Below are 57,671 nucleotides of genomic sequence, written 5' to 3' on the forward strand. Positions count from 1 at the left end.
GTTTCTATAAAGCACGTACAAGAGTTTTAAATTGTTCGCCACGATCTTCCATATTTTTAAATAGGTCGAAACTAGCACAACACGGACTTAATAAAACTGTATCGCCAGGTTTTGCCATTGCATAACATGCCTTGACACATTCTTTCATAGAATGAGTATCGTATACAGGAATGCCTAAATTATCAAAATTTTCATGCAATTTTTTATTATCAGCACCTAAGTACACTAAACCTACACACTTTTGTTTAACCAAATTTTTTATAGCATTATAATCGTTGCCTTTATCTTTACCACCAATAATAAGAATTGTTGGTGTTTTCATACTTTCTAAGGCATACCAACAAGCATCTACATTGGTTGCTTTCGAATCGTTGATATATTGTACACCAGCTATCTTGCAAACTTTTTCTAAACGATGTTCTACACCTGGAAAATTGCTCAGACTTTTACGAATGCTTTCCTTTTTTATTCCGCTAATATTCGATGCCAATCCTGCAGCCAAAGAGTTGTATATGTTGTGTTTACCAGTAAGCGACAGCTCTTCTTGCTCCATATTAAACGGAGTTGGCTGTTCTAGAATATATTGTCCTTCTTCAATATATCCGATACTTCCTTTTTCTTTAAGTTCAGAGAAAGGATATCGTACCGCTTTTACATCGTACTTTTCTAATTCTTTTTTTATAACTGGGTCGTCGTTCCAATAAATAAAGCTGTCTTCGTGCGTTTGATTTTGAATGATGCGCATTTTAGCATCGGCATATTTTTCAAACTTATTTTCGTAACGGTCTAAATGGTCGGGAGTGATATTGAGTAAAATAGCAATATTTGCACGGAAATCGTACATATTGTCGAGCTGAAAACTGCTGAGTTCTATTACATAATACGCATGTGGTTCTTCTGCAATTTGCAATGCAAGACTTCTACCAATATTACCTGCAAGTCCAACATCGTATCCTGCATCTTTAAAAATATGATAAATAAGACTTGTTGTAGTAGTTTTGCCATTACTACCTGTTATACAAATCATTTTAGAGTTGGTGTATCTACCAGCAAATTCTATTTCGCTTATAATGTGTGTACCTTGCTTTATAAGCTTTTGCACCATAGGAGCTTCTTTAGGAATGCCTGGACTTTTTATTACTTCATCTGCATTCAGAATTTTACTTTCTGTATGTTGTCCTTCTTCCCATTCTATATTATGCTTGTTTAGAAGTGTTTTATATTTATCTTTTATAGCAGACATATCTGAAACAAATACATCAAAACCTTTTGCTTTTGCCAATACAGCGGCTCCAGCTCCGCTTTCGCCTGCTCCTAATACAACAATTCTTTTCATTTCCATTTGCATTTTATTGTCGTTTGCAAGGTTGTTGCCCCTACAGTTGTTTATGTTTTGGTATTTTCTCCTTTATCTTATCTTTAAAGTAATGATAGTTAGTGCAGCTAAAATTATTGTTACTATCCAAAAACGAATAGTAATTTTACTTTCGTGCACTGGATTATGTGGAGTTTTTATTAGATATTTACACTCTGGATCTAATTGGTCATCTTGTGTTCTAAAACTATCGTGAATAGGTGTACGCTTAAACATTCGTTGTTTTACTCCTCTTCGTTTTCCTATTTTAAAGTAATAAACTTGCATTATTACGCTTAAACTTTCCATAAAGAAAATTCCACACAAAATAGGTAATAGTAATTCTTTGTGAATAATAATGGCACCTACAGCAATAATTCCACCAATAGTAAGGCTTCCTGTGTCTCCCATAAACACTTGTGCAGGGTAAGCATTATACCAAAGAAAACCAATAAGAGCACCAATGAAAGCCATAAAGAAAACAACTAGCTCTTCGGAACCTGGAATATACATAATATTTAAATAAGCTGCATATTCTATATGACTACTAACATAAGCTAGAATTCCTAATGCAACACCTATAATTGCAGAATTTCCAGCACACATTCCGTCCATTCCATCGTTCAAATTAGCACCATTAGAGACTGCTGTTACTACGATAATGGTCATAATAACAAACAAAATCCACCCTGCTGCCGTTTTATATTTACCACAGAAGGACATAATTTCAGAATAATCAAGATTATGATTTTTAATAAATGGAATGGTCGTCTTAAGCGTTTTTTGAGCCTCTTTACCATGTTTCACAACAATTTCTTTTCCATTATCGTTGTGCATCTCTAAGTTTATATTCGATTTTACATCAGGCGATGTCCATAATACTAAACCCACAATAAGTCCGATAGTAAATTGCCCAACAATTTTATATTTCCCCTTCAAACCATCTTTATTATGTCGGAATATCTTTATAAAATCGTCCATTCCACCGAGAAATCCGAGCCAAATTGTGGTAATAACCATCAGAATAAGATAAATGTTGCGTAAGCGTCCCAACAATAATACAGGAATAATCAATGCAACTATAATAATAATACCGCCCATTGATGGGACTCCTATCTTTTTTACACCAAAAGGATCGATACTTGCATCGCGTTGCACTTCAGTAATCTGCTTTCTCTTCAGATATTTTATGAATCTCTCGCCGAACCACGCAGAGATTATTAAGGCAAGAATCATTGCCATAATGGCTCGAAAGCTAATGTATCCCCATAAATGAGAACCACTAATTCCAAACTGATCGAGCCAACGAAAGATGTAATATAACATAATATCTTTATTTAATGATAGCCATTTTATCGCTATATTTAGCAATATTCTTATTGTAATCCGAAGATTTCACGCACCACTTCATGATCATCAAAATGATGTTTTACTCCATTTATTTCTTGATAAGTCTCGTGTCCTTTACCAGCTATAAGAATAACATCACCTTTTTGAGCTAACATACAAGCTGTACGGATAGCCTCTTTTCGGTCTACTATGGAAATAACATTCTTTTTTTGTGTGGCATCAAGACCTGCTAACATATCATCAATAATAGTTTGAGGGTCTTCGTTTCGTGGATTATCGCTTGTAAGTATAACTTTGTTACTATGTTTTACTGCTTCGAGCGCCATAAGTGGTCGTTTTCCTTTATCTCGATTGCCACCTGCACCACAAACTGTAATAACATGTCCACCTTTACCATCAAGAACTTCATGTATAGCCAATAAAGTATTTACTAAAGCATCAGGAGTATGCGCATAATCTACAATTGCAGTATAACCATTTGGCGAAGCAATAGGTTCTAATCGCCCATTTACGCTTTTCAAAGTGCTAAGCGCAACTAAAATATCTTCTGCTTTCTCTCCTAACATAATAGCGGCTCCATAAACAGCCAGCAAATTGCTTACATTAAATTTCCCAATAAACTGTACGCCCACTTCTTTTCCATCTATTTCTAAATACATTCCTTCGAAATGACATTCTAAAATGCGAGCACGAAAGTCTGCCATACGTTTAATAGAGTAAGTTTTTATTTGTGCTTTACAATTTTGTACCATTATCATACCGTTTTTATCATCGGCATTAGTAATAGCAAATGCATCTTTATCTAAATCATCGAAGAACATTTTCTTTGCATTACGATAGTTCTCGAACGTTTTATGATAATCTAAATGGTCGCGTGTAAGATTGGTAAATAATGCGCCAGTAAATCGTAATCCTCCAATACGATGTTGATGAATTGCATGGCTAGAACATTCCATAAAAGCATATTCACAACCTTCTGCAACCATTTTTGCAAGCAATTCATTTAATTCTATTGGGTCAGGAGTTGTATGATCAGCTGGTACAGCTTTATCGTCAATATAATTGCAAACAGTAGAAAGTAATCCTACTTTGTATCCGAATTTACGGAACATATTATATAATAAGGTGGCAACAGTTGTTTTTCCATTCGTTCCTGTTACTCCAACAAGTTTTAAATGACGAGAAGGATCGCCATAAAACATTGTTGCAACCTTACCAACCGATTCTTCTGTAGATTTTACTTGTATATAAGTAACATTATCGCTAATGAGTTCTTCTGGAATATCTTCTAATAAAATAGCAGTAGCACCTAACTCAATTGCTTTATTTATGAATTTATGACCATCTGTTTGAGTTCCTTTTATAGCCACAAACATTTGGTTTTCTTCTATTTTACGACTATCAATATTGATACCTGTAATATTTTTTTCTGTATCGCCAATTATTTTCAATGGCTTCACATATTTAAGCAAATCGTTTAATTTCATATATCTTGCTTTTTATTTATTCTTATTGAATGTACATTAATATCGTATTATGCAAAACGAAGTTTACAAACCATACCTTGTTTTATTTTTTCGCCAGGTGCAAGCGATTGTTCTACTACTCTTCCACGCCCAGACATTATAACTTTTATGCCACAATTTTCTAATAAATAAATTGCATCACGTGCTCCCATATTATGTACATCAGGAACATATCGTTTATTGATATTCTTTTCTTCAGAGAGTATTATACCATTACTACCTGTTTTCGCAAAACCCCAAATATTATTACCGAATGGATAAGCACCATTCCAACCATTCTTTACATTAAATCCAAGAAAAGATAGAACATAATCGGTAGCTAAAAGATTACCACTCTTAACCATTGGAATAAGTGAAGCAGAAGAATCTCTTGCATCAGAAACACTCAGTTTTAAATTTTGTGCCATTATTCCTTCTGCTATATTATGAAAAACTACGCCACTCATTCCTCCGCCTGAAGCTGGTAATCCCGACTTTTGTATACATACAATACAACTATATCGTGGTGCATCTGCAGGAAAGAATCCGGCAAAACTTAATAAATAGTCGGTTACACCTGTTTTATATCCTGCAACTCCTTTCGACATTTGTGCAGTTCCTGTTTTACCTGCAACCGAAAATTTATCGGAACCTGCCTTTTTTCCCAATCCTTCAGACACTACTTCTGTAAGAATTCTACGCATCTCCGTTATGGTTGATTCTTTTGCTATTTGTTCGCGCTGTACTACTGGAGGATATTCTGCTAATACTGTTCCATCTTTCACAACTTTCTTAACAAATCGTGGACGCATCATTTTTCCACCATTTGCTATTGCATTATAGAATGTTAATGTTGATATTGGAGGTACTTGCGATTCATATCCAATACTCATCCATGGTAAAGCCGTATTACTCCAGTTTATATATTGTCCATGTTTATTTTTCTTCGGCATACGAATTTTGGCTGGTGAATAGCCTGTAATAGGGATTTGCAAATCGTCGGCTAAACCTAATTTGTAGATTCCTTGTACAAACTTTTCTGGATTTTTATGATAGAAGGTATCTATAATTCTACTAACACCTATATTCGAACTATATTTCAAACACCATGGTAATGTTAATGTTCCATAGCCTCCACGTCTCCAGTTATGATCTTTCATATCTCGTCCGTACATAGTCCAAACGCCACCTCCTGTTTCTACAGTATACATCGTGTCTACTACATTATCATCGAGTGCTACCATCATAGAAGCAGTTTTGAAAACTGAGCCTGGTTCTAGCAAATCACTTACTGCATGGTTCTTAATTTCTCGGTATTGTCCATCTTCACATTTATCAAGATTTACAATAGCTTTAATGTCGCCTGTTGCAACTTCCATAACAATGGCAACGCCAACATTTCCATTTATTTCTTGCAACTCATTAAGTAATGCTCTTTCGGCTAAGTCTTGTATACCTACATCTATAGTCGTTACAATGTCAGAACCATCAATAGGTGGTGTTTCTGTTATACTAAGATATTTATTTCGGATTTTTCGTCTATTTTCAACACCATTTGTTCCACGCAGAATACTATCAAAAGAAAGTTCTAATCCACATCTAGCCACATCTTTTGAACCATAAAGATCACCAACTGTACGTTGTGCAAGCGATCCAAATGGGCGTCGTCGTGCATTAAATTCTTCTTCATGGAAACCACTCTTAAATTTATCGTATTTAAAAACAGGTAGCTTCTTTACCTCTTTATATGTATTATAGTCGATACGATTTTTCCAAATAGGGCAATGTCGCTTTTCTTCTTTTAAACCTTCTAATAGTTCTTGTTTAAATTCACCAGCAGTTTTTTCTGGGAAAAGCTCATTTAAGCCTTTACAAATATAATTAATGCTATCTACAAAGGCTGTATCTTTGCCTGCTTCCTTAAGAGTTTTGAAATCGATGTATATTTTAAACTCTGGTAAAGAACTTGCCATAAGTTCTCCATCAGAACTCAAAATATTGCCACGTGTAGGCAAAATTGGCACATTATCTTTTTTTTGTTTTGCAGCAACTTCTAACCAATAATTCTTCTGAACAATCATTATATATGCCGATTTTGCAACAACGGCAATAGCAATAAGGCTCATAACTAATGCTATAAGCGAATATCGTGGCATAATATTTTTGCTATTAAACTTGCTCATTATTTTTTATTTTGTTGGTACATTTATAATAAACGGAGGGCGCGATGATATTTTTAAGACACTATCTTTGTTTGTTTTCAGAATTTCCAATACATGACTTTCTCGCGAACGTTCTGTTAGTTGGCTACTACTTGATAGAGATCTATATTTAGCATCCGACAGCTCTTTTTGTAATCTATCTATCTCTATTAAATCTTTCTGAACACTATAGCGATTTGATATATAGATAATAATAAATAACACGACAACCACAATAAGTCCAATATTATTTCTTAACAAGTGAGCTGAGAATATATCGCCACCAAGTATTTTCTTTAAAGTAAAGTTGCTTGCAAGTGGCCGTTCATCTTCTCGCGCTTGGTCTTCAATTGCATTTTTCAATGCCTCTTCTTCCTCTTCTATTTTAGAACTTACTATTTTTTGCTCTTCTTGTTTACCAAAATTTTTATGTTCTTTTGTATTGTTATCTTTTTTCTTATTATTGAATATACCCTCTGTTACCTCTAAATCAATTTCTGTTCCATTCATTGCTACAGAATCAGTAGACTGATTAGATTCATTTCTTATCTCTTCAGTTACATTTTTCTGATGGTCTTTTATTGTAAAAATGGGTTTTATTACAACACCTAACGTCTCATTATTTTCTGTAAGCTTATTGTTCATTTATCTTTTCTCTGCTATTCTTAGTTTTGCGCTGCGACTTCGTGGATTTCTCTCTTGTTCATCGTTGGTTGGCACTATCACCTTATTGTTTATTAATTTAAACGGTGCAGTTATATGTCCAAAGAAGTCTTTTTCTACCTTACCTTCTATATTTCCCGACTTCATCACATTTTTCACAATGCGATCTTCTAACGAGTGATAAGTAATAATGGCAATTCTACCGCCTGGCTTTAATACTTCTGACGCACTATTTAGCATTTCCTTTAGGGCTATCATTTCCTGATTAACCTCTATGCGTAAAGCCTGAAATAGTTTAGCCATCTCTTTTTTTTCTCGTTCGCGTTTAAAAAGCGGTTCAACAACAGCCTGAATATCATTTGTTGTTAGTATAGGGGCCTTCCCCCTACTATTTACAATGGCTGTAGCTATCTTATACGAATTTTTAAATTCTCCATAAAGATAGAATATATTAGCAAGTTCTTGCACGTTATATTCTTGTAAAATATCAGCAGCTGTTTTTTGCGCTCTTTTATTCATACGCATATCAAGCGGAGCATTAAAGCGAAATGAAAATCCTCTCAGTTCATCATCGAAATGATGACTACTAACTCCTAAATCGCCCAACAATCCATCTATCTTTTCTACACCATAATAGCGCAACCAATTGGCAAGATATCTAAAATTAGAACGCACAAACGTAAAGTTTTCTGGTTTCTTTCCATCACCATTCAGCTTGTATATGTTCTGTTCAGCATCGGCGTCTTGGTCAAAGCTATATAAGTGTCCTTCCTTACTTAAATGCGAAAGTATTTCTTTACTATGTCCACCACCACCAAAAGTAATATCTACATAAATACCATTAGGGTTGATATCCAAACCATTTACACTCTCGCAAAGCAATACTGGAACATGATATGTCTCAGCTGTCTTAACCATATTTGTTTATCCTATTATTCTTTTATAAAGAGTGCTTTTGTTTCTCCTAAATCGCCCATAACAGTTTCCAATGCTGCACTAAAATCGTCTGGGTCTAAAAATGCTTCTTCGCTTTCGTTATTCCAAATCTCAATACAGTCGTCCATACCTATAAATTTGATTTGTTGGTTAATGTTTGCCATTTTCAAATAGCGCTTTGGTATTAAGAACCTACCATTTCCATCAAGCACAATCATTTCTACGTCTGATACAAATTGGCGATATATCATTTGGTCGCGTTTACTCCAACGATTAAGATGATTACGGAGATTATCGAGCATTTTATTCCACACTGATTGAGGGTAGATTACCAAACAAGGCTGAAAAACATCTTTCTTCATCACCAAAGATTCTTCGCCAGATGTATTCAATATCTTGCGGAAAGTAGCTGGTAAAAAGGCCCTCCCTTTACTATCAGTTTTGGCTTCTATACTCCCTAAAAATCGCATGCGTACTTCTTATATATCTAAAATCGCCTCAAAGGTAAGTAAAATTCCCCACATTCCACCCCTTTCCTCCACAAAGTTTATTCCATTCTCTCATTTTTAATATATTTAACGTAAAGATATGTCCCGAAAACTTATATTGAGCACAGACTAGTAGATTTATAATAACCAAATTGGTCTCATTGAGTATTTTTTTTATAAAAAAGTGGGATATATCAAAAGGTTTAATTACATTTGCATTCGATTTGAGAAATTGAGAAACTTAATAAGCATATAGCACACAATATGGAAAAGACCATTGATATCCAAAAGATATTGCACGGGAAGATGGGCTCAAAAGCAAAGTTTGTTCCTCATTTTCTGATTAACTGGATTAGAAATCTTATTCACGAAGACGAAGTGAACCAATTTCTGTGGGACAGTAGAAACAAAACTGGTACAGAATGGCTTACTGAATGTGTGCACTATTTGAAAATGACACTCGAAATAGAAGGTTTAGAGAATTTGCCTGACAAGAACGATGGCAAACTTTACACTTTTGTTTCTAATCATCCACTTGGTGGACAAGATGGAGTTGCTTTAGGTTCTATTATTGGCAAACAGTACGATGGAAAGTTTCGTTATCTTGTTAACGATCTTTTGCTGAATTTACCGGGTCTTCAGCCAGTATGTATAGGAATAAACAAGACAGGAAAACAAAGTAGAGACTTTCCCCGTATGGTAGAAGCTGGATTTAGTAGCGATAATCACATGTTAATGTTCCCAGCAGGTCTCAATAGCAGAAAACAAAATGGCGTAATTTCTGATTTGCCTTGGAAAAAAACATTTATAACAAAGAGTGTAGAATACCACAGAGACGTTGTTCCTATCCATTTTAGCGGGCAAAACTCTGAACGATTTTATAAAATAGCTCATTTCAGCGATAAATATATAAAGAAAGTAAATTTAGCAATGCTCTTTTTAGTCGATGAAATGTACAAAAATGTTGGTAAAACCTTTCGTGTAAGTTTCGGAAAACCTATTCCTTGGCAAACATTCAACAATAGTAAAACACCGATGGAATGGGCGCAATTTGTGCGAAATAAAGTTTACGAGCTTTAGAAAGCTACGTTGTTATATGAATGCGAAATTAAGCGATGCTACAAAAGCAATAATATGAAGGAAGAAGAGATAATTCAACCAGTCAGTAAAGAACTTCTAAAAAGCGAACTTACTCCTGACAGATTGTTGAGAGTTACAAACAAAAGTCATAACGACATATATGTATTCTCGGCTGCCGATGCTCCAAATTTAATGGACGAAGTTGGAAGATTGCGCGAAGAAGCTTTCAGAAATGCTGGCGGAGGCACAGGAAAAGCTAAAGATATTGATGAATTTGATTTAATGCCTGGTTGTTGTAAACAACTTATAGTATGGAATCCCGATAATGAAGAAATCATTGGCGGTTATCGATATGTATTTGGAGCTGATTGGAAATTTGGAAAAGACGGACAACCTATTCTTGCTACCAGCCACATGTTTCATTTTTCCGATAAGTTTCTGAAAGAATATGCTCCTTATACCGTTGAATTAGGTCGTTCTTTTGTGTCGCTTGGTTATCAAAATGTTCGCGAAAATTCTAAAAGTATTTTCGCTCTCGATAATCTTTGGGACGGATTAGGTGCACTTACCGTGTTAAATCCAAATTGCAAATATTTCTTTGGCAAGGTTACAATGTATCCTTCGTATATTCGTAGAGGAAGAGATATGATTCTCTACTTTTTAAGAAAGTTTTTCGACGATAAAGAAAAACTTATTATCCCGATAAAACCGCTTAAAATTGAAACTCCTTCATCAGAATTCGATACTTTATTTAATGCTTCTTCTTTCAAAGAAAACTACCGTATATTAAATAGAGAAATTCGGAAATTAGGTTTCAACATTCCTCCCTTAGTAAATGCTTATATGAACCTTTCTCCAACGATGAAACTTTTTGGAACTGGCATAAATAATGGCTTTGGCGATGTAGAAGAAACTGGTATTCTTATTGCAGTAGACGAAATTTTTGAAGAAAAACGTGTACGACATATAGAAAGTTTCGTAAACGATCACCCCGAAGCACTCAATATAACCAGCGGTGCAAATAACTTAATTTATAAAGAGAATAGATAATAACTCTCATTTCGATAAGTAAAATTGATTTTTATTATTTTATTCTACACTATCCTAATAGAAATGGCGAAATGGATATTGCCTTTTTATTTGGCTGATAGTGTTTAATAAGTATAAGAATATATATCGTTTATTTTATTGTATACATTTTTCTACACGAAAGAATGTTTTGTTATTTTTATAATAAGAGGAGCATTCAATGTTGGTTGTATAGTTCCAAAAAACTTTAATTATAAATTCCCAGAAAATTAATTATATTTTTTAATTTTATAATTAAATTTCTGGGAATTTATAATAAGATTTTTCTCTGTTTTCTCTATGGCGTTTATCTTTGCTGTTTATTTTATTCTTGTGAATATTCTATTCCAAAAAACTTCAAAGAGAAACCTGTCCATAAAATCATTTTTCTTTAGAAGAAGATATCATTTTGTGCGGTTTTATCGGATAAATAAAAGTTCTCTATACTTAGGTAAAGTCCACATTTCATCGCTAACAATCAGTTCAAGTTTATCTATCTGATAACGTATTTTTTCCATCTGTGGAACAATATTATCGTGATAAGCAATTGCTTTTTCGCGTTGCGATTCTATTTTATTTGCTACTTTCCTTGCCTCAACAAGTTCATCTACTCCAGTTTCTATGAGTTGAATGCGCTCGGCTACTTCTTTTAAAATATTAATATTACGTTTGGTTAGCCTTTCTCCTTCTTCTTTTCCAAAGATATTTATCATAGAACTTACATTCTTTGCTAACCTACTTTGGTAGTGTGTAACCACTGGAATGATGTGATTCATAGCCAAATCGCCCATAACACGTGCTTCAATTTGTATTTTCTTTGTATATGTTTCCCATTTTACTTCGTTACGTGCTTCTAATTCGTTACGATTCATTACGTTCATTTGTTCGAACATTTGTATGGAATCATCGCGCAAATAAGCATCGAAACATACAGGACAACTTGCTTCACAGTCTAATCCTCTTTTTTCTGCTTCTTCTTTCCATTCGTCGCTATAACCATTTCCGTCAAAGTGTATAGGTTTACACGTTTTTATATCTTCGCGAACAATTTCTATAATTGCACTTGTAGGGTCTTCGCCTTTAGAAATTAGTGCATCTACACGTGTTTTGAAGTTGGTTAAAGCCTCTGCAACAGCTGTGTTTAATACAATAAGTGCAGAAGCGCAATTTGCTTCAGAACCAACAGCACGCAATTCGAATCGGTTTCCTGTAAAAGCAAATGGCGAAGTACGGTTACGATCGGTATTATCTATCAGCAATTCTGGAATTTCAGGAATATCGAGTTGCATTCCTTGCTTTCCTTTCACACTAAACAGATTTTTTTTATCGGCTTTTTCTATATGTTCCAACAAATCGGACACTTGTTTACCTAAAAACGATGATATAATTGCAGGTGGTGCTTCGTTTGCTCCTAAACGATGGTCGTTTGTAGCGCTCATAACCGAAGCTTTTAGTAAACCATTATGTTTATAAACTCCCATTAAAGTTTCTACAACGAAAACGACGAAACGTAAATTATCGTTTACATTTTTCCCGCTTTTGTGCAATAATATTCCTGTATCGGTAGACAAACTCCAGTTATTATGCTTTCCCGATCCATTAATACCATCGAAAGGTTTCTCGTGTAATAGTACGCGAAATCCGTGTCGATGTGCAATTTTCTTCATTACAGCCATTAAAAGCATATTATGGTCTACGGCTAAATTACATTCTTCAAAGATAGGAGCAAGTTCAAATTGTCCGGGTGCAACTTCATTATGCCGAGTTTTAACAGGAATTCCGAGTTCTAAGGCATTAACTTCAAGATCTTTCATAAAAGCTTGCACACGTTCTGGTATAGTTCCAAAATAATGGTCTTCCATTTGCTGGTTTTTTGCCGAATCGTGTCCCATTAATGTTCTACCAGTTAGCATTAAATCAGGTCGAGTAAAATAAAGGTCTTCATCAACTAAAAAATATTCTTGTTCCCAACCTAAATTTGTATGCACCTTTTTCACGTCTGAATAGAAGTATTGGCAAACTTCTTTTGCTGCATTATCTACTGCTCGCAAAGAACGTAGCAATGGTGCCTTATAATCGAGTGATTCTCCTGTGTAAGAAATAAAAATTGTAGGGATACAAAGAGTGTCGTCTATAATAAAAACAGGACTTGTTGGGTCCCAAGCCGAATAACCTCTCGCTTCAAATGTGTTGCGAATACCACCAGATGGGAAAGAACTAGCGTCAGGTTCTTGCTGTACAAGTAATTTTCCTGAAAATTCTTCTATCATTCCTCCTTTTCCATCAGGTTCAATAAACGAATCATGCTTTTCGGCAGTGCCTTCTGTTAATGGTTGAAACCAGTGAGTGTAATGTGTAACTCCATTATCTTTTGCCCATTTTTTCATTCCATTAGCAACACAATCAGCAATAGAACGGTCAAGACGTTCGCCATTATCCATAACGTCCACCATTTTATTATAAACGTCTATAGGAAGATACTTAAACATTTTTTCGCGGTTAAATACATTCTTCCCAAACAATTCCGATGGACGTTCTTTTGGCATCTTTAATTCTACAGGGCGTTTTCTAAAAGCCTCTTTTAAAACTTCAAATCTTAAGTTATCCATACCTTTTTTACTTTTAGTAGGTCATTATAATGCAAAAATAACCATTTAGTGGGAGTTTACAAAATTATTATACTATTTTGACTAATAATTATAAGAAGAAATAAGCTAAATCATTAATTACAATTATTTCTCTCCAAAAAGGCTTGCATATTATTTCTTTACGAGTTTAATTATTATCTCTTTACGGGTTTAATTGTGGTATCTTCTCCCCTATTACAACTATATGTTTAACTATTGCAACTATATGCTTAACGGTGTTATATATATGTTTAGCAGATATAATATATATAATGTTTACTGTTTATATTATGTTGGCGTTTTTTTCTATAAGCACAAAAAAATAGCCTATATTTACTCACGTAAACATAGGCCTTGCCACTTAACTAAATAACTCAAAAAATTACTTGACTCAATTCTCATCAGTGCATCTTCTCACGAAGACATACTAACTAACATTTGTTTGACTATTAACTTACTAATAACTATTTTGTATGTTTGTAATCAAGAATTATTTCTTAAATCAATGCAAAGGTATAGATAAAATAAATTTCCACCAACTATTTAGGTGTCTTTTTTATGCAATTATGAAAATTTATGACTATTTTTGCCCCCAGAACAGTTTTTTTGTTCTTTATTTCTAATAAATACTGCTTATTTTATCGTTATTTTCTTTCTTATAATGGTAATATGTTCTTTTTTTCTTGTAATTTTTATGATATATATATAACAAAAGTATTTTTACGTGATACTAATTTTACATATATATTATTTTTACATATTAACTTAATCTATTTTTATACCATTATATCATCGCAGTTTTCATAGTATTATTTCCTGTTGTTACTTATTTTTGTGCAGTTTTCTTTGTCTATTTTATAGCTTTACATAGCCAATTACGTTTCTGTTATAAGGCTTTATAAATTTGCCAAGAATAAAACAGAATATGTTGAGACTTAAATGCCATTTTCAGATTAAACAGGAGGGAGGTTCTTAAAAAAATCGGCACAAAATGTTTATTTTGTTCTTTCGTTATTGGCTAAAACGAAAATAATATCGCTGTAAGTAACATCTATTGAACATACATCTTTTATATATTTCATACCTTCGTTGGGTGGAATGTTATTTATTGCGTTTTGAATGGCTGCTATTTTCTTATCGTCTACAAAGTTGGTTACACTTAATTCTCCGTTTCTAACATATTTTGCTATATGCCGTACGATGGTTTCTATTGTTAAACCGCGTTCTTTTGCTATAGCTTCTAAGGTCATTCCTGCTTTATAAAGTTTGTAGCTTATGTTGTGTGTTGCTTCTTTTTTCTTTTTTTCGGCTTCTACTTTATGTTTTTTATTGCGTTGTTTTGCAATATCCTCGTCGCCCATTGATATTAAAATTGCTTCTTGTTTGCGTTTAAGATAGTAACTTGTGCTAAAATCTTCTATCATTATATCTTCCAGCAATAACAGTTTTGCTTGTTTACTTTGTTCAACTTCGCTAATATTATTATCTATTCGCTTTATGGCTTCTTTATTTTTACTTTCAATGCCTTTGGTTTGCTCTATCTGGTCTGCAAATATTTTTGAAAGTTCGTTGTAGAAATATTGTGCACTGCTTTTTATTCTATCTAAAAATTCTTTATTATGCAATTCTGCTATTGATATACCTTTTATATATAGTGTCCATTTCGTAGAAATATCCAGAACTTTCTCTTTCAATTCAGAAACTGTTGTTTGGTGTAGTGCAATTAGCTTGGTATGTTTATGGAAATGCTCTACCAAAGTTCTAAAAAGAGCCGATTCGGCATTATATATTTCGCTAAAGTTGAACAATTCCAACAGCATCATTCTGTAATATTCTTCTTTTAGGAGAGGCAAATTCTTAATACTTTCGGCTGCTCGTATGTTTTGTTGTGCAATATAGCTATCTACTCTGGCATCGTTTATAACGGCATTTCTGTTTAGTGTTGATGCTAAAACCAAACCTTCTAATGTTCTACATCTGCTTAAAGCCACATAAACCTGTCCAGATGCAAAAGCTTGTTGCGCATCTATAATGGCATGTTCGAAAGTTAGCCCCTGACTTTTATGAATTGTAATAGCCCAAGCCAATCGCAATGGATATTGTGTGAAAGTTCCTAACACCTCTCCTTCTATTTGTTTTGTTGTTTCGTTGAGTGTGTAACGAGTATTTTCCCACGTTTGGGGTTCAACCTCTATTTTTTCGTTTTCGTTCGGACAGCTTACTTCTATTCTTTCATTATCAATATAAGTAATCCGTCCTATTTTCCCATTATAATATCGTTCGAAACGGTCGTTATGAATAAACATTACTTGTGCTCCGCATTTTAATGTTAGTTCATAGTCGGCGGGATAACTATTTTCGGGAAATTGTCCTTCCACTCGTGCACAAAACTTACATGCTTGTTCTTTAATTTGTTCTAATTGTCGGTCGTTTATATTATCGGCTATTCTGTTGTGCGTTGTTAAATGTATGTAATCGCTATTTTTATCGGGGGTGAAATTTGGTTGATAGCGTTTATTTAAAATATCAAAATCTTCATCAGAAACGTTTCCATCTCTAAAGTGGTTTAATATATCTATAAAAACTTTGTCTTGTTGTCTAAACACTTTTGTTAGCTCTATTGTAACATATTGTGTGCTTTGCAGAGCTTTAGAATCGAAAAAATAAGGTGTATTATAATAACGGTTTAACAATTTTTCTTCGTCTGGGCGCACAATAGGTGTAAGTTGTTGCAAATCGCCTATCATTAAGAGCTGTACTCCTCCAAAAGGTTTATTATGTTCTCTAAAACGGCGAAGAATAGAATCGATAGCATCAAGAATATCTGCACGAACCATACTGATTTCGTCTATAATAAGAAGGTCGAGTGTTCGCATAATTTGCCGTTTTTGCTTACTATATTCAAAACGTGGCTTTACTGTGCTTTCGGGAACAAATGGAGATAATGGAAGTTGAAAGAAAGAATGAATGGTTACACCATTAGCATTTATGGCTGCAACCCCTGTAGGTGCTACAACTATCATTCGTTTTGTGCTCCGTTGCTGTATAGTTCGCAAAAAGGTTGTTTTTCCGGTACCAGCTTTTCCTGTTAAGAAAATGCTAATGCCTGTATGTTCTACAAAATCCCATGCGTTGCGCAATTCGGTATTATTTTCCATTATTCTATAATGTGATAATTAGTCAGCAAATTTAAGAAAAAAGTATAAGAATAGCAAATTAGTATTGACAAAAATCAATTAGATTGATGAATAGCAATAAAATGGCGAATATTGTTTATTCTCTGCTTTATTTTTTGCGTACAATGCAATATAGCTATAACTTTGCAGTCGTAAAAAGAGATGATATGAGCCGCTTTTTCTGGAGACACTCAAAAAAATAAGAAGAAAAAAATAAGATTAGGATAACAATAAGACTCAAGATTGTTTATAGAAAAGGTTCATATAGGTAAAAAAGATAGTTGATTAGTTATTATTATAGAGTAAATAGTTTAAGTTAGTTGATGATTTGAGAAAGTAGAAAGGTGGTGCTTCGTAAACCGAAACGCCACCTTTCTGTATGTAGAGTATAATGTTTTATATATAGCGAGAAAAAAATTCTAAGTAGAACTCTATTTATGGCTGAATTAAAGTGTATACAGAAGCAGCTAATATGGCAAAAAGCGTATAGTAAAATAGGGAAAAAATAAAGAATAATTATGTGGAGAAATTTTATAATAAAAAACATTGAGGTTTTTAATTATAAAATTTTATTTTCTTATTAATTTTTTCTATTTCGCAATTACAAAATCTATAATGTATCTTTTAAAAGTTAAATAGGCTTCGGTATAGCTTGCCCTATTTTGTTTTATTGTTGGCATATTGTTTATCGTTATATAAAGATGTAACAGTTTACAGCGAATTAGAAAGACAAGCAAAATAGATGGTAAGAAGCGAAAAATGGTAAAAAAGTTATAGTATAAACAATATATAATGGTATTATAGCCTAATGAACAATTGAGATAAAAGAAAGAGCCAACCCACTAATTACATTAACAGTGTTTGTAATTAGCAAAAAAATATGTTCTTATAAAAAAAAGAGCTTGCAAAAGTTTATATTATATCTTTTGCAAGTTCCTTTTTAGCTAATATTTATAGTTTTTCTCCATAACATAAGTCGCCAGCATCTCCAAATCCCGGAACAATATACTTATGTTCGTTTAGTCCATCGTCTATAGCTCCACACCAAATAGTAGTGTTATTATCGGGGAAAGTCTTTTTTATATGTTCAATACCTTCAGGAGAAGCAATTACACATGCAATGTGAACATGTCGTGGTTCGCCTTTAGAAAGAATAGCTTTATAGCCAAGTTCCATCGAACCACCAGTAGCTAACATTGGATCGGCAATAATTAAAGTTTTACCATTAATATCGGGTGTTGCCAAATATTCAACATGTATACCCACTTCGTGGTGTTCTTTGTCTTTATATTCTCTATATGCACTTACAAAAGCATTTCCAGCATGGTCGAAAATATTAAGAAAACCGTTATGAAAAGGTAGTCCTGCCCGGAAAATTGTTGCGAGAACAATTTTGTCGGTAGGTATATTTACCTTTGAAACGCCCAATGGCGTGAGTATTTCTTTTGTTTCGTACTGAAGAGTTTTAGAGATTTCGAAAGCTTCGAATTCCCCTATTCGCATAACATTATTACGAAAAAGGAGACGGTTTCTCTGGTACTCTTTGTCACGAATTTCTGCCATGTATTGGTTTACAATGGAGTTTTGATCCGAGAAGTTAATGATTTCCATTTTTCTTTTTACACTATGGTTATATATTGGTGATATATATGTTTGGGAGTAATAGTTTTTATGCGCCCAAAATTTCGGCAAAATTAAGAAAATAGTTTAGCATTTGCAACGTCCGAATAGCAAATATCTTTTAATATCAAGGAATTTTACATTCTTTAACCTTACAAATCAATTCTTGTTGTATTTTTTATCTTTATGATTTTGCGTTGCATAATAAAATTACTACCTTTGCGATGTTTAAGGTAAAATAGTAATAAGATTAAGAGATAAATTTCAACATAATTTTATATTATAAAAAATGGCAAAATTTGATAAGAGCGTACTTACGAAGTACGGTATTACAGGTACAACAGAAGTACTTTACAATCCTTCTTACGAAGTATTGTTTAACGAAGAAACAAAAGAAGGTCTTGAAGGTTTTGAAGTTGGTCATGAAACAGAACTTGGTGCTATTGACGTAATGACAGGTATTTATACTGGTCGTTCTCCTAAAGATAAGTTTATTGTTGATGATGAAAATTCTCACGATACAGTATGGTGGGATTCAGAAGAATATCATAACGATAACCACCGTGCTACAAAAGAAGCTTGGGCAACAGTAAAAGATATTGCAAAGAAAGAACTTTCTAACAAACGTTTGTTTGTAGTTGATGGTTTTTGTGGTACACACAAAGACACACGTATGAAGATTCGTTTCATTGTAGAGGTTGCTTGGCAGGCTCACTTTGTAACAAATATGTTCATTCGTCCAAAAAGCGAAGCAGATTTCGAGCAAGAACCAGATTTCATTGTTTACAATGCTTCAAAAGCTAAAGTAGAAAACTGGAAAGAACTTGGTTTGCATTCAGAAACTTGCGTTATGTTTAACGTAACTTCTAAGGAGCAAGTTATTGTAAATACATGGTACGGTGGTGAAATGAAGAAAGGTATGTTCTCAATGATGAACTACTTCTTGCCATTAAAGGGTATTGCTTCTATGCACTGTTCTGCAAATACAGATATGAACGGAGAAAACACAGCAATTTTCTTTGGTCTTTCTGGTACAGGTAAAACAACATTGTCTACCGATCCTAAGCGTAAACTTATTGGTGATGACGAACACGGATGGGACGATAAGGGTGTATTCAACTTTGAAGGTGGTTGCTATGCAAAAGTTATCAACCTTGATAAAGAATCTGAACCTGATATTTACGGTGCAATTACACGCGATGCTCTTCTTGAAAACGTAACTGTTGACGAGAATGGTAAGATAGACTTTGCAGATAAGAGTGTAACCGAGAATACTCGTGTATCTTATCCTATCTATCATATTAAGAATATTCAGCGTCCAGAATCACAAGGTCCAGCTGCAAAACAGGTAATTTTCCTTTCTGCTGATGCTTTTGGTGTACTTCCTCCAGTATCTATTCTTAATGCTGAACAAACAAAATACTACTTCCTTTCTGGTTTCACAGCAAAATTAGCTGGTACAGAACGTGGTATTACAGAACCAACTCCAACATTCTCTGCTTGCTTCGGTCAGGCTTTCTTGGAACTTCACCCAACAAAATATGCAGAAGAGTTGGTTAAGAAGATGGAAAAGAGCGGTGCTAAAGCTTACTTAGTAAATACTGGCTGGAATGGTACTGGAAAACGTATTTCTATTCGCGATACTCGTGGTATTATCGATGCTATTTTGAACCACTCTATCGACGCTGCTCCTACAAAACAGATTCCTTATTTCAACTTCACTGTTCCAACAAAACTTGAAGGTGTTGCAACTGAAATTCTCGACCCACGCGATACATATAAAGATGCTTCACAATGGGACGAAAAAGCTAAAGACCTTGCAGCTCGTTTCATAAAGAACTTTAAGAAGTATGAAACAAACGAAGCTGGTAAGAAGCTTGTTGCAGCTGGTCCACAGCTCTAATATATATAAGGTGTAACGAAAACACTTTATTAAAACTTTTAAACTCATCTCTATCAACTGGTAGAGATGAGTTTTTTTATATCTAAAAGCAATAACAATATAAAAGTATTGTGCCTATTCAAATTGTTTACACCTTATTATATATAGGCATCTATATTCTATAGTTGTTAGCATTTTGCAAGTGAGCAATAAAACATAGAAAAGTATTAATAAGAATATAACAAAACCATTGGTAAGAATATAACAACCGAAAGCTGAGCACATAGTTATAATCTCACATTTTCAGCAATATTCCTTATAAATTTCCTTATAAATGATGATTGTATGTAAAAAAAGAAAGACGTAACTTTGCACCCACATTAAAAAGAACAAGAGTTATGAAATTTTCTTTCTTACTATGTACAGCACTCTTTCCACTTTGTGCAATGGCAGAAGTAACCGATTCAACAACCACACAACATCACATATTAAAAGAGGTTGTAGTGAATGGGTTTAAACAAGACAACATTAGTAAAGCTCCAATGTCAGTATCTGTGGCAGGGAGTCAGTTTATTAACCACAACGAATTAAATGGCTTACGCGATGTAAGTAGTGTGTTTCCAAATATTTTTATAGCAGATTATGGTGCACGACAAAATACACCTATCTACATTAGAGGTATTGGTTCTAAAACAAATGCCCCTTCTGTTGGACTATATGTTGATGGAATGCCCTATTTTGAACGGTCAGTTGTTGATTTAGATATAGCAGGAATCAACGGAATAGAAATTCTACGCGGACCACAAGGTACATTATATGGACGAAATTCTACAGGCGGACTTATCAATATTTATACCTATTCGCCATTAGAATATCAAAACACTATAGCCAAATTGAGTTATGGTTCGAGCAACGATTTACGTTTAGGCTTATCGCATTATCAGAAACTTACACAACGTTTAGGACTTCACGTAGCAGGAAATTATCATAGAAACGATGGATTTTTTCGCAATATAGCAACGGGAGAAAAAGCAGATAATTTGAAAAGTGCCAATGCAGAAATGGGATTAGCATGGCAAGCAGCTCCACTTTGGACAATGCGTTTGAATGTTCTTTTCGATCATTCTACACAAGGTGGTTATCCTTACGGAAAATATAACGTAACCAATAACACGGTAGAAGCTGTAAACTACAATCGTTACAGTAGCTATAGACGAAATGTTCTTTCGGCTGGCTTAAATTGGCTTTATAAAGGAGATAAAGTCCACTTCAATTCACAAACATCATTCCAATACAGTAAAGATAAACAATATATAGACCAGGATTTTACACCAAAAGACCTCTACTTTGTTATAACAGGACTAAAACAAACTCTCGTAAGCCAAGAGTTTACATTACGTTCGGCAAACAATAATAATCGCTATCATTGGATTATAGGTGCTTTCGGCTTCTACCAAAAATTAAATAATAGTGTTGAAACACAGTTCATAACAAAAGACTTTGCTACTCCTAAGTTCTATAATAATCCTACTTGGGGAGGAGCTATTTACCATCAGTCTACTTATGATATAACAAAAACACTATATGCTTCAATAGGATTGAGATACGATTATGAACGAGTAGGCGAAAACTATACAGCAAACAAATATAATCTAAGCACAGGACTTGCAAGTAATGTACAAACAGCAACGTATAAAGACCACATGCACTTTAGTCAGATAACACCAAAATTTACACTCAGCCAGCAAATTTCTGCCAACAAAATGGTGTATGCTTCTATAGCACGTGGTTATAAAGCTGGTGGTTATAATGTTACTTCTACTACACAGAAACTTCCAGCTTACGATCCAGAATACAATTGGAATTACGAAATTGGAGCAAAGTTGGCTTTCCTTAATGGAACTCTTCAAACAGAAATGAGTTTATTCTACATAGATTGGAAACATCAACAAGTAACAACTACCGTACCTGGTGTAGGAAATATTATTAATAATGCAGGACATTCTAACAGTAAAGGTTTCGAGCTTTCGGCAACTTATCGTCCTATAACAAGCTTAGAATTGCAAGCAAATTATGGTTATACTTATGCGCAATTCCTATATTATAAGAAAAGTGCAACCGTAGATTTTACTGGCAATATATTACCAATGGTGCCAAAACAAACTATGTCGTTTGTAGCTAATTATACACTTTCTAATGTAGCAGGATTAGATAAACTTATGTTTAATGCTGCACTTACAGGTACTGGAAAAATATATTGGACAGAAGATAACAAGTTAAAACAACCTTTTTATGCACTTCTCAATCTGAAGATTGCAGCAACAAAGGGACGTTTCACATGGGAAGTTTGGACAAAGAATACAACCAATACACATTATATGAGCTATGCTTTTGTTTCGTCTGCAGCATTTGCTCAACAAGGTAAACCTTTTATGATAGGCACATCTTTGGTGTTTAAACTTAATCCATAGTATCAGATTATCTTTTCTCGATGAACAAAAAACAAACGCAGAAGGTAGCTTATCTGTCTACCTTCTTTAGTCTATATATAGCTCAAGCAGTGCCTATGAGTTTTTTTACTACGGCACTGCAAGTTATTATGCGCGAACAAGCAGTGTCGCTATCCATTATTGGATTGCTACAAATAATAAAACTGCCATGGATATTAAAAGTGTTTTGGTCGCCAGCAATAGACCGTTATTGTAATACAGTACGCGACTATAAACGAGCTATTATTGGTGCAGAAATTACTTATGCACTACTTATTTTTATAACAAGCCTCTTCGATTTACATACAATTCTGCCCTCTTATTTCCATATTCTAATAGCAATAATACTTTTGGCTTTGGCAGCTTCAGCCACACAAGATATTGCAACTGATGCTTTAGCTATACGCACATCAACAACCAAACAACGCGGATTACTTAACAGTATGCAATCGATGGGTAGTTTTGGCGGAAGTCTTTTAGGAAGTGGTGTATTACTTATGGTGTTCCATTCGTATGGTTGGAATAGTGTAACACAATGTCTCAGTATTTTTGTTCTTATAGCACTTGTTCCACTATTGCTACACAAGAAACTTAGTTTCCAGCAAGAAACACAAACAAAACAGCGTGCTACGTGGAAAGACTTTGTACTATTTTTCACGCAAAAGGGCATAGCACGACAAATAGTTTTCTTAGTTCTCTACTATACAGGTATCATTGGCATTATGTCTATACTTAAACCTTTTATGGTAGATTTAGGTTACTCTATGAAAGAAATAGGTTTCATATGTGGCATTATTGGCATTGGTGCAGCCTTCGTTATGGCATATCCAGCAGGAATTTTGGTGCGTCGTTATGGCTATCAGCGTATGCGGTCTGTATTTGCATTCATAATGTTCCTGGCAACACTCATTTTTGTATTCCTATCTATAAACCAAAATTTCACAACAACTCTAACCTTAACCATAGCTATTGTTGTGTTATGGGGCAGTTATGGTATGGGAACTGTTGTGGTTTACACTTCATCTATGAAACATGTACGAGTGGGAAGAGAAGGTACCGATTTTACAATTCAAACCGTTATAACTCACTTGATGGGAATTATAATAGCAGTTATAGGCGGTGTCATTGCACATTATGTGGGCTATGCTGGAATGTTTGCTACACAAAGTGCCATTGCATTGGCATCTTTCTTCTACACTTTACAAATGAATAAAACAGTGAAATAATAATGAACGAAGCTCTTTTTAAGAAATATAATGTACCTGTTCCTCGTTATACAAGCTATCCAACGGCAAACGAGTTTGAAGCTTTCGATGCACAACGTTATCTGAAAGCTGTAGAAGCATCGAACAATGCAATTGCCGACAATATTTCCTTTTATATACATGTGCCTTTCTGCAGACATCTTTGCCACTATTGCGGCTGTAACTCTGTTGCGATGGCGAAACCTTCACGGGTGGAAGAATATTTCAACACACTACACAAAGAGATTGATTTACTGCTACCTCATTTGCACAAAAATCGTAAGATAAGTCAGATACATTATGGAGGAGGAAGTCCATCGTCAATGCCTTTACACTTTATTCGTTCGCTCAACGAACACTTATTGGAGGCTTTCGACACCATTGAACAACCAGAGATTGCTATTGAATGCCACCCTGGATATCTCGACACAACCGATTGGCAATACTTGCTCGACAGTGGATTTAATCGTTTCAGCTTAGGCATTCAAGATTTTAATGCGAATGTTTTGAACACCGTAAATCGTCGACCATCTATTTTGCCTGTTGAAGATATTATGAATATATTGCGTAAAGGCGGTGCAAAGGTGAACTTCGATTTTATTTATGGCTTGCCCGGACAAACTGTAGCAGAGTTTGTTTCTACTATAGAAGCTGCCATAAAACTACACCCTAACCGCTTAGTTACCTTTAGTTATGCACACCTGCCAAGTATTTTTAAACGACAAATGATATTGGAGAAAGCTGGCTTGCCCCCACAAACCGAAAAACTAAAAATGTTTGAAGAGGCTTCTAAACTTCTTCAGGCGGAGGGCTATTGTGCTATTGGTATGGACCACTTTGTGTTGCCCGACGATGATTTGAATGTGGCTTTACAGCACCAAACTTTGCATAGAAACTTTCAAGGCTATTGTCCACGTCGCATTACAGCACAAGTTTATGCCTTTGGCGTGTCGGGCATCAGTCAGTTAGACGAGGCGTATGCACAAAACACGAAAGATATTTCTGCCTACATTTCGCAAGTAAATGCAAACCAATTGCCCATTGCAAAAGGTTACGCTTTGGCTTCGTGGCAGCGCATAACACGCGAAGTAATAGAATGTATTATGTGCAACAACTCTGTGAATTGGAACGATATGGCTAAAAGGTTGCATTGCTCGGTTGATGATATTAAGCAAGCTGTACACTACGATGAGATGCAACTGAAAGAACTTCAGACTGATGGTTTGATTACATTCGATACCAATTCGGTGAAACTAACTAACGATGGTATGACCTTTGTGCGTAATGTTGCTGCTACTTTCGACCCCATGATGCGCAACAATCATAAACTATTTTCAAAACCAGTATAAACTCTTTATTCTTTGCACAATGCAAAACGAAACACAACATATTATAGACACCATTGTTATAGGTGCCGGACTTACAGGACTAACTACTGCACACACGTTGCGAAAGCACGGCAAAGAGGTGGTTGTGTTAGAGAAAACAAATAGGATTGGCGGACAAATTCAAACTCATCAACAAGATGGTTTCACGTTCGAAAGCGGACCAAACACGGGTGTTGTAAGCTATCCTGAAGTGGCTGAACTATTTAAAGATTTGGAAAAAGAAGGCTGCACACTCGAGGAGGCACACAACGAAGCTAAGCAACGGTGGATATGGAAAGGTAAAAAGTTTTATGCCTTACCATCTAACTTGATTACTGCGATACGCACACCGCTATTCAGTTGGACAGATAAGTTTGGAATATTGCTCGAACCTTTCCGTGCAAAGGGTACCAATCCAAACGAAGATGTAGCATCAATGGTTGTTCGACGACTGGGTAAAAGCTATTTAAACTATGCTGTAGACCCATTTATTTCGGGTGTATATGCTGGCGATCCGCACTCGCTCATTACACGATATGCACTGCCAAAGCTCTACAACTTGGAACAGAACTATGGAAGTTTTATTCGTGGAGGCATAGCCAAAGGAAGGGAAAGGAAGACTGAACGCGACCGATTGGCTACTAAAAAGGTGTTCTCGGCGGTAGGCGGATTGCAACATCTGGTGGACGCTTTGGCACAATCGGTAGGATTTCAGAATATAGTTTTGCAAGCCAACAATGTTGTTGTTACACCGCTGGAAGGGATATGGCAGGTGAACTATATCAATACAAGTGGCGAAAAAATAAGTTTGCATAGTAGGCACGTGGTTACAACTGTGGGGGCTTACGAGCTAAAAACTATGTTGCCCTTTGTTGATAACGCCGACATTATGCCTATCTCTGCCCTACACTACGCACCCATTGTGCAAGTTAGCGTGGGATTAACCAATGCGCAAGGTGTTGAAAATAAAGCCTTCGGCGGACTTATTCCTACTTGCGAGCAGCAACAATTGTTGGGCATTCTTTTCCCATCGGCTTGCTTTTCGCATCGTTGTCCTACACAGGGCGCACTCTTTTCCTTCTTCCTCGGTGGGGTGAAACATGCTGAAATGCTTACGAAGAACGATAACGAATTGTGCGAAATAGTAACCAAAGCATTGCCTACTATGCTTCGGTTTCCACACGATATACACCCTGAGATGATACGAATATTCCGACACGAGCGTGCCATTCCACAGTATGAACTATCGAGTGGCGAGCGTTTTGCAGCCATTACACGCATTGAACAGAACTATAAGGGCTTAATAATAGGTGGTAATCTGCGCAACGGCATTGGTATGGCAGACCGTATTAGGCAAGCTGTTAATATAGCAATGCAACTTGTAAGGGCAGATGCTAAATAGGGTGAGTTTATATTGTTAAAAACAAAAGTAGCCGTTAGAAGCTCGGCTTATTTTGTTTTATTGCTAAGCATACCTATATATTTCATAACCAAAATGCAGCAAACAACCTTTTAGCAAGAATACGAAAGTTATCAAAGGTTAATGGTATAAAGATAAAACAATATGGGTGCGATGTAACGCCCAATTAAGACGAAACAACAAAACAGCAGGCATCTAATTAGTTAGATGTCTGCTGTTTTTTGCTCTACACAATGGTATTGCTCCGTTATTTCTATGGCGTAGTGTTTGTTCATCAACAATTGCACATTCGTAGATCCATAGATATACATTCGTAGATCCATAGATATACATTCGTAGATCCATAGATATACATTCGTAGATCCATAGATGTACATTCGTTTCAGTATAGTGTATATACACTGGTAAAACCATTTATCTAACGATAAATAGAGCATAAGCCATAGTGTTGTTGGCAGCAAACCATAGTGCTGCCAACAGAAGGCAATAGTGGTACAGAGCGGAGAGCGGATATTTACTTTTTATTGCCTTTTGCGTCGAAGTGGTAATTGAAGGTTAAGCAAACGTAGTGGTGCAGAAATTCGTTCCACTTTTCGGTACGATTTGTTGAGTTTACGTTAAGTTCATAATAGCGGTTTTGGTTCAGAATATCGTCGAAACTTAATTCAATCCAGTTCTTACTCTTCTTCCAAACATAACGAATGTAGCCCTCCCATATTATGCGGTGACGGTTCAGAGTCTGCGATAAATAGCCTGTTGTGGCTTTGTCTTGTATTTCGTTGTTTATCTCCCAGCCTTTCCACTTCAGTGTTGCGCGCAATCCGTAGACATATTCAATAGGTGTGTTGTTGTATTGGCTCGCCAGCGAGTATCTGTTTCGTTGCAAATTAATTTCTCCGAAGATGCCAGCTTTCAGCCAATCGCTTTCGTACGAAAGTTCGGGATTTGATACGAAAGTAAACATTTTCAGTTGGTTTTGCTCTTGTGCAGCGTGTCCATTGAAATCGGCAAGATAGCCATACGCTTTCTTGAAATGCGCTTCTGCCTTGTTGGAGAAGTGTATGTAGTCGCCAAAACTTCGGTCGTAGGTTACTTCAGCGAACCAATCGTTGCCGCTTCGCACGTTTTCGCTGTGGCTACGGTACACGCCTGTTTGTGGGTCGAAGTTATATACTGTAGCAATAGGATTGATAATGTGTGTGTATCCCACTTTAAAGAGAAACATAGCTTGCTGTTTTGTCGCTGTGGCAGCATAGTTTAACGAGGTTGTATGCTGATGACTGCGATGCAATAGAGGGTTTCCTTCTACTATCCAGAATGGGTCGGTGTCGTCGCGATAGCCCAATGTAGCCAGCAGGTCGGGCAGCTTTGTTGTGTAGTTGAATGCAATATCGAAGCGATTATTCTTGTTCAACTTCCATTTAACAGCCATTCCCGGCATAAAGGTATTACTATTGCGGTGTGCCACAGTGTCTAATCTACCACGCTGATAGTTCAGTTGTTCCCAATCGAAATTATAGTCTACGGTAGGAATAAACTGCCAATTGCCCACCTTGTAAGTTATACCAAGCGTACTTGTGGCATTGGTTTCTAAGTGTTTACTTCGATAGCTGTTGGCTACATCGAGCACACTCTCAGGGTCGCTTTCTATTTTCGAAGCAATGGGCGAACTGTAAAAGCTCTGCCGAATGTTATTGTTACTAGCCTTAAATTGCTCTGCTGCGGTTAGCATAAGAGCATCGTTTATGTGGTATTCCAATGCAGCCTTTCCGCTTACCTCTATGTTATGATAGGGTGCGCGGCTGTATTGATAGAGTGGCGAAGATGTTCCTTTGTTTATATACTCCAGCTCGCGATGAGCATCAAAACGATTATTGCCATTCTGGTATTCCATTTCGGCATTGATTTCCAACTGTGCCTTCTTGGCAATGAAGTGTTTCCAGATACCTTCAAGTTTAATTCCTCCACCTTCGTTTATTTGTTGCTGGTACGAACGTTCTCGGTTTATGATGTGCCGATAGACTGCATCGCCGTGCCCTGCGCTTAGTGCTAAGTCTAAAGGAAAATCGCCATAAGGCTTCGTATCGGTGTCGAAGCGTGCGCTACCTGTCTCTGTATTGTTTCGTTGCAATGTGTAATTGAAAATTAAGTGTGCTGCAGCGATGTTATTTCTATCTACAAACGACAGCAATTCGGCACGCACTTCGGGTGCTATTTCGTGGTTATAGTGTTTCGTTCGGTTGAGGCTCCACGTTGTTACATTGTTTGGCGAGAAGTATTGTGCGGCTTCGTAGTCGGTTCCCCAACCATCTTTGTGATTGAAGTTAGAAGAAAGTGCAACAAAGTGATATTCGTTGGCTATTGCTTTCCAATTGTGCTGATAGCCTAAGGCTGCATTCTGTGCCTTGCCGAAATAGTCGAAGTCGCCACTTTCCCACCAGCTTGTACCTACTTTCTGATATCGGTTTACATTGTTAGCATCGAATTGGAACATAATAGGATTTTTATCGCTGAGCTTTGAAGAACTTATGGAGGCTTGGTAGTTCTTGGGCGATTGTAGCTTTGCCTTTATGTCGCCATACCATTTATCCATAAATCCCGCCTTTATTTTAATGTCCAACACTTGGTCTTCCTTGCCGTCGTCTTTGCCCGAATGTTTGGCAAAGTCGCTCGCTTTGTTGTAGCTTTTAATGTTCTGAACAGCCTCTGCAGGCAGGTCGGCAACGATTCCGCTTCCTCCGAATATATCGTGTCCGTTCATTTGTAGGCGCAAAGGTTTGTCGTTCCAGTAGAGTTTGCCGTCCTTTTTCGTTACGCCCGGCAGCTTTTCTATAAGTTCTTTCAGTCGAGCACCTTCGGTTAGCTTGAATGCAGCAGGGTTAAACACAATCGTATCGCCTTGTATGGTGAAACGTTTAGCCTTTGCCGACACCATCACTTCATCGAGTACAACGTCTGACGGTTGCAGTCTGAACTCCCCTAACTTTATGGTGTCGGCAGTCGAACCGCTTCCACAGTAACCTCTCTTCTTGGTATCGTGGTAGCCTAAGAGACTCACCGTAACCGTTAGTCTCCCTTCAGAGGAGCACTGATTGCTGAAATTACCCAACGAGTCGGTAGTGGTAGTGATGACATGAATGGATCCACCCATCTTGCACTCCATCCGTACAGACGCCATTGCCAAAGGTTCGCCCGTCTTGTCGTCTACAGCTTTACCCGTAACAATATCTGCACTTACCATCATTGGTATGCTCACCAATAAGGTAAGTATAAGGCTAAATAAACATTTCTTTTGTTTCATAGATGCTGCGTTGTTTATTATTAGATTAGTTTTATCGTTATAATATGTTGCAAATTTAATACTTTCTTTTGATATTGGCGCATTTACCCCCCACTTTCCTTAAAATATCTTGATTCCTAAGCTACACTTTTAAATTGCACAAGCAACTGTATTGATTTCTTAAAGCTTCTTTATCCTGTCAGTACAGTAGTCTTACTTTCGAAGCAATGCCTACTGCGTGTTTGCGTGCATTTTTATTATAACAATGTAATAAGTAGTGCTTTCCTACGTTATAATACCAATGGAGAAACTTAGAATACTTACATATATGTTGTTGTTAGCTGTTGTTGGATTAGTAACGGCTTGCAACGATGATGATACTTTTACGACATCGAAGAACAATCTGTTGGTATTTTCAACAGATACGGTGAAACTTGACACTACGTTCTCGAAAGTACCAACCCCCACAAAGACTTTCTGGGTATACAACCGGTCGGGTAACGGAATTCGTCTTGCAAATGTTCGATTGGAGCAAGGCAACCAAACGGGTTTCAGAGTAAATGTAGATGGCATTTACTTGGGGCAGTCAAATGGCTATCAGGTGAATGGGCTTGAAGTGCGAAACAAGGATAGCATTCGTGTCTTCGTAGAACTTACAACACCAAAGAACGGTAAGACCAATCCGCAGTTAGTGGAAGACAACCTCGTGTTTACGCTCGAAAGTGCAGTGCAACAAAAAGTAAACCTAAAGGCGTACAGTTGGGACGCCGAACTATTGAAGAATATTGAGGTAAAGCACGACACCACCATACAAAGCACAAAGCCCATTGTGGTGCAGGGAGGCATAAAGGTGAACGAGGGCGCAACGCTTACCATTGGTGCCGGAACCACGCTTTATTTCTCCAATAAGGCAGGCATTGACGTGCACGGACAGCTGAAAATAGCAGGAACAGCCGACAGGGTTGTTACGCTTCGGGGCGACCGTTTGGACTATATGTTCAATTATTTGCCATACGACCGTGTGAGCGGACAGTGGCAAGGCATTCATTTCAATACGTCGAGTTACGATAACGAGATTAACTTTGCCGATATTCATTCCACTTACAACGGCATTGTGTGTGATTCGTCGGACGTTAATCGCACTACTCTTTCGCTTCATCGAAGCACCATTCACAACTGTCAGGGCTATGGATTGCTAGCCACTAATTGCAAAATAGATATCAGCAATTGTCAAATAACAAACACACTGAAAGACTGTGCTGCTTTCTTTGGCGGCAACGTTACCTTGAGCCATTGCACCCTTGCGCAGTTCTATCCGTTTGATGGTAACCGTGGTGCAGCCTTACGCTTTGGAAATAGCAACGATGGAAAGCAATATGCGCTACAACAATTCAATGTTTTTAATACGCTTATTACTGGTTATGCTGAAGATGTTATAATGGGAGCGTTTACTGACGAGGCAGCTCAAAACTTCAAATTCGACCATAGCATATTGCGCACCGTAAAGCCAAAAGAGCCTGATGCCACTAAGTATGTAGACGTTATATGGGAAGAAGCTACAGACACTGTACAATCGGGCGAGAAACATTTCCGAAAGATAGACGGCGACAAACAAGCTTACGACTTTCATCTCTCAGAGAAATCGAAAGCTCGCGATATGGGAATAGTACTCCCAAACGGTATTAGCGCAACCGACCACGATGGTTTTGCACGCGATAACAAGCCCGATATAGGTTGCTACGAATACAGACCAGAATAAGAGAAGAGCAAGAAACTGTTTATGGAACAAATAGAAATAAACATAAAAATAGGTGTTTGCCAACTTGAAGAACTATCTGACAACGAACAAGCGCTTATAAAAACAGCTATTGAAGCCACCAAAAATAGCTATGCGCCTTATAGCCACTTCAGCGTAGGAGCAGCATTGCTATTGGAGAATGGAGATATGGTGATGGGAGCAAACCAAGAAAATGCCGCCTATCCATCGGGACTCTGTGCAGAGCGGTCGGCTATATTTGCAGCGCAAAGCACACACCCAGACCAACCCATAAAGGCATTGGCTATAGCCGCACGCAATGGTAATGGACTAATGAAGCTGCCCATTGTGCCGTGCGGAGCATGCCGACAAGTTGTATTGGAAATTGAAGACCGCTATAAAAAGCCTGTTCGTATCTTACTTTATGGCACAGATGGCATTTACATTATTAACACTATAAAAGACTTGTTGCCGCTACAGTTTATTGGTGAATCAATGAAATAAATAAACAATATACAGCATTAGGCATAGCTATTGCAGACATTTTGCTACCCAACAACGGCACCACTACAATGCAGAATACACTTTAGCATATTTGTTGCTATCATTTTATAAATCTCAATATATAAGTTTGTTTTATGGAAAAATTACCCAAAGACCCTGCAATGCTTGTAAGCGCAGTAAACATGCTCTTACGCGACGAAGAGTTTGATACTCTTTCATCGCTCTGCAATAACTTTAACGAAGATTGTACCGAACTGAAACAACGGCTGCTTGAAGCTGGATTCGAATATAGCGAAACCCAAAAACAGTTCCGTCCCATAGGCTTCGATAAATAATTATTGCAACAATAAACCTATAATATGTAACTAACGAACAGCGATGTGCCTAATTGCAGACACATCGCTGTTTTTATTTCAATCAACTGCAATAAATAAAACGGCATTCGCAACACCCGCCTAATACACAAGAATACAAACATATACACACCATTTAACACGCATATATACTACCTAAAAACCACATTCATGGTGCATAGAAACGCATTATGCCCGCATAAGAAAGAGACAATTTACACTATAATACAATCATATTCTTACTCGCATTATATAATGGTATATCTATACTGGCATAGTTTTATTTACGTGTAAGTAAAACTTTACTTACGTGTAAGTAGAACTTTACTTACGTGTAAGTAAAACTCTACTTACGTGTAAATAAAACCATCTGATACTGAAGAGAACAATACGATAGCATAAAGAAAATGTTACGAGACACTACTAACAATGTTATGCAAGCATAATTGCGCATTGCGTTTTAACCCAAACAAACTATTAGCAGTATGGCATATTTTAAATTTTTGTTGAGCAGATAGCTTTTCTTTATACTGAAAGCATAGCAGATTAGAACAAGTTTGAAAGGCAAGTAAAATAGCCGACAAGAAAACGAAAAATAGCAAGAAATATAGAAAGAATGGTGTAAACAAAAATATGATAATATTATAGTTTAATAACCAACAAAAGTTAAATGCCACTTTAAGTTCGAATAAATGAACAATTATATTGACGAAACAGCAACTTTTACATATAAAAAAGAAACTATTATGAATAATAAGACAACAGCCTGTTAGCACAAAAGCAATATTTTTGCATTCGTAAATTCTACTATTCCTATTTGAGTTTAGGAAGATTTGGTAGCAATTTAAACGAAGATATAATGTAAAGAGGTTGCAAACACCTTGACACACTATAGAGAAACAAATTATAGAACCGTCCGATTAAGGGCACAAAGCCACACAACGAAAGTAACAGTAGGCTTAATATACCTTATTATATAGATAATTGAAACTATCGTATAGATTAATTGGAACTGTAATATAGATTAATTGGCACTCTAATATAGACGAGGAAAGAAAAATATAACTTACTATTATAGCACATCATGAAGAAAATTAGATTTATGCTTTTTGCATTGCTTGCAATGTTATATGCAACTAATGCAAGCGCCCTAATTGTGGGCAACAAGATTACAAGAGATGGTCTTACGTACGAGGTTACGTATATGGACGTAGCACACGACGGACATCCCGCTAGGTACGAAGCGAAATTTGTTTCGTCTAACTTATCGGGAGCACTCACCATTCCATCTACCGTAATGGACGAAAACAACCAGTACACGTTCAATGTAACTGCTATTGATGCCAACAGTACGGTGCCCAATGCCACATCTGTTTCAATACCTAACAGTGTAACTACTATTAATGCAAACGCATTTAAAGGAAACAACATTACAAGTATCACCATTCCATCTACCGTAACAGACATTAAAGACGGTGCATTTTCGCAAATGAAAGGCTTAACATCTATAAATGTAGAAAGCGGAAGTGCAAAGTATTCGGCAACAGATGGCGTGCTTTACGAGAATAGAAGCGAAGGAAAGTTTTTAATTAGCTATCCTGTTGCAAAACAAGGAACAGCCTACGGTGTAGGCGGAGAAGAGTTTACAGTACCCGAAGGTGTTGTTGGCATTGCAACAAATGGCTTCCAATGTGCAGCAACACTTACACGCATAAATCTCCCAACAACGCTAACTCAGCTTCCTACCACCAACGAGGCTAATGGGTTTACCAGTGCAACCAATCTAAAAGAAATAAAAGTAGCCAGTGGTAACACAGCTTTTAAAGATATTGATGGCGTTGTTGTAACAAGCGATGGCAAGAAACTTATTGCTTATCCTAACAATAAAGGCGGTATTGTAGACGCTAACTACGATGCGCCAACATCTATAGACCCTACACATGCAAAGGCTAAAGGAAACTATTACGAAATTCCTGCTGGTGTAGAAACAATAGCAAAGGGTGCATTTGCACAAGTTCAAACCATTACAGCCGTAAAACTTAAAGATGTAAAGAAGATTGAAGAAGGTGCATTTTATTCTGTACGCAATCTAAGAAATGTAGAAATATCTGCTTCAGTACAAGAGATTGCTAACGGTGCTATTAGCGGAACACCCGACCTTTTAGGTTTTAAAGTAGATGCAGGAAATCCTTATTACACAGCTGATGCAGAAGGCGTAGTATACACAAAAGACTTTAGCGAATTGGTTCTTTACCCATCTGGTAGAACAGGAGAATACACAACACACCCTAATACAAAGAAAATTCGCAATCGTGCATTCTATTATGCGCAGAAATTAACTAAGATAACATTCAACTCTGGTTTAGAAGAAATAGGAAAGGACGTATTTCAGGGTGCAGCTTCTTTAAAAGAAATAGAATATGAGCCTACGGCTACACTTAAAAAGATTGGAACATTTGCTTTCTATGGAACAGGATTAGAGAAACTCACAATTCCAGCTTCTGTAGAAGAAATTGGTTGGAGTGCTTTTAGTCCAACAAAGCTAAAGAGCGTAGAGGTAGAAGCTAACTCTAATTTAAAGACCATTGGAAGCGATGCGTTTGCTAATAACCCAAACTTAGAAGAGTTTAAATTCTTAGGCGAAACAAAGCTGGAGACCATAGAGACAGGTGCATTTAGAGGCAATACAAAGTTAAAGGAGTTTACCATACCAAAGACAATAAAGACTATACAACGTGGTGCGTTCGATGGTAATTCGTCAATGGAGAAGGTTACTTTTGAAGAACCTTCAGTTATTGAAACTATTGGCGAAGGAGCTTTCCAAGGAGCAAGTGCTTTGAAAAGAATAGAACTTCCTGTTTCTGTAACTACTATTAAGAAAGATGCATTTAACACTTGCAAGAGCTTAACAGAGATTGTTATTCCAAAGAATGTTAGCAGTATAGACCCAACAGGCTTCCAGGAATGTGCAAAGCTAGAGAAGTTTACAGTAGACAAGAACAATGCTACTTATTCTAGCGTTGATGGATTCTTACTTAGCAAAGATAAGAAAGTGTTGAAAGCATTCCCACCTGCAAAGGCTAATACCTATTACACCTTGCTACCTCCAACACTTGAAGAAATTGGTACGCAAGCTTTCTACTACGTACAAGCGTTAGAGAATATTACCATACCAGAGAATGTTAAGAAGATAGATGAGTTTGCTTTCGACCGTACTGCAAAGTTAAACACCATTGCATTCTTAGGAAAAACTCCTATCACTAACATCCACCCATCGGCATTCAATCCTGCCAATGTTAATACACACAACATTCAAATAAGCATTCGTAAAGAAGCACAAGCAGCCTTTGCCGCCGATCACTACTGGGACAAATTTAAGCAAGTGGGCATTTCGTTCTTTAAAGAGACAAACGGACAGGGCAATGGCTCTACTGAATTCTTCCCATTATCTAATAAAGCTGTTATGGTGGTTGATGTGAAAGCAGATGTGTACACCTACGTTGTGCCAAACACAGTGGAGAATGCAGACGACCATGACAAGATGTACGAAGTGCGTCTTTGGGGCGACTATGCAATGAAACAGAACACAACAAACATAAAGGAGATTGTTTTTAGAAATACGCTCGACTATGTAGGGCTTGATGCTTTCAATAAAGCAGACGGCTCATCTACTGTAGAAAGCATATTCTTTACAAGCCTCAACCCTACAAAGGATATGAGTTCTACCAAGTGGGAATATGGAAACACTTATAGTGAATTTAACCCTAACTTGAAGATTTATGTAAAGAAGACTGCTCTTACACACTACAAAGACGAAGATCACGAGCATGCTGGTTGGGAGCGTTACGCTTCACAAATAAGCTATAAAATACCTTATATAGGTGCTGCCAGTGCGCCTGCAATAGCTAAAAAGTATGGTACGTTCGCACGCGAATTCGATGCAGACTTTAGTATCTATAATACAGAAAATGGCTCTGGCAAAGTAGCTGCTTTTATAGCACCAGTGCGCATTGATGCTGGTGGTGGCGATTATGGTAATGCTACCTACCATGTGAAAATGACAAGTGTAGACGAAAACGGTGGTGTAAGTGGAAACTATAGCTATATACCTGCCGAAACTGGTACTCTTCTGAAAGTTATGGATGCTGAAGCTCTACCAACCGATTTCTACTATGCCATTGGTGAAGAAGATGCAACACCACATACCATTACTAATAATATGATGTACGGAGTTACCGTTCGCGATAAGGCTATTGCAGTGGGTGCAGACCCAATATATGTTATAGCTGCCAACCAGGGCATCTTTATGAAGGTAACAAGTGCACTGAATATGCCTGTACATAAAGCATACGCTAAAATTAGCGGCGTACCAGCAGGTGCAAAAGTTGCTTTCGTGTTCGACGATAATAACGAAACAACTGGTATTACAACTGTTAATAACACTGCAAACGGAACAACAGGACAGAATGTTTACTACAATTTAAACGGTCAGCGCATAGCAAAACCGCAACACGGAGTATACATTGAAAACGGCAAAAAAGTTATTGTTAAGTAAGAAAGGAAATATTATGACACACAAAGAGTATACAACACCGTTAACTAATATAAATATTCTCGCTATAGAGAACCTTATGATAACAGCCAGTCCTAGTATTGGTGGAACATTTCCTACAGGCGGTACCGTTGGAGCGAAGCCTACAACTTTTGACTACAACGAAGATGAGGGAGACGATAATGACGACCCATATTACATTAATTGGAGCAAATAGGGAGGCACTAAATAACAAAACGCATAGAAGTCTATAAAGAGTTTAAATGTTCTAACCAAAATCATTAGCTGAATATAGGCATAAACTATGCACCATAGAAGCTCGCAAGCTATAAAAAAAATGCTTGCGAGCTTTTTCGTATTATTGCACAAACAAATGTGTAAAAACACCACCAATAGCTTACAACATTATAGCTACATTCGTATTGCCTCATTCAATATTTTGAATTACAACACTAAAGCAAACTATCTTTGCAACATACAGAAACACCTAACAACATATCTCTTTTTAGATGCTTATAACAACACTTACATTAAAATATTACAGAATGGAGAAGAACATATTCATCATCTTAATAAACACCTTTTACGTATTATAATATAACCCAATAACGGCTGTAACTTGTTATGATATCTAATTTGTAAATAATAGACATCTAAAACGAAACTGACAGATATCTGAGACGAAGCTGACAGATATCTGAGACGAAGCTGACAGATATCTGAAACGAAAGCAACACAAACATCTGAATATTCCATTTAGTTTGTGTGTAAATTGTAGATATTACTTATAAGCTATCCGCCAATATCCTACAATGCTCATTTTTCTTAAATTTCTCCATACATTTATATTATATTCACAACAAAAATTGTAATTTTACACCCAAAATAAAAACCAATGATATTAAACCCTAAGCAAAATGGAACAAAACGAACAGAACGAAACGGCTAAAAAGCCAAAGCAGATATTGCCCAACGGTATAATTTGTCTGCTAATCATTATTGCCTTATTCGGTAGCATAGGCTGGGTAATGGGCGTTGCCCCAATGCTTAACACCATAATGCACACAGCACACGACTTGCTATTGAACACTTGTTTCTACCTAATGGCAATCTGTGTACTTACAGGTGCCTTAGGCAAACTCCTTGTAGAATTTGGCGTAGTAGACCTTATAGAAAAAATTCTACGCCCATTAATGCGCCCGTTATTTCACCTTCCAGGCGTAGCATCGCTCGGAGCCATATTAACATTCCTTTCAGACAACCCTGCAATTATAACATTAGCACAAGACAAACACTTTAGCAAATACTTTAAAAAGTACCAATACATATCGCTCACAAACTTTGGAACAGCATTCGGTATGGGACTTATTGTTATTGTATTTATGCTGGGGCAAGGCTATTTTGCAGAACCACTAATAGGCTTTGTTGGTGCTTGTGTAGGGTGCATTGTTTCAACACGGTGTATGCAGCACTTTGTAATAAAGGCGTATCCACAGTATCTCACCGAAAACGCACTCGATGCAGAAACATTCGAAAAACAAGTAGAACGCCCACTACACGAAGAAGAGAAATCTGTATTTCTACGCACACTTAATTCGTTGCTCGATGGAGGTAAAACAGGTGTAGATGTAGGCGTAGCCATTATTCCAGGAGTGCTTATTATATCTACCCTCGTAATGATTCTCACATTCGGTCCAAGTAAAAGCGGTGAATTTACAGGTGCTGCCTACGAAGGCATAGCTGTATTACCCAAAGCAGCCAACTATTTAAATTGGCTATTAGAACCTTTATTTGGTTTTACCGACCCACACCAAGTAGCCTTTCCCATTACAGCACTCGGAGCAGTAGGAGCAGCATTAAGTCTTGTTCCAAACTTTCTTTCGCACGGTTGGATAGACGGAAACGCTATTGCAGTATTTACAGGCATGGGTATGTGTTGGAGTGGTTTTCTTAGCACACACACAGCTATGCTCGACACAATAGGCTATCGCGAACTAACCTCAAAAGCCATTCTTTCTCACACCATAGGAGGTTTTGCAGCAGCATTAGTAGCACATTGGGGCTATTTGCTATACACTATGCTCTTGTAAATGTAAATGCCATAAGCAAAACAATAAAAAGATAGCTGATAAGTGTTAATATTTTGTGTATTCTAAGTTTTTTATTATCTTTGCAATCTATAAAAATAGGTATTAAAGGAATAAAAATGATTATGGGAAAAAAAGCACTTTTGATGATTCTCGATGGCTGGGGTCTCGGGAAACATGGTAAAGGAGATGTTATTTACAATACACCAACACCTTATTTAGATTATTTAAATGCAGTCTCATCGCACTCACAGCTACAAGCATCAGGCGAAAATGTAGGTTTACCAGACGGTCAAATGGGCAATTCGGAAGTTGGTCACCTTAATATTGGTGCTGGACGAGTTGTATATCAAGACTTGGTAAAGATTAATAAAGCTTGCGAAAATGGCGATATACTGAAGAACAAAGAAATAATTAGCGCTTACAGCTACGCACAGAAAACAGGCAAGAAGTTGCATCTTATGGGCTTAACTTCTACGGGTGGCGTACATTCTTCGCTAAACCATCTGCACAAATTAATAGAAATAGGCAAAGAATATGGTTTAAAAGAAGTTTATGTACATTGCTTTATGGACGGTCGTGATACCGATCCTAAGAGTGGCGCAGGCTTTATTGCCGATATTCAGCAAACTTGCGATGCCAATGGAGCACACATAGCATCTATTGTTGGTAGGTTCTATGCAATGGATCGCGATAAACGTTGGGAGCGAGTAAAAGAGGCTTACGATCTGCTGGTTGAGGCTAAAGGAAAACAAGCCACCAATATGGTAAAGGCAGTAGAAGAGAGTTATGCCGACGGAGTTACCGACGAGTTTATTAAACCCATTAACAATGCTAACGTAAATGGAACAATAGGCGAAGGCGATGTAGTTATCTTCTTCAACTATCGTAACGACCGTGCAAAAGAACTTACTTACGTTCTTACACAACAAGATATGACAGAGCAAGGTATGCACACCATAAAGGATTTGCAATACTATTGTATGACTCCATACGATGCTAGTTTTAAGGGTGTACACATTCTGTTTCCAAAAGAGAATGTAACTATGACGCTTGGCGAATACCTAAGTAAATTAGGTAAAAAGCAATTGCACACAGCTGAGACTGAGAAATATGCACACGTAACTTTCTTCTTTAATGGTGGTAGAGAAGAACCTTACGAAGGCGAAGATCGTATACTAGTGGCATCGCCAAAAGTTGCAACTTACGACCTGAAACCAGAGATGAGTGCTTTCGAAGTAAAGGATAAGTTAGTTGCAGCAATCAATACTGCAGAGTACGATTTTATTGTTGTAAACTTCGCTAACGGTGATATGGTTGGTCATACTGGTGTGATGAATGCCATTGCAAAGGCTGTTTACGCAGTAGATACATGTGTAAAAGAGGTTATTGAGGCTGCTAAAGCTAACGATTATGAAGCAATTATTATTGCCGATCATGGTAATGCAGACAATGCATTGAACGAAGATGGTACGCCAAACACAGCACACTCGCTAAACCCAGTACCATTTATCTACGTTACCAATAACAATTCTGCACGTGTAAAGTCTGGACGATTAGCTGACGTTGCACCTTCTATTCTCCATATTATGGGTTTAGATCAACCCAAAGAGATGACTGGTGAATGCTTGATTGAAGATAAATAAAGATAAAAACAATGGTTTAGCCCTATCGGAACAATATCTGATAGGGCTGAATTGTATCTAAAATGAATGCTATGATAGATATTGAAGCATCGTGGAAACAGTACTTGAAAAACGAATTTGAGAAACCTTACTTTGCCAAACTCACCGAAAATGTGCGCAACGAATATAAGAATGGTCTATGCTTTCCACCAGCAAAACTTGTTTTCAATGCTTTTAATCTTTGCCCGTTCAATAAAGTTAAAGTGGTTATTCTTGGACAAGATCCTTATCACGAACTAGGACAAGCTATGGGGTTAAGCTTTTCTGTGCCAGATGGAATAATGCTTCCACCATCGCTCCAAAACATTTATAAAGAGATACACAGCGATCTTGGTAAACCTATACCTACATCTGGAGATTTAACACGATGGGCAAAACAAGGTGTACTATTACTTAATGCAACACTTACAGTACGTGCACACGAAGCCAATAGTCATCAAGCTTTAGGTTGGCAAAACTTTACCGATGCTGCTATAGAAACTATTAATACACATAGAGAACACATTGCTTTTATGCTTTGGGGCGGTTTTGCTCGTTCGAAAAAACGATTGATAGATACCAATCGACATTGTATAATCGAATCAGTACATCCTTCTCCATTATCGGCAAATAGAGGCGGTTGGTTCGGTCAGCATCAGTTTTCACGTTGCAACGCTTATTTAAAACAGTATGGATTAGGCGAAATAGATTGGTAAAAAGCATATTTTGGAAAGATAGAACGAAAGAATGAGCGGTAAACAGATGATACCTATCTTACATATTAATGGTACAGATGTTCCTCTTGAGGCTTCATGGGAAGAAAATTTGAGGGGAGAAATTGAAGAACCTTACTTTGCTGAACTCGTTGAAAAACTAAATAGCGAGTATGAAAATGAAGTATGTTATCCTTCAAAAGAGCTTATTTTCAATGCTTTTAATCTTTGTCCGTTTAATAATGTTAAGGTTGTTATTCTTGGGCAAGACCCTTACTATAGGAAAGAACAAGCTACGGGTTTAAGTTTCTCTGTTCCAAAAGGAATAAAGCTACCGCTATCGCTCCGAAAGATTTATAAAGAGATAGAAGATGACCTTCGCAAGTCTATACCTGAATCGGGCGATTTGACTCGTTGGGCTGAACAAGGTGTTTTGTTACTGAATACAACACTGACAGTGCGTGAGGCTAAACCCAATAGTCATAAGAGATTAAAATGGCAGAACTTTACAGACGCTGCTATTAAAGCATTAAATAAAAACCGTGAACACATTGTATTTATGCTTTGGGGAAACAATGCAAAGAAGAAAAAGAACCTAATAGATATCAATAGACATTGTATAATCGAATCATATCATCCTGCTGCAAGGCAAAGATATAAATTTAAAAAGCACCAATTTACATGTTGCAACGCTTATTTAAAGCAGCAGGGGTTGGACGAAATAGATTGGTAAATCCATATTTAGGAAAGAGAAAAGGAAAGAAATGAGCGATAAGAAGATGATGCCTATCTTGCAAGTTGGCAATGTTTTGATTTCACCCGATATTATAACAGAAAAGTTCTGTTGCGATCTTGATGCTTGTAAGGGGATATGTTGCGTGGAAGGAGATGCTGGCGCACCTGTTTCTATGGAAGAAATTGCAGCTATTGAAGATGTTGTTGATACTGTATGGGGCGACCTTAGCGCTTCGGCACAATCTGTTATTGATAAACAAGGAATAGCTTATACCGATAGAGATGGCGATTTAGTAACAAGTATTGTACATGGAAAAGACTGCGTATTTACGTTTTACGATAAAGAATGTTGTCTTTGTGCATTAGAACGTTCGTATCGTGCAAAGAAAACTAACTTTGTGAAACCTATTTCGTGTGCTCTCTACCCCATTCGCTTAAAAGTGTTTAATAATAACCTAATTGGTCTGAACTATCACAGATGGGATATATGTAAAGATGCCGTAAGAAAGGGTAAAGAGTTAAATTTACCTATTTATAAATTCTTAAAAGGTCCGCTTATTCGGCGTTTTGGCAAAGAATGGTATACCGAATTAGAGGCTGTTGCCAAACATTTATTAAGCGAATAACATATAAATGTATATTCCATAGAAAACTACTTATTATTAAAAAAGGTGCACCAAGATATAAACTTGACGCACCCAATATTGTTATTTCGTTGCTCCTTTTAAATTATCATTTATATATTTACGACTTACTGCTATTTGGAAAGTAGGTCGAATAGTAAAACTTTGTGGACTTTTTTCTTTCACCTCATAACCCAAAATAAGTTCTTCTTTCCCATCTTTCTCTAAAGATATATTACTAATATCAGGCGATTTGTTGCTTTCTGGAAAAACCTTCGCAATAACAAAGTCTTCATTAAAATCTATTTTAGTAGGCTCACCATCTGTTCCCATATAAGCAGCTTCGCCGAAATATCTATTAAAATCTTCTTGCGTTGTAAGTTTCAACAATTGGTCGCCTTTTGGAGCATCGTTCCTATAGAAATAGTTTTTGAGTTCTGTGAACTGCACAACTTTAGTACCTGTTGAACAAGAAGTTGCTAACATTGCAAAACCAACAATTGTCATAAAAATAGTTTTCTTCATCTCTTATTCCTCATTAATAAATTAATAGGGGCGCAAAATTACAATCTTTTTTCGTTTCATCAACTACTTATCTCATACATTTAAAATAAATTAGTTTTCTTTATTCGCTTCTGTTTCCATAGCAATCTTCGTTTTTAGTCGTCGTAAAAGCCAGAAGAAAGCTGGAATTAGAAATAAATCTGCCATTATCCATGCTATTGGATCTGCATAACAAACACCTATCCACGCAAGGGCAGGTACTAACCAAAAGCTCACACCACACCGTGCAATCATCTCCATAACACCACTCATCATACTTAAATTGCTATAACCGAGTCCTTGAATACTATAACGCAGAATAACCAAAATACCCAAAACTGGGTAAAACCAGTTGGCAATACGCATAAATTGAGCAGCATTAGCAATAACATCTTGTTCGCCACTATTAACAAAAAGCGACATCATTTCATCGGCAAATGGATAAATCACAGCAACAGTTAAAACAAAATATACCATCATTATCCACATAGCATCGCGAACTCCTATCTTAACACGCGATAGTTTTTGTGCTCCAATATATAGCCAAGAATAAGTGGAACGGCAAACTTTATAATAGCACGAAAAGGAGCACCAGCAATCATACTTTCTGCATAAAACGATAATTTAGAAGATTGTTCTGGCATAAACAAACTATTTTCTTCTATTAATATTGTTAATTATCCGTTGAATACGTTTTTAGTAATGTGCAGATATTGCTTTTTTAAATTTCATGAGCAAACACCTCACGTAAAATATCAAAACTTTGAAGTTCGGGCATATTAGGTAAATGAAGTTTATAATAACGCAATACTATTTCAGTAATTCGGTTACGGTCATCGTGCGAAAGTTTAAAAAGTTTCATCGTGTCAAAATTCATTCGCATCAGATTGTACAAATGCCCAGCATCTGCTGCGTTTAAAAAATCGGTATGTAAAGGCATTGACAATGTAAAACAACCATTACGCAAATCGAAAAAACAGCCAGGAGTAAAATCCTCTAAAAACGGATGAAATCCAAGAAACTTACCAAGACGCATCATAAAAACAAGATGAAAGTTTGCAAAATCCTCGTATGCATTATCCAACCACTCTAAACTTGTACTTATATATGTAAATAAGGTGGGGTTTTCTTGTTCGTTACGAGTAGCATAATAAATAAATTCAGAAAGGAAAAGCGATATACAAGACTTTGCAGGATCAATAGGAATAGAAGAATAAGGCAAACTTACTCGTACATCTTTAATACGTTGCAAATTGCTTCGTTGCCTAAAGTCGTATTCAAAATCCAGTAAAGTCATCGGTTGGAAATACTGTTTTTTAATCTTTCCTTTCGATGTTTTCGGAATATGCACCATAAATGACACACGTCCCGACGATTTCGTCAAAACATCAACTATTAGCGACGATTCTCCAAAACGAACGCTTCTCAATACTATACCCCTTGTTTTTGTTATCATAAAAACCTTTCTACGAGTACAAAGTTACAAAAAACATAATAGTAAGAAAAAATATATCAATAAAATTTGGATAATTAAAATAAAACTTATACCTTTGCACCCGCAAAACAACAGATGGTCTCTTCGTCTATCGGTTAGGACACAAGATTTTCATTCTTGTAAGAGGGGTTCGATTCCCCTAGAGACTACAAACAAAAATAAAAAGTAAAGATGGCAAATCATAAATCATCACTTAAAAGAATCCGCCAAGACAAGGTGAAGACTTTGCACAATAGATATTACGCAAAGACAATGCGTAACGCCGTTCGCAAATTTCGTAACATCTCTGATAAGGAAGAGGCTGTTAAGTTGTATCCAACCATACAAAAGATGCTTGATAAACTTGCAAAAGTAAATATCATTCATAAAAATAAAGCGGCAAACTTAAAGTCTGGTCTTTGTCATCACATTGCTTCACTTGGATAAAGTGTAAGTAAAGTCATAGCAAATAAAGAATAAGAAAAGGTTATAGTCTGAAAAGACTATAACCTTTTTCTTTATATAAACCCACTCTTCAAAACTTCTTTTATAGTTTTCGCTTACATCTCTTTATCGTAAATATCACATACAAGAAACCCACAAAAAATTAATAATGAGAAAAATAAAAATTGTAATTATAATTTTTATTTTTCTCATTAATAGTTAGACAATTTTTTATTAAAAACCTGAACTCGGGATAAGTTTCTTTTTATTACTCTAATTTATTTATCCTAAAACCCATTTAGCCTCAATCGTCTTAGATTGAGGCTACTCCTTTTTATCAAAAACAAACTGTTTTTTTAGAACAAAGAAAGTTGACCGTTGTGTTGTTCTATGCAGAAATCTAAATTGACTTCAGGTTTCTTTTCAAAGAAGCTATATGCAGCCATTGCTGATAATACATTCATAGCAAAATTAAGTACACTTCTATGTCTAGAGTGGACCAATTGTGCTACATTTTTCAGTTCGTCATTGATAGTTTCAATTACAGATCTTTTTCTTAAAAGCAGTCTATCATATATTGGGATTAACTTGTTTTTCATATTACTTCTTATACCTGTTACCAAGTTAATGCCATCATTGAATAATTTTTCAAATAGTCCCTTAGAGATGTATCCTTTATCGGCAAATAATTTTCCAAAAACATTATCAGTCAGCCTATTAAAGACATTCTCATCTCTATCATCTACATTGGCTTTGGTAAGCATAAAGTTGAGAATTTCCCCTCGTTCATTGCATATAAGGTGCAGTTTAAATCCAAAATACCAACCCATTGTGCTTTTGCCTCTGGTAGCATAATCCTTAAAAACCTTATTGCGGTAAATACGTTTATTATGGCAGACTGGGATACAGGTAGAGTCAATAAAGCTAATACCAGTACATCTGCCAAAACAACATATTTGCAAGAACATCATCATTTCTACCGAAACTCTAGCTTCAAGCTCCAAAAAACGATTATAGGATAACAGATGAGGAAACATATCTGCAAGATGCTCCTTGATAAAGAACATATAATAATGTTGAAAGTTACGATAAGAATTAAAATGAAAACAGATCATTATGGTTATGATTTCTGACTTGCTCATACGCCATTTACGAAGGCGATGCTTACACTTGGTATCATTAGGAAGCCCTATTTTATCAATTTCTGACTCAAATTCTTTGCAAAAGTCATCTGCAATACAAAAGATTTCGGTAATTTTGTCTTTGGTAATCATCGCTATATTAATTGTAAGTTATTGATTTTCAACTATAAAGTTACAAAAATATAACGAGATTACCAACTTTTTTGAGTATTATTCTTATCCCGAGTTCAGGTTAAAACCAAATTGTTTGTTATAACCAACAATAAGAAGTAAGACTATAAAAAATATAATGACTTTATAGCAAAGAATTCAAATAAAATAAAAACTTCCTTCTATACCCATTTAATAAAAAACATTCTCCATAGCCTTTTAGACAGCTTATAAATTGTCTTTATTAAACTTTTTTTTATATTAAATGTTACTCTAAATAAGGTATTTTTTGTATCTTTGCAATGAGATATCCTTAGAGATTATGAAATCCCGAAAAGCGTAGAAACAGCTTGTAAGGCTATCGAGAAAGAATAAGCAGATTCAAAAACAAAATGGCAGATAACTTAGGAAACGAGAGCAATTACTCCGCCAGTAATATTCAGGTTCTTGAAGGACTTGAGGCAGTACGTAAGCGTCCTGCAATGTATATTGGCGATATTAGCGAAAAAGGACTTCATCATCTCATAAACGAGACAGTAGATAATTCTATTGATGAGGCAATGGCAGGCTATTGTAGCCATATAGAAGTAACAATAAACGAAGATAATTCTGTAACTGTTGAAGATGATGGACGTGGAATTCCTGTAGACGAACACGAAAAACTACACAAAAGCGCCCTCGAAGTTGTTATGACAGTGCTACACGCAGGAGGAAAATTCGATAAAGGTTCCTATAAAGTTAGTGGAGGTTTACACGGTGTAGGCGTAAGTTGTGTAAATGCACTATCTTCGCACATGAAATCGCAAGTGTTCCGAAATGGAAAAATCTATCAACAAGAATACGAACAAGGAAAACCTCTATATCCAGTAAAAGTAGTTGGCGAGACAGATAAAACAGGAACACGGCAACAATTCTGGCCCGATGGAAGCATTTTTACAACAACTGTATTTCAATGGGAAATTGTTGCACGACGTATGCGAGAACTCGCATTCCTAAATGCAGGTATAAAAATTACATTAACCGACTTGCGTCCAAATAGCGAAGGCAAAACACGCCAAGAAGTTTTCCACGCTAAAGAAGGATTAAAAGAATTTGTTAGATACGTAGACCGGCATCGCACCCATCTTTTCGATGATGTTATATACCTGAAAACAGAAAAACAAGGCATACCCATCGAGGTTGCTATAATGTATAACACCGACTACAACGAAAACATACACTCGTATGTAAATAATATTAATACAATTGAAGGAGGAACACACCTTACTGGTTTTCGTACAGCATTAACACGCACATTAAAAGCGTATGCAGATAACGACCCACAAATAGCAAAACAAATAGAAAAAGCAAAAATAGAAATAACGGGCGAAGACTTCCGCGAAGGTTTAACAGCAGTAATTTCTATTAAAGTAGCCGAACCACAATTTGAAGGACAAACCAAAACAAAGTTAGGAAATAGCGAAGTTTCTGGTGCAGTTCAGCAAGCTGTAGGAGAAGCTCTCTCTTACTATTTAGAAGAAAATCCGGTTGAAGCAAAACTTATTTGCGATAAAGTTATTCTTGCTGCCACAGCCAGAATTGCAGCTCGAAAAGCACGCGAAAGTGTTCAACGTAAAAATGTAATGACTGGAGGTGGCTTGCCTGGAAAACTTGCCGATTGTTCTAACAAAGACCCAAAAGATTGTGAAATTTTCCTTGTTGAGGGCGATTCTGCTGGTGGTTCTGCAAAACAAGGACGCGACAGATATACACAAGCTATTCTGCCTTTGCGTGGAAAAATACTAAATGTAGAGAAAGTTCAACGCCATAGAGTGTTTGAAGCTGAATCGGTAATGAATATAATTCAGTCTATAGGTGTTAGATTTGGCGTAGAAGGAGAGTCTGATTTTGAAGCTAATACAGATAAATTGCGTTACGATAAGATTATTATAATGACCGATGCTGATGTTGATGGCTCGCATATTGACACTCTTATTATGACTCTTTTCTATCGTTATATGCCGCGTGTTATAGAAGAAGGGCATTTATATATTGCAACACCGCCACTATACAAATGTACTTATAAAAAAGTAAGCGAATATTGCTACACTGAACAGCAACGACTTCAATTCCTAAATAAATATGCTGGAGGAGACGAAGAAAATAAAGCTGTACATACACAACGATACAAAGGTTTAGGAGAAATGAACCCAGAACAATTATGGGAAACTACTATGGATCCTAAAACACGCTTGCTAAAACAAGTAACAATTGAAAATGCTTCAACGGCAGATGAAATGTTTTCTATGTTAATGGGAGACGATGTAGAGCCACGCCGCGAATTTATTGAACAGAATGCAACCTACGCAAATATAGATGCATAGGGCTCTGACTATTATATTTTTTAAATGCTTAATCTACGAACTCTCGCTATCTTTTGCTTTTGCAGAACAAGTGATGGCTCGAATAAAATTTACGCTATATGAGAGAAATTAATATTGATTTCATTAAAGCTAAAAATCCCTATGGTTTTAGCATAGATAGCGATTTATTGCTGTACGATCAAACTACGGGACTGCCCTTGCTTCGAGAAACTTCTAAAATGAAGTGTCTATTATTAGCTATTTGTACTGAAGGCGAAGTAGAATATACGGTAGATACTGTTGTACACAAGGTTTCTAAAAACGATATTCTTATTGTTAGCGAAGGACAAGTAATGGGCGACTATAAAATTGCACCAGAAACAAAGGGCGTTTGTTTGCTTCTTTCGTACGACTTCTTCCAAGAAGTGGTAAGCAATATACGAGAACTTACAACGCTTTTTCTTTTTGCAAGACGACACCCTGTATTCCATACTGAGCCGCACATGGCAAAAGAATTACTGGATTACATACAAGCCGTAAAGCTTAAAATATTAGACCTCGACCACGAATTCCGTCGCGAATTGGTGGCTACTATGTTAAAAGTACTCATATACGATATGTGCAATGTTATTTATAGGGTACAACAAGTAGAAAAAACTGGAAAATCGAGGGGCGAAACTATATTTGCCGACTTTATTAGACTGGTGGAAAAGCAATATCGTTCTGAACGCCGTGTTAGTTGGTATGCAGAGCAACTTTATATTTCGCCTAAATATCTATCAGAAACTATAAAGCACGTAAGCAAACGCACACCAAGCGAATGGATTGACTATTACGTAATGATGGAAATACGTGTATTGCTTAAAAATAGCAAGATGAGTATTAAACAAATTGCAGAAGAATTGCACTTCCCTAACCAAAGTTTCTTAGGAAAGTATTTTAAAGACCGATACGGCAAAAGTCCATCGCAATTCAGAAAAAGTTAAGAAATTAGTGTTCTGCAATAAATATAGAAACAGTTGGACACAGAAAACAAACAGAACTCAGAGAATAATAGCTTTGTTTGTATTTACAAAATTCTTCTGTTTTATTGCAAACTAACAACTATACTTGCTTCGAATGTAAAACGTTTTTTCTGTTCGAAGCTACAAATGAACGAAAACCATACCCTATCTTAATAAAAAGTTTTCATTATCCCCTACCACCAGCGTAGGGGATATTTTGTTTTACACACAATTGCGCTAATAACTTATGCGTATTCTATAAGCTGTTGAAACGCACAAAAAACTTTTCGCATAACAAGAGTTACACAAACACGAAAACACAGGTGCACAATAATTTTTCTCATTGTATTTTTCTGTTTCTATTATGAAAGCACATTGCGTTTATAAGCATAAAATAGTTTTATTTACACGTAAATAAAGTTTTACTTACACGTAAGTATAGTTTTACTTACACGTAAATAAAGTTTTACTTACGTGTAAATAATTGCTTCTTAATATATGAAAGATTGTTTGTTTCTATGTAAACTAATGTTTGTTTACACGTAAAAGCAACGGCGTAAATACTAACCTGGGACGCATATCTAATTATTACACTCTGTGCATAAAGCAGACGAAATTCAGATTAGCCTACAACATCATTCATATATTACTATTAAACCCTAATGTGGTAATGGCTAATTCGTATTTGTTAGAAAATAGAACAAGAAAAAAGGTCGTACCATAAAAAACTTTATGATACGACCTTGATATTTGTAGATAATTCTACGAAAGAATTATTTTACTTTACAGTTACTTTAGCAACTTTGTTTCCAACACGTACTACGTATGTGCCAGCAGCAAGAGATATATGTTCGTCGTTGCTAATTTGTTTATTCTGATAAGCAAGCTTACCATCGATGGTATAAACTGCAAGTGTGTTGTTCTTTGCACCCACTACAGTAATTCCACCATTTACAAGTTGCACTTGAATATCGTTATTAGCAGAAACACCATTTACACCAGTTGTCTCAAAGTTCACATAATTTGTAATTTGATATAAATTCGGCAAGCGAGGATTACGCATTAAGCAAACAAGATGATTAGTTGTCTTTGTAAGCTTAAATGTTGTTACACCATTTGCAATGGTATATTCGTCGTCTTTATCCAATTCTTCGCCTTGTGGTTCGCCATCAATAACGTTAATACGGTCTATAAACCAACGGAATTCTGTAGGTGCTCCATCGATAGTTGCTTCAGAACTCAAGTCTACACTAGAACCATTCAATGCAACATCAAGAGGTTCTTGCAAGTTATAAGAATACTTTTGGAATTTTGCAACTCCATCTTTATCTACAGCAATTGGCATTGTAGAGAATCTCAATCTATTCTTAACAAGATTCAAAACACCCAACTTAGTATTCTTAGAAATATCAACCTGTGTTAGCAAGTTATCGTTCAACCAAAGTTGTTCCAAAGCAGGAGCCTTATCGAGAGAAACGCTTTCAAGAGCATTTTTACTCAATTCGAGGTTCCACAAATCGGGGTTATCAATCTTAATAGTCTTCAGCTTATTACCTGAAACAAATGCAAGACCAAGTTTCTTACCTTTCGATAAATCGAAATCTTTAATCTTATTGTTGGTTAAAGACAAGAAATAGAGGTTTGGATAATCAGACAAATCAAATTCTGTAAGTTCATTTCCACTCAAATTCAACTGAGTTAAAGCAGTAGAAGCAGGTATTTTTACAGACTGCATTTCAGCATCAGCAATTGTAATAGAGCGAGTATCTTTTAATCCAGAGAAATCAGATTCGCCAATCTTAACCTTTGAAATACTGAATACCGATAATTTATCGTCGGCATTAGCAACAAGTACACGTACTTTCTTATTAGCTTTAGATTTAGCTCTAAACAGCTTGTAAGTTGTGTCTAAGGTGTATTGAGTAACATTTCCGTCGCCATTCCATTCAAAGTAAACAGAAGTTCCCTTAACAGGACTTGCTAACGACAAATCAACACTATCAGTTGCATTTATAGTTGTGAAAGAAGCCAATTCATATTTAGGCATATCAATTGGTTGTACAAGCGTAGTTTTAAATACATTTGCGCCCGTAAATGCTGGATAAGCAGCGTGAGTCATTTCACAATAAATCTTACCAACAGTTAAGTTCTTAAATTTAGAAGCACCATCTTTAATAGTATAGTCTGTACCTTCAACAAGTTTCTGTCCATTTTCTTTCTTCCATACATATTGAGTTGTAGCGCCATTCTTTGTAATGAACTGCTCAGAAAGGTCGATACCTGGAGAAGATGTAGAAATTTCGAGAACATGTTGTGGAGCATAAATAAAGTGTGTAGCATCTAAACCGAAATCGGCAGGCATATTTGCCAATGTAAAGTTGTTACCACTTATGTTTAAATAAGCCAAAGGAGCAACAGGTGGTATTTTAACTTCGTTAAGTTCGTTGTTCGAAGCATCTAAGCTTTCTAAAAGTTCGCTATGATTCAATAACAAACGTGTGAAAGCATTGTTAGAAATGTTGAGCGAACGAAGATTGTCTGCATCAGAAACATCTAATGCTTTCATCTTATTATGACTAATATCGAATTTGCGAATAGCATAGAAATCATCAAATTCATAGCTTTCCAACTGGTTGTTGCTTAAATTAATATCGGTAAGCAAACTCTTATAGAAGTAAGAAGACGGACCTTTTAAGGTAAGTTTTGTAAGCAAGTTGCCAGAAAGGTCTAGTTTTCTTAATTTATTGTTGTAACCAAGATCGATATTTCTTAAACCAGCATTCTTCAAAGCAAGAACTCGCAACTGATTTAATGCAGTAAGGTCGATATTATCAATTGGCAAGTTGTCGGTTTCTAAAGCAGTAATATAATTATCTTGTGGCACATAAATAATAATATTACCAGAACCCTTACGCTGTGCATCTATATTAGGAGTTGTTGGTTCTTCAGCTTTAATTGCAAAAGGAACTAAATTGCCATCTCCTAAATCTATTTTCACAGAAACAGGCTTAGCATCGGTTGCACCTAAAATACCAACAGACATTTTTATTGGAGCGCCTGCAGAGCCAAGACTAGAAAATTCTACAGCCTTTGTGTCTTTACCAAAGTTTTCAACAGTTCTAACAGTGAAGTTTTCGGTACGAATAGGATAATCTTTCAATACAGAATTTGTATACTGAATGAAAACTTGATCTTCAAGAGCCTTCAGCAACGTAACTTTTCCATTTTCATATTTATAATATGTATTGTCCAATTCAACAGGTTTAGTTGGATCGTCCTTTGGAACTCTATAAAGAATACCATTAGTTGTTGTACCTTGACGCAAAACACGATTGCTAAGATCGATAACATCGCCTACTTTATAAGAATCGTTCAATTCCATTTCGCGCTGTGCATGGTAATATTCAAACCAGTTTCCTGGCCAAGGCAAGGTAGCAAAGTCCATATAATTATTACGAACACTAACACTATAAAGGTCGGTATTCTTAGTAACATCAAGAGAACGCAACAAGTTATCGTCGCAAGAGAAAGTAAAGAGTTTAGGGTTCTTACTTAAATCTAGAGTTTTAAACTTGTTACCACCACAGAAGAAATAGTAAAGCTCTGGACAATGGGTTACATCTATAGTTTCGAACTTAATATCGGTGTTCACAGTTCCAGAAGTGTGAGAGATATAAAGTTCTCTTATCTTTGGATTATGACTAAGATCGAGCGAACTAATGCGCGAATCGCTAACGTTCAACACTTGTAAATCTGGATTTTTAGAAAGATCTACCGAAGAAACATTCGTCATATCAAGACTCAAACGTTGCAATAATGGGCAAGCTGTAGGGTCTACGCTTGTTAAAGTAAGAGAATGATAAGCATCGAACGAACGAAGTACAGGGAAATTGCGAAGAGTAAAGTTTGGCGAGATATGACCACATTGTGGAATTTCTAAAACCAAAAGATTAGGTAAAGAGCCAATCATTAAAGGAGTAGCTTTCGCAAATGGATTATCTTGTAAATATATAACCTGCAACCCCTTTAAATCGTCGATATTGAGCGAAGTTAATACATTATGTTCAAGATTAAGAACACGAAGTCCTAACTTATTGCTGAACTTAATTTCGTCAATTTCATTACCAGAAGCATTAAAATAGTAGAGTTTTGTTGGGTCGCCATAAATTTTCACCCAACCATCTTTAGAAACTTGTCCTATATAAAGAGAACCTTTTATAGATTGATTTTCGCCAATTTGAGCAACATCTACATCGAATTCTTCCTCACCGTTACCACAATCGATATTAACAACTTGTTTTTCGTTTGCAGCTCCAAGAACAAATGATACACTTGGCGTTACGCCTGTACCTTTAGCTTTTTCATATACATTTGTATGAAAACTGATGATTGGTTCCTCACTTTGCGCATGTGCACCGAGAGAATTCAAAATCATCGTCATCAGTATTAATAATACCGACGAGAGAAAATTTCTTTTTTTCTTCATATTTTTAATAGATAATAATTCGTTGTGCAGAACTTCCGTTTACTTGAATAAGATATACACCTTTTTCCCATGCAGAAGCATCTATATTTGTTTCATTTCCTTGTGCAATATTTGTATGCACTAATTGTCCAGAGAGTGTATAAGCACGTACATTTAGCTGTTTTGCATTTGAAAGGAACACTGTAAACGAACGTGTACCAGTCATTGTTAATATTGGTGTTTCTTTTTCGTTTGCTTTTATTCCTTGAATACCATTTGCAGCCTTTTCTTTCAATACTTGTTTTAAACCAGCGTATGCATCAAACTTTCCTGCTCCCCATTGTACTGGGTCGCCAGTGTTCTTAACAAAATCGTCTTTTACAGCTGTTTCTTTTATTATACGCACTACATCTTTATAAGTTAAAGAAGGATTTGCCTCTAACCATAATGCAATTGCGCCAGCAACTACTGGTGTTGCCATTGACGTTCCAAGAGATTGATGCCAATAATAAGTCTTCTTATCTTTTTTTAGTTCTGCTTGCAACGCAGCTGGTGTATAACCCATGTCAGGATTTGTTACACAATATGTGTTTACAGAAGAAATAACAGATGCACCAGGGGCACAAATGTCTGGAAGATTTCTACCATCGGCTAATGTTCCATAAGAAGAGAAGCGAGATACTTCACCAGCTGGAAAATCGTTTCCTTGTCCTTTCTTATTATAGCCATAAACATATCCATCTAATGATGGCCAATGGTTTCGTACATTATAACTACCAACACTTATTACATTAGCAGCACAAGCCATATCGCTTATTGAACCATTGCGAGAACCTTTTACCCAACCTGGTTGATCATAATCGTCGAAGTAAACTAACTGTGCATCGCCATAAACATCTACACGTTGTCCAGGCTTTTTACTCTTTATTATAAGACCTAATTTATAATTACCATCTTTATTGGTAGTTTGATTGTCGCTTGTTAAAAATTCAGCAAGCACATAATAACGTCCAGTTTCTGGATCTTTAATAGATGCAGCACTTACATATCCATTAAAAGCTTTTGCAAATGTTTGGTTTACAACTGCACCGGTAATGGCATAATCGCCACCAGAAGAGTAAATTATTGGTTGTCCATTTGTATTATGATCTACAGGAATACGAGCAGCTACTTTATTGTTACGTGTACCGTTGGTAACTACTATTTGCAATTCAAATTCATCAGCATTATTGCTATAAGCACAAATTTGTCCGTTACGAAGATTGTAATAAGACTTGTTTGATGCTTTATATTCGCCTTCCATTGTTGGACGAATAAATGTTTGAACTGTTTCGTCGGCATTATTAAACTTTGCAGTTAATGCTACTGGATGGTCGGCTTCATTTCCTGCTGCAACACAAATAATTGCTTCTTTACCACAAAGAGCAAGGAAACGATTCATTACACTTGTTGAATCGTGTGCACCAATATTGCTTCCTAATGAGAGATTTATTACACAAGGTTTTGCTTTCGGACCTGAAAGTTTTGCATAGTTAATAATATCGTCTACACCAAAAGCTATATATTGATCGCGTAAATCGCCACACGAAGCTACTATTTCCGATTCGGTTGCACCGCCATAATATGGATTTGCTTCGGTTACTTTATAAGAAATATCTTGATCGTCGGTTTTTGCTACCGTAATATTTCCTTTATAACCACCTGCCATTATACCGGTTGTATGTGTTCCGTGGAAATTTGTATAACTATCGGTTGCAAAATCTTCTATAGCATACGTATCATCACGTTGTTTCATTGTGTCGAGCACTGCACGAGGATAATAATTTTGGTAAAGATATCCTTGTTGAGTGGTGGTGGTTGCTGTAATCTTACTTAAATAACCAAAACGTGTTGTACCATCTGGCTTTAAAAAGTTTATATGATTAGGGTCTATACCACCATCAACAATACCTGTTACTACGCCTTTTCCTGTATATGCTTGTGGCAAATCTACGCCTTTATGTATTTTATCTATGCCTGTTACCTGGCGAACAATGTCCATTTTCTGATAAACTGGGCGCGATAATTCCATACGATGCACACATCTCATATCTGAAATACGCTCTACATCGGCTGTAGAAACCATTACTATTGCAATATTACCACGCACTCTTAGCACTTTTACGCCTTGTGCTTCCAGTTCGCTAAGGGCATTATTGCCAGTAAATTCTATCATTGCCATTACATTTGGCTGAATTACTTTCGGACGTTCGAAAGAACGTGTACGACTATTGTAAGTCGGTATTGATGTATTGCGCATTTGCAATAACATCATACGACTTTGTAAGTCGAGTTTAGATTGACCAAATGCAGAACAAGCCAAACCTAAACATAGAATAGTGAATGTAAATTTTCTCATTACTTGTTTATTATAGTTTTCTTTCCATTAATAATATACACTCCTGGAGACAATGTTGCACCTTTTACACGTGTACCGTCAATACGATAAACCACTGTGTTTTTATTTATTGATTGCAATTCTATTTCGTCAATTCCATTAGGACCACTAAGCCTAATTTCTAAACGATCGCCATTTTTTAATTTTACTTCGTAACTGGTTCCGCCTCCGTAAGCTGGTTCTACTTTTTCGCCATTTAGTTCTACTAACATTTTACTAAGGTCGTTACCGTATGCTCCGAACATAAATACATTATCGTCGGCAGAAAACATCAATGTGTTTTCGCCACTTTGCATAGGAACTGTTGAATGGTCGGAACGATAAAAATTAAAACCATAATTAGCAAGACTTATATCGTCTATATATACAATTGCTTTTTGGTCGCGTACAATGGCAGATGTCGTAATTTCTATCTTCATTCCTTCTGCAAGATTTATTTCGTAAATGCCATCGCTACCAGCGGTCTTCACATTTCCATCTACTTTAAGGCTCTCTATTTTGCAACCACTATTGGGCTTTATCTGAATCATACTGCTAACTTCGTTCAGTTCAATAGTGTTTTCGCCATCTTTTATGGCTATCACCTTATTATTATAGCTACTGCCGTGATAAACTGTAATATTTTCTGCCTTATCAACATTCAGTGTTGCCTTTATTGTTGCATATTTGCGTGCTTTAATATCGAAGGTTGTTGCATTTTTCACAAGATATTCAAACGTTCCGTAAACACTTGTTTCCACATTGTTCACTTTAAACGACTCTAAAGCGTAGTTCGTTTTATCGAAAGTAAGTGCTAACTTTGTTCCTGCCTTAACCGTGAAATTTGCATCGTTATAGTTGGTTACTTCTTCGCCATTCACTGTTACTTTGGCAAGAATACCTTTCACATCGTTGCTTGAGAAATTAAATTTCACACCACAATCTACATCAGGA

38 protein-coding genes, 1 tRNA gene and 1 pseudogene (1 of these 40 cut by a window edge) are annotated in these 57,671 nt (G+C 36.3%); 21 read left to right on the forward strand and 19 right to left on the reverse strand.

Going from position 1 to position 57,671, the window contains the following annotated elements:
* Nucleotides 1-4: 4 nt before the first annotated feature.
* From murD to mraZ, 7 genes are all read right to left on the reverse strand, one after another.
* Nucleotides 5-1,336: a UDP-N-acetylmuramoyl-L-alanine--D-glutamate ligase gene (gene murD / locus DX009_RS08660; RefSeq protein WP_115083852.1), complete on the reverse strand. Its 1,332-nt coding sequence runs from the start codon at nucleotides 1,334-1,336 to the stop codon at nucleotides 5-7.
* Nucleotides 1,337-1,408: 72 nt separating this feature from the next.
* The gene (locus DX009_RS08665; RefSeq protein WP_115083707.1) at nucleotides 1,409-2,680 is read right to left on the reverse strand and encodes a phospho-N-acetylmuramoyl-pentapeptide-transferase; all 1,272 of its coding nucleotides are present in this window, start codon (nucleotides 2,678-2,680) and stop codon (nucleotides 1,409-1,411) included.
* Between the two features lie 50 nt (nucleotides 2,681-2,730).
* A complete protein-coding gene (locus DX009_RS08670; RefSeq protein WP_115083708.1) occupies nucleotides 2,731-4,191 on the reverse strand; it encodes a UDP-N-acetylmuramoyl-L-alanyl-D-glutamate--2,6-diaminopimelate ligase in 1,461 nt (486 codons plus the stop codon).
* A gap of 47 nt (nucleotides 4,192-4,238) precedes the next feature.
* The gene (locus tag DX009_RS08675; protein WP_006044209.1) at nucleotides 4,239-6,392 is read right to left on the reverse strand and encodes a penicillin-binding protein; all 2,154 of its coding nucleotides are present in this window, start codon (nucleotides 6,390-6,392) and stop codon (nucleotides 4,239-4,241) included.
* 6 nt (nucleotides 6,393-6,398) lie between these two features.
* On the reverse strand, nucleotides 6,399-7,055 hold the full coding sequence (locus tag DX009_RS08680; protein WP_115083709.1) for an FtsL-like putative cell division protein: 657 nt from the start codon (nucleotides 7,053-7,055) through the stop codon (nucleotides 6,399-6,401).
* Nucleotides 7,056-7,991 (reverse strand): 16S rRNA (cytosine(1402)-N(4))-methyltransferase RsmH, encoded by a 936-nt coding sequence (gene rsmH, locus DX009_RS08685; RefSeq protein ID WP_115083710.1) that lies wholly within the window; start codon nucleotides 7,989-7,991, stop codon nucleotides 7,056-7,058.
* A gap of 14 nt (nucleotides 7,992-8,005) precedes the next feature.
* Complete coding sequence (gene mraZ / locus DX009_RS08690; protein WP_006044206.1) at nucleotides 8,006-8,479, reverse strand: division/cell wall cluster transcriptional repressor MraZ; 474 nt, start codon at nucleotides 8,477-8,479, stop codon at nucleotides 8,006-8,008.
* Between the two features lie 282 nt (nucleotides 8,480-8,761).
* Here mraZ and DX009_RS08695 point away from each other — a divergent pair, with 282 nt between their 5' ends.
* Together DX009_RS08695 and DX009_RS08700 are read left to right on the forward strand one after the other, a co-directional pair.
* On the forward strand, nucleotides 8,762-9,577 hold the full coding sequence (locus tag DX009_RS08695) for a glycerol acyltransferase (protein ID WP_115083711.1): 816 nt from the start codon (nucleotides 8,762-8,764) through the stop codon (nucleotides 9,575-9,577).
* Between the two features lie 54 nt (nucleotides 9,578-9,631).
* Complete coding sequence (locus DX009_RS08700; protein WP_006044204.1) at nucleotides 9,632-10,627, forward strand: GNAT family N-acetyltransferase; 996 nt, start codon at nucleotides 9,632-9,634, stop codon at nucleotides 10,625-10,627.
* Nucleotides 10,628-11,064: 437 nt separating this feature from the next.
* Here DX009_RS08700 and DX009_RS08705 read toward each other — a convergent pair whose 3' ends face one another.
* The 3 genes from DX009_RS08705 to upp all read right to left on the reverse strand — a co-directional run bounded on the left by DX009_RS08705 (nucleotide 11,065) and on the right by upp (nucleotide 18,059).
* Nucleotides 11,065-13,254: a glutamine synthetase III family protein gene (locus tag DX009_RS08705; protein ID WP_115083712.1), complete on the reverse strand. Its 2,190-nt coding sequence runs from the start codon at nucleotides 13,252-13,254 to the stop codon at nucleotides 11,065-11,067.
* 1,013 nt (nucleotides 13,255-14,267) lie between these two features.
* A complete protein-coding gene (locus DX009_RS08710; protein WP_115083713.1) occupies nucleotides 14,268-16,430 on the reverse strand; it encodes a helix-turn-helix domain-containing protein in 2,163 nt (720 codons plus the stop codon).
* A gap of 969 nt (nucleotides 16,431-17,399) precedes the next feature.
* A complete protein-coding gene (gene upp, locus DX009_RS08715; RefSeq protein ID WP_040595507.1) occupies nucleotides 17,400-18,059 on the reverse strand; it encodes a uracil phosphoribosyltransferase in 660 nt (219 codons plus the stop codon).
* 298 nt (nucleotides 18,060-18,357) lie between these two features.
* Between upp and pckA the strand changes: the two genes are divergently transcribed.
* The 5 genes from pckA (at nucleotide 18,358) to hemG (ending at nucleotide 26,452) form a co-directional block, all read left to right on the forward strand.
* Nucleotides 18,358-19,971, forward strand: coding sequence for a phosphoenolpyruvate carboxykinase (ATP) (pckA, locus tag DX009_RS08720; RefSeq protein WP_006044199.1), 1,614 nt, complete (start codon nucleotides 18,358-18,360; stop codon nucleotides 19,969-19,971).
* A gap of 377 nt (nucleotides 19,972-20,348) precedes the next feature.
* The gene (locus tag DX009_RS08725) at nucleotides 20,349-22,421 is read left to right on the forward strand and encodes a TonB-dependent receptor (protein ID WP_115083714.1); all 2,073 of its coding nucleotides are present in this window, start codon (nucleotides 20,349-20,351) and stop codon (nucleotides 22,419-22,421) included.
* 20 nt (nucleotides 22,422-22,441) lie between these two features.
* The gene (locus DX009_RS08730; RefSeq protein ID WP_410525571.1) at nucleotides 22,442-23,665 is read left to right on the forward strand and encodes an MFS transporter; all 1,224 of its coding nucleotides are present in this window, start codon (nucleotides 22,442-22,444) and stop codon (nucleotides 23,663-23,665) included.
* 2 nt (nucleotides 23,666-23,667) lie between these two features.
* The gene (gene hemN, locus DX009_RS08735; RefSeq protein ID WP_115083715.1) at nucleotides 23,668-25,032 is read left to right on the forward strand and encodes an oxygen-independent coproporphyrinogen III oxidase; all 1,365 of its coding nucleotides are present in this window, start codon (nucleotides 23,668-23,670) and stop codon (nucleotides 25,030-25,032) included.
* A 19-nt stretch (nucleotides 25,033-25,051) separates the two neighbouring features.
* A complete protein-coding gene (gene hemG, locus DX009_RS08740) occupies nucleotides 25,052-26,452 on the forward strand; it encodes a protoporphyrinogen oxidase (protein WP_115083716.1) in 1,401 nt (466 codons plus the stop codon).
* A gap of 532 nt (nucleotides 26,453-26,984) precedes the next feature.
* On the opposite strand, the gene DX009_RS08745 is transcribed toward hemG, so the two are convergent.
* Nucleotides 26,985-29,771, reverse strand: coding sequence for an outer membrane beta-barrel protein (locus tag DX009_RS08745; protein ID WP_115083717.1), 2,787 nt, complete (start codon nucleotides 29,769-29,771; stop codon nucleotides 26,985-26,987).
* A 280-nt stretch (nucleotides 29,772-30,051) separates the two neighbouring features.
* On the opposite strand from DX009_RS08745, the gene DX009_RS08750 reads away from it, so the two are divergent.
* The 10 genes from DX009_RS08750 (at nucleotide 30,052) to DX009_RS08800 (ending at nucleotide 42,740) form a co-directional block, all read left to right on the forward strand.
* A complete protein-coding gene (locus DX009_RS08750) occupies nucleotides 30,052-31,509 on the forward strand; it encodes a right-handed parallel beta-helix repeat-containing protein (RefSeq protein ID WP_115083718.1) in 1,458 nt (485 codons plus the stop codon).
* A 21-nt stretch (nucleotides 31,510-31,530) separates the two neighbouring features.
* Nucleotides 31,531-32,010 carry a cytidine deaminase gene (cdd, locus tag DX009_RS08755; protein ID WP_115083719.1) on the forward strand — a complete coding sequence of 160 codons (480 nt, stop codon included), beginning with the start codon at nucleotides 31,531-31,533 and terminating at the stop codon, nucleotides 32,008-32,010.
* A 134-nt stretch (nucleotides 32,011-32,144) separates the two neighbouring features.
* Complete coding sequence (locus tag DX009_RS08760) at nucleotides 32,145-32,345, forward strand: DUF4250 domain-containing protein (RefSeq protein ID WP_006044190.1); 201 nt, start codon at nucleotides 32,145-32,147, stop codon at nucleotides 32,343-32,345.
* Nucleotides 32,346-33,447: 1,102 nt separating this feature from the next.
* A complete protein-coding gene (locus DX009_RS08765; RefSeq protein ID WP_115083720.1) occupies nucleotides 33,448-36,918 on the forward strand; it encodes a leucine-rich repeat domain-containing protein in 3,471 nt (1,156 codons plus the stop codon).
* 13 nt (nucleotides 36,919-36,931) lie between these two features.
* On the forward strand, nucleotides 36,932-37,132 hold the full coding sequence (locus DX009_RS08770; RefSeq protein WP_147278674.1) for a hypothetical protein: 201 nt from the start codon (nucleotides 36,932-36,934) through the stop codon (nucleotides 37,130-37,132).
* Nucleotides 37,133-37,832: 700 nt separating this feature from the next.
* On the forward strand, nucleotides 37,833-39,005 hold the full coding sequence (locus DX009_RS08780; protein WP_006044185.1) for a nucleoside recognition domain-containing protein: 1,173 nt from the start codon (nucleotides 37,833-37,835) through the stop codon (nucleotides 39,003-39,005).
* A 122-nt stretch (nucleotides 39,006-39,127) separates the two neighbouring features.
* A complete protein-coding gene (gpmI, locus tag DX009_RS08785; protein ID WP_115083853.1) occupies nucleotides 39,128-40,648 on the forward strand; it encodes a 2,3-bisphosphoglycerate-independent phosphoglycerate mutase in 1,521 nt (506 codons plus the stop codon).
* Nucleotides 40,649-40,719: 71 nt separating this feature from the next.
* On the forward strand, nucleotides 40,720-41,382 hold the full coding sequence (ung, locus tag DX009_RS08790; RefSeq protein ID WP_115083854.1) for a uracil-DNA glycosylase: 663 nt from the start codon (nucleotides 40,720-40,722) through the stop codon (nucleotides 41,380-41,382).
* 31 nt (nucleotides 41,383-41,413) lie between these two features.
* Nucleotides 41,414-42,112, forward strand: coding sequence for a uracil-DNA glycosylase (locus tag DX009_RS08795; RefSeq protein WP_115083723.1), 699 nt, complete (start codon nucleotides 41,414-41,416; stop codon nucleotides 42,110-42,112).
* Nucleotides 42,113-42,143: 31 nt separating this feature from the next.
* Nucleotides 42,144-42,740, forward strand: coding sequence for a DUF3109 family protein (locus DX009_RS08800; RefSeq protein ID WP_115083724.1), 597 nt, complete (start codon nucleotides 42,144-42,146; stop codon nucleotides 42,738-42,740).
* A gap of 81 nt (nucleotides 42,741-42,821) precedes the next feature.
* Here the strand turns inward: DX009_RS08800 and DX009_RS08805 are convergent, their stop codons facing one another.
* From DX009_RS08805 to recO, 4 genes and pseudogenes are all read right to left on the reverse strand, one after another.
* On the reverse strand, nucleotides 42,822-43,262 hold the full coding sequence (locus DX009_RS08805) for a hypothetical protein (RefSeq protein WP_115083725.1): 441 nt from the start codon (nucleotides 43,260-43,262) through the stop codon (nucleotides 42,822-42,824).
* A 90-nt stretch (nucleotides 43,263-43,352) separates the two neighbouring features.
* Nucleotides 43,353-43,826: pseudogene (locus tag DX009_RS08810) on the reverse strand (MATE family efflux transporter); the annotation flags it as partial.
* Nucleotides 43,784-43,924: a hypothetical protein gene (locus tag DX009_RS13330; RefSeq protein ID WP_181792328.1), complete on the reverse strand. Its 141-nt coding sequence runs from the start codon at nucleotides 43,922-43,924 to the stop codon at nucleotides 43,784-43,786. The pseudogene DX009_RS08810 and the gene DX009_RS13330, both read right to left, overlap by 43 nt.
* Before the next feature lie 77 nt (nucleotides 43,925-44,001).
* Nucleotides 44,002-44,736, reverse strand: a complete 735-nt coding sequence (recO, locus tag DX009_RS08815) for a DNA repair protein RecO (RefSeq protein WP_006044177.1) — start codon at nucleotides 44,734-44,736, stop codon at nucleotides 44,002-44,004.
* 116 nt (nucleotides 44,737-44,852) lie between these two features.
* Here recO and DX009_RS08820 point away from each other — a divergent pair.
* Together DX009_RS08820 and rpsT are read left to right on the forward strand one after the other, a co-directional pair.
* Nucleotides 44,853-44,924, forward strand: a tRNA-Glu gene (locus DX009_RS08820).
* Nucleotides 44,925-44,946: 22 nt separating this feature from the next.
* Nucleotides 44,947-45,201 (forward strand): 30S ribosomal protein S20, encoded by a 255-nt coding sequence (gene rpsT, locus DX009_RS08825; RefSeq protein WP_006044176.1) that lies wholly within the window; start codon nucleotides 44,947-44,949, stop codon nucleotides 45,199-45,201.
* Between the two features lie 353 nt (nucleotides 45,202-45,554).
* On the opposite strand, the gene DX009_RS08830 is transcribed toward rpsT, so the two are convergent.
* Nucleotides 45,555-46,472: an IS982 family transposase gene (locus DX009_RS08830; RefSeq protein ID WP_115082805.1), complete on the reverse strand. Its 918-nt coding sequence runs from the start codon at nucleotides 46,470-46,472 to the stop codon at nucleotides 45,555-45,557.
* A 410-nt stretch (nucleotides 46,473-46,882) separates the two neighbouring features.
* Between DX009_RS08830 and gyrB the strand changes: the two genes are divergently transcribed.
* Together gyrB and DX009_RS08840 are read left to right on the forward strand one after the other, a co-directional pair.
* The gene (gene gyrB, locus DX009_RS08835) at nucleotides 46,883-48,853 is read left to right on the forward strand and encodes a DNA topoisomerase (ATP-hydrolyzing) subunit B (protein ID WP_006044175.1); all 1,971 of its coding nucleotides are present in this window, start codon (nucleotides 46,883-46,885) and stop codon (nucleotides 48,851-48,853) included.
* 98 nt (nucleotides 48,854-48,951) lie between these two features.
* Nucleotides 48,952-49,818 (forward strand): helix-turn-helix domain-containing protein, encoded by an 867-nt coding sequence (locus DX009_RS08840; RefSeq protein WP_006044174.1) that lies wholly within the window; start codon nucleotides 48,952-48,954, stop codon nucleotides 49,816-49,818.
* 796 nt (nucleotides 49,819-50,614) lie between these two features.
* Here the strand turns inward: DX009_RS08840 and DX009_RS08845 are convergent.
* The 3 genes in view from DX009_RS08845 to DX009_RS08855 are tightly spaced (at most 4 nt apart) and all read right to left on the reverse strand, a layout consistent with a single transcriptional unit that may run on beyond the window.
* Nucleotides 50,615-54,322: a hypothetical protein gene (locus tag DX009_RS08845; RefSeq protein ID WP_115083726.1), complete on the reverse strand. Its 3,708-nt coding sequence runs from the start codon at nucleotides 54,320-54,322 to the stop codon at nucleotides 50,615-50,617.
* 4 nt (nucleotides 54,323-54,326) lie between these two features.
* Nucleotides 54,327-56,699: a S8 family serine peptidase gene (locus DX009_RS08850; RefSeq protein ID WP_115083727.1), complete on the reverse strand. Its 2,373-nt coding sequence runs from the start codon at nucleotides 56,697-56,699 to the stop codon at nucleotides 54,327-54,329.
* Nucleotides 56,699-57,671: the 3' portion of a hypothetical protein gene (locus tag DX009_RS08855; protein WP_115083728.1), read on the reverse strand. 626 nt of this gene lie beyond the right edge of the window; only the last 973 of its 1,599 coding nucleotides appear in the window; its start codon lies off the right edge, out of view; its stop codon occupies nucleotides 56,699-56,701. Before DX009_RS08855 ends, DX009_RS08850 begins: the two co-directional genes overlap by 1 nt.

The organism is Prevotella pallens, from assembly GCF_900454935.1.
Lineage (GTDB): Bacteria > Bacteroidota > Bacteroidia > Bacteroidales > Bacteroidaceae > Prevotella > Prevotella pallens.

Bases quoted from the DNA above. Each gene is read 5' to 3' on its own strand.
- DX009_RS08745 (WP_115083717.1), bottom strand. From the start codon at position 29,771: ATGAAACAAAAGAAATGTTTATTTAGCCTTATACTTACCTTATTGGTG.
- murD (WP_115083852.1), bottom strand. From the start codon at position 1,336: ATGAAAAGAATTGTTGTATTAGGAGCAGGCGAAAGCGGAGCTGGAGCC.
- DX009_RS08850 (WP_115083727.1), bottom strand. From the start codon at position 56,699: ATGAGAAAATTTACATTCACTATTCTATGTTTAGGTTTGGCTTGTTCT.
- DX009_RS08760 (WP_006044190.1), top strand. From the start codon at position 32,145: ATGGAAAAATTACCCAAAGACCCTGCAATGCTTGTAAGCGCAGTAAAC.
- gyrB (WP_006044175.1), top strand. From the start codon at position 46,883: ATGGCAGATAACTTAGGAAACGAGAGCAATTACTCCGCCAGTAATATT.
- DX009_RS08795 (WP_115083723.1), top strand. From the start codon at position 41,414: ATGAGCGGTAAACAGATGATACCTATCTTACATATTAATGGTACAGAT.
- DX009_RS08670 (WP_115083708.1), bottom strand. From the start codon at position 4,191: ATGAAATTAAACGATTTGCTTAAATATGTGAAGCCATTGAAAATAATT.
- DX009_RS08705 (WP_115083712.1), bottom strand. From the start codon at position 13,254: ATGGATAACTTAAGATTTGAAGTTTTAAAAGAGGCTTTTAGAAAACGC.
- DX009_RS08800 (WP_115083724.1), top strand. From the start codon at position 42,144: ATGAGCGATAAGAAGATGATGCCTATCTTGCAAGTTGGCAATGTTTTG.
- rsmH (WP_115083710.1), bottom strand. From the start codon at position 7,991: ATGGTTAAGACAGCTGAGACATATCATGTTCCAGTATTGCTTTGCGAG.
- recO (WP_006044177.1), bottom strand. From the start codon at position 44,736: ATGATAACAAAAACAAGGGGTATAGTATTGAGAAGCGTTCGTTTTGGA.
- hemN (WP_115083715.1), top strand. From the start codon at position 23,668: ATGAACGAAGCTCTTTTTAAGAAATATAATGTACCTGTTCCTCGTTAT.
- gpmI (WP_115083853.1), top strand. From the start codon at position 39,128: ATGGGAAAAAAAGCACTTTTGATGATTCTCGATGGCTGGGGTCTCGGG.
- hemG (WP_115083716.1), top strand. From the start codon at position 25,052: ATGCAAAACGAAACACAACATATTATAGACACCATTGTTATAGGTGCC.
- DX009_RS08765 (WP_115083720.1), top strand. From the start codon at position 33,448: ATGAAGAAAATTAGATTTATGCTTTTTGCATTGCTTGCAATGTTATAT.
- DX009_RS08830 (WP_115082805.1), bottom strand. From the start codon at position 46,472: ATGATTACCAAAGACAAAATTACCGAAATCTTTTGTATTGCAGATGAC.
- rpsT (WP_006044176.1), top strand. From the start codon at position 44,947: ATGGCAAATCATAAATCATCACTTAAAAGAATCCGCCAAGACAAGGTG.
- DX009_RS08725 (WP_115083714.1), top strand. From the start codon at position 20,349: ATGAAATTTTCTTTCTTACTATGTACAGCACTCTTTCCACTTTGTGCA.
- DX009_RS08780 (WP_006044185.1), top strand. From the start codon at position 37,833: ATGGAACAAAACGAACAGAACGAAACGGCTAAAAAGCCAAAGCAGATA.
- DX009_RS08730 (WP_410525571.1), top strand. From the start codon at position 22,442: ATGAACAAAAAACAAACGCAGAAGGTAGCTTATCTGTCTACCTTCTTT.
- DX009_RS08675 (WP_006044209.1), bottom strand. From the start codon at position 6,392: ATGAGCAAGTTTAATAGCAAAAATATTATGCCACGATATTCGCTTATA.
- DX009_RS08805 (WP_115083725.1), bottom strand. From the start codon at position 43,262: ATGAAGAAAACTATTTTTATGACAATTGTTGGTTTTGCAATGTTAGCA.
- pckA (WP_006044199.1), top strand. From the start codon at position 18,358: ATGGCAAAATTTGATAAGAGCGTACTTACGAAGTACGGTATTACAGGT.
- DX009_RS08665 (WP_115083707.1), bottom strand. From the start codon at position 2,680: ATGTTATATTACATCTTTCGTTGGCTCGATCAGTTTGGAATTAGTGGT.
- DX009_RS08680 (WP_115083709.1), bottom strand. From the start codon at position 7,055: ATGAACAATAAGCTTACAGAAAATAATGAGACGTTAGGTGTTGTAATA.
- DX009_RS08770 (WP_147278674.1), top strand. From the start codon at position 36,932: ATGACACACAAAGAGTATACAACACCGTTAACTAATATAAATATTCTC.
- cdd (WP_115083719.1), top strand. From the start codon at position 31,531: ATGGAACAAATAGAAATAAACATAAAAATAGGTGTTTGCCAACTTGAA.
- DX009_RS08700 (WP_006044204.1), top strand. From the start codon at position 9,632: ATGAAGGAAGAAGAGATAATTCAACCAGTCAGTAAAGAACTTCTAAAA.
- ung (WP_115083854.1), top strand. From the start codon at position 40,720: ATGATAGATATTGAAGCATCGTGGAAACAGTACTTGAAAAACGAATTT.
- DX009_RS08710 (WP_115083713.1), bottom strand. From the start codon at position 16,430: ATGGAAAATAATACCGAATTGCGCAACGCATGGGATTTTGTAGAACAT.
- upp (WP_040595507.1), bottom strand. From the start codon at position 18,059: ATGGAAATCATTAACTTCTCGGATCAAAACTCCATTGTAAACCAATAC.
- DX009_RS08695 (WP_115083711.1), top strand. From the start codon at position 8,762: ATGGAAAAGACCATTGATATCCAAAAGATATTGCACGGGAAGATGGGC.
- DX009_RS13330 (WP_181792328.1), bottom strand. From the start codon at position 43,924: ATGCCAGAACAATCTTCTAAATTATCGTTTTATGCAGAAAGTATGATT.
- mraZ (WP_006044206.1), bottom strand. From the start codon at position 8,479: ATGCGATTTTTAGGGAGTATAGAAGCCAAAACTGATAGTAAAGGGAGG.
- DX009_RS08840 (WP_006044174.1), top strand. From the start codon at position 48,952: ATGAGAGAAATTAATATTGATTTCATTAAAGCTAAAAATCCCTATGGT.
- DX009_RS08750 (WP_115083718.1), top strand. From the start codon at position 30,052: ATGGAGAAACTTAGAATACTTACATATATGTTGTTGTTAGCTGTTGTT.
- DX009_RS08845 (WP_115083726.1), bottom strand. From the start codon at position 54,322: ATGAAGAAAAAAAGAAATTTTCTCTCGTCGGTATTATTAATACTGATG.